Annotated in this window: 48 protein-coding genes and 1 pseudogene (1 of these 49 running past the window's edge); 31 read left to right on the top strand and 18 right to left on the bottom strand. The window is 41.0% G+C overall.

Annotation, left to right across the window (positions count from 1 at the left end; genetic code table 11):
* Together BUA53_RS15830 and BUA53_RS15825 are read left to right on the top strand one after the other, a co-directional pair.
* Nucleotides 1-450, top strand: the final stretch of a protein-coding gene (locus BUA53_RS15830; RefSeq protein WP_072836373.1) for a bifunctional YncE family protein/alkaline phosphatase family protein. The gene continues 1,977 nt to the left of window position 1, outside the view; only the last 450 of its 2,427 coding nucleotides appear in the window; the start codon falls outside the window, past its left edge; it ends in the stop codon at nucleotides 448-450.
* A gap of 196 nt (nucleotides 451-646) precedes the next feature.
* Nucleotides 647-1,000: a PleD family two-component system response regulator gene (locus BUA53_RS15825; protein WP_072836372.1), complete on the top strand. Its 354-nt coding sequence runs from the start codon at nucleotides 647-649 to the stop codon at nucleotides 998-1,000.
* 74 nt (nucleotides 1,001-1,074) lie between these two features.
* Here BUA53_RS15825 and BUA53_RS15820 read toward each other — a convergent pair whose 3' ends face one another.
* The 3 genes from BUA53_RS15820 to BUA53_RS15810 form a co-directional block, all read right to left on the bottom strand.
* Nucleotides 1,075-1,431: an ArsR/SmtB family transcription factor gene (locus tag BUA53_RS15820; RefSeq protein ID WP_072836371.1), complete on the bottom strand. Its 357-nt coding sequence runs from the start codon at nucleotides 1,429-1,431 to the stop codon at nucleotides 1,075-1,077.
* Between the two features lie 192 nt (nucleotides 1,432-1,623).
* Nucleotides 1,624-2,154, bottom strand: coding sequence for a DUF2911 domain-containing protein (locus BUA53_RS15815; protein ID WP_175546095.1), 531 nt, complete (start codon nucleotides 2,152-2,154; stop codon nucleotides 1,624-1,626).
* 154 nt (nucleotides 2,155-2,308) lie between these two features.
* The gene (locus tag BUA53_RS15810; protein ID WP_072836370.1) at nucleotides 2,309-2,959 is read right to left on the bottom strand and encodes a TMEM175 family protein; all 651 of its coding nucleotides are present in this window, start codon (nucleotides 2,957-2,959) and stop codon (nucleotides 2,309-2,311) included.
* 168 nt (nucleotides 2,960-3,127) lie between these two features.
* On the opposite strand from BUA53_RS15810, the gene BUA53_RS15805 reads away from it, so the two are divergent.
* Nucleotides 3,128-3,784 (top strand): porin family protein, encoded by a 657-nt coding sequence (locus BUA53_RS15805; protein ID WP_072836369.1) that lies wholly within the window; start codon nucleotides 3,128-3,130, stop codon nucleotides 3,782-3,784.
* 71 nt (nucleotides 3,785-3,855) lie between these two features.
* Here the strand turns inward: BUA53_RS15805 and BUA53_RS15800 are convergent, their stop codons facing one another.
* Nucleotides 3,856-4,905: a sensor histidine kinase gene (locus BUA53_RS15800; RefSeq protein ID WP_072836368.1), complete on the bottom strand. Its 1,050-nt coding sequence runs from the start codon at nucleotides 4,903-4,905 to the stop codon at nucleotides 3,856-3,858.
* A 27-nt stretch (nucleotides 4,906-4,932) separates the two neighbouring features.
* Nucleotides 4,933-5,613, bottom strand: a complete 681-nt coding sequence (locus tag BUA53_RS15795) for a response regulator (protein WP_072836367.1) — start codon at nucleotides 5,611-5,613, stop codon at nucleotides 4,933-4,935.
* A gap of 253 nt (nucleotides 5,614-5,866) precedes the next feature.
* On the opposite strand from BUA53_RS15795, the gene BUA53_RS15790 reads away from it, so the two are divergent.
* From BUA53_RS15790 to BUA53_RS15730, 13 genes are all read left to right on the top strand, one after another.
* Nucleotides 5,867-8,023: a hypothetical protein gene (locus BUA53_RS15790; RefSeq protein ID WP_084080169.1), complete on the top strand. Its 2,157-nt coding sequence runs from the start codon at nucleotides 5,867-5,869 to the stop codon at nucleotides 8,021-8,023.
* 134 nt (nucleotides 8,024-8,157) lie between these two features.
* Complete coding sequence (locus tag BUA53_RS15785) at nucleotides 8,158-9,927, top strand: ABC transporter ATP-binding protein (RefSeq protein WP_072836365.1); 1,770 nt, start codon at nucleotides 8,158-8,160, stop codon at nucleotides 9,925-9,927.
* A 170-nt stretch (nucleotides 9,928-10,097) separates the two neighbouring features.
* Nucleotides 10,098-11,090, top strand: coding sequence for a hypothetical protein (locus tag BUA53_RS15780; RefSeq protein ID WP_072836364.1), 993 nt, complete (start codon nucleotides 10,098-10,100; stop codon nucleotides 11,088-11,090).
* A gap of 109 nt (nucleotides 11,091-11,199) precedes the next feature.
* Entirely contained in the window at nucleotides 11,200-12,330 is a 1,131-nt protein-coding gene (gene atpB, locus BUA53_RS15775) for a F0F1 ATP synthase subunit A (protein WP_084080167.1), read from the top strand.
* A gap of 30 nt (nucleotides 12,331-12,360) precedes the next feature.
* Entirely contained in the window at nucleotides 12,361-12,639 is a 279-nt protein-coding gene (atpE, locus tag BUA53_RS15770) for an ATP synthase F0 subunit C (protein WP_072836363.1), read from the top strand.
* A gap of 130 nt (nucleotides 12,640-12,769) precedes the next feature.
* A complete protein-coding gene (gene atpF, locus BUA53_RS15765; protein WP_072836362.1) occupies nucleotides 12,770-13,264 on the top strand; it encodes a F0F1 ATP synthase subunit B in 495 nt (164 codons plus the stop codon).
* A gap of 91 nt (nucleotides 13,265-13,355) precedes the next feature.
* Nucleotides 13,356-13,919, top strand: coding sequence for an ATP synthase F1 subunit delta (gene atpH / locus BUA53_RS15760; protein WP_072836361.1), 564 nt, complete (start codon nucleotides 13,356-13,358; stop codon nucleotides 13,917-13,919).
* Nucleotides 13,920-13,991: 72 nt separating this feature from the next.
* The gene (gene atpA, locus BUA53_RS15755) at nucleotides 13,992-15,569 is read left to right on the top strand and encodes a F0F1 ATP synthase subunit alpha (protein WP_072836360.1); all 1,578 of its coding nucleotides are present in this window, start codon (nucleotides 13,992-13,994) and stop codon (nucleotides 15,567-15,569) included.
* A 148-nt stretch (nucleotides 15,570-15,717) separates the two neighbouring features.
* Nucleotides 15,718-17,967, top strand: a complete 2,250-nt coding sequence (locus BUA53_RS15750; RefSeq protein WP_072836359.1) for a TonB-dependent receptor — start codon at nucleotides 15,718-15,720, stop codon at nucleotides 17,965-17,967.
* Nucleotides 17,968-18,023: 56 nt separating this feature from the next.
* Nucleotides 18,024-18,680 (top strand): tetratricopeptide repeat protein, encoded by a 657-nt coding sequence (locus tag BUA53_RS15745; protein ID WP_072836358.1) that lies wholly within the window; start codon nucleotides 18,024-18,026, stop codon nucleotides 18,678-18,680.
* Between the two features lie 43 nt (nucleotides 18,681-18,723).
* Nucleotides 18,724-19,299 carry a hypothetical protein gene (locus BUA53_RS15740; RefSeq protein WP_072836357.1) on the top strand — a complete coding sequence of 192 codons (576 nt, stop codon included), beginning with the start codon at nucleotides 18,724-18,726 and terminating at the stop codon, nucleotides 19,297-19,299.
* Between the two features lie 5 nt (nucleotides 19,300-19,304).
* The gene (locus BUA53_RS15735; protein WP_072836356.1) at nucleotides 19,305-19,928 is read left to right on the top strand and encodes a hypothetical protein; all 624 of its coding nucleotides are present in this window, start codon (nucleotides 19,305-19,307) and stop codon (nucleotides 19,926-19,928) included.
* Complete coding sequence (locus tag BUA53_RS15730; protein WP_072836355.1) at nucleotides 19,921-20,205, top strand: winged helix-turn-helix domain-containing protein; 285 nt, start codon at nucleotides 19,921-19,923, stop codon at nucleotides 20,203-20,205. Before BUA53_RS15735 ends, BUA53_RS15730 begins: the two co-directional genes overlap by 8 nt.
* Nucleotides 20,206-20,261: 56 nt before the next feature.
* On the opposite strand, the gene BUA53_RS15725 is transcribed toward BUA53_RS15730, so the two are convergent.
* The 3 genes from BUA53_RS15725 to pdxA all read right to left on the bottom strand — a co-directional run bounded on the left by BUA53_RS15725 (nucleotide 20,262) and on the right by pdxA (nucleotide 24,735).
* A complete protein-coding gene (locus BUA53_RS15725; protein WP_175546094.1) occupies nucleotides 20,262-21,911 on the bottom strand; it encodes a T9SS type A sorting domain-containing protein in 1,650 nt (549 codons plus the stop codon).
* 127 nt (nucleotides 21,912-22,038) lie between these two features.
* Nucleotides 22,039-23,136: a T9SS type A sorting domain-containing protein gene (locus tag BUA53_RS15720; protein WP_072836353.1), complete on the bottom strand. Its 1,098-nt coding sequence runs from the start codon at nucleotides 23,134-23,136 to the stop codon at nucleotides 22,039-22,041.
* A 510-nt stretch (nucleotides 23,137-23,646) separates the two neighbouring features.
* Entirely contained in the window at nucleotides 23,647-24,735 is a 1,089-nt protein-coding gene (gene pdxA / locus BUA53_RS15715) for a 4-hydroxythreonine-4-phosphate dehydrogenase PdxA (RefSeq protein WP_072836352.1), read from the bottom strand.
* 179 nt (nucleotides 24,736-24,914) lie between these two features.
* On the opposite strand from pdxA, the gene BUA53_RS21690 reads away from it, so the two are divergent.
* The gene (locus tag BUA53_RS21690) at nucleotides 24,915-25,043 is read left to right on the top strand and encodes a hypothetical protein (protein WP_262494410.1); all 129 of its coding nucleotides are present in this window, start codon (nucleotides 24,915-24,917) and stop codon (nucleotides 25,041-25,043) included.
* Nucleotides 25,044-25,407: 364 nt separating this feature from the next.
* A complete protein-coding gene (locus BUA53_RS15710; RefSeq protein ID WP_072836351.1) occupies nucleotides 25,408-26,010 on the top strand; it encodes a hypothetical protein in 603 nt (200 codons plus the stop codon).
* A gap of 631 nt (nucleotides 26,011-26,641) precedes the next feature.
* On the opposite strand, the gene BUA53_RS15705 is transcribed toward BUA53_RS15710, so the two are convergent.
* Nucleotides 26,642-30,562 (bottom strand): T9SS type A sorting domain-containing protein, encoded by a 3,921-nt coding sequence (locus BUA53_RS15705; protein WP_084080165.1) that lies wholly within the window; start codon nucleotides 30,560-30,562, stop codon nucleotides 26,642-26,644.
* Between the two features lie 232 nt (nucleotides 30,563-30,794).
* Between BUA53_RS15705 and BUA53_RS15695 the strand changes: the two genes are divergently transcribed.
* The 7 genes from BUA53_RS15695 to BUA53_RS15665 all read left to right on the top strand — a co-directional run bounded on the left by BUA53_RS15695 (nucleotide 30,795) and on the right by BUA53_RS15665 (nucleotide 40,436).
* Nucleotides 30,795-35,093 carry a PQQ-dependent sugar dehydrogenase gene (locus tag BUA53_RS15695; protein ID WP_072836348.1) on the top strand — a complete coding sequence of 1,433 codons (4,299 nt, stop codon included), beginning with the start codon at nucleotides 30,795-30,797 and terminating at the stop codon, nucleotides 35,091-35,093.
* A gap of 65 nt (nucleotides 35,094-35,158) precedes the next feature.
* Complete coding sequence (gene rsmA, locus BUA53_RS15690) at nucleotides 35,159-35,911, top strand: 16S rRNA (adenine(1518)-N(6)/adenine(1519)-N(6))-dimethyltransferase RsmA (protein ID WP_072836347.1); 753 nt, start codon at nucleotides 35,159-35,161, stop codon at nucleotides 35,909-35,911.
* Nucleotides 35,911-36,852 carry an NAD(P)-dependent oxidoreductase gene (locus tag BUA53_RS15685; protein ID WP_072836346.1) on the top strand — a complete coding sequence of 314 codons (942 nt, stop codon included), beginning with the start codon at nucleotides 35,911-35,913 and terminating at the stop codon, nucleotides 36,850-36,852. Before rsmA ends, BUA53_RS15685 begins: the two co-directional genes overlap by 1 nt.
* Nucleotides 36,853-36,976: 124 nt before the next feature.
* Complete coding sequence (locus tag BUA53_RS15680; protein WP_072836345.1) at nucleotides 36,977-37,369, top strand: hypothetical protein; 393 nt, start codon at nucleotides 36,977-36,979, stop codon at nucleotides 37,367-37,369.
* A gap of 53 nt (nucleotides 37,370-37,422) precedes the next feature.
* On the top strand, nucleotides 37,423-39,381 hold the full coding sequence (locus BUA53_RS15675) for a T9SS type A sorting domain-containing protein (RefSeq protein ID WP_072836344.1): 1,959 nt from the start codon (nucleotides 37,423-37,425) through the stop codon (nucleotides 39,379-39,381).
* Nucleotides 39,382-39,493: 112 nt separating this feature from the next.
* The gene (gene greA, locus BUA53_RS15670; protein ID WP_072836343.1) at nucleotides 39,494-39,967 is read left to right on the top strand and encodes a transcription elongation factor GreA; all 474 of its coding nucleotides are present in this window, start codon (nucleotides 39,494-39,496) and stop codon (nucleotides 39,965-39,967) included.
* A 76-nt stretch (nucleotides 39,968-40,043) separates the two neighbouring features.
* Nucleotides 40,044-40,436: an HIT family protein gene (locus BUA53_RS15665; RefSeq protein WP_072836342.1), complete on the top strand. Its 393-nt coding sequence runs from the start codon at nucleotides 40,044-40,046 to the stop codon at nucleotides 40,434-40,436.
* A 7-nt stretch (nucleotides 40,437-40,443) separates the two neighbouring features.
* Here the strand turns inward: BUA53_RS15665 and ruvC are convergent, their stop codons facing one another.
* Nucleotides 40,444-41,016, bottom strand: a complete 573-nt coding sequence (ruvC, locus tag BUA53_RS15660) for a crossover junction endodeoxyribonuclease RuvC (RefSeq protein WP_072836341.1) — start codon at nucleotides 41,014-41,016, stop codon at nucleotides 40,444-40,446.
* Nucleotides 41,017-41,038: 22 nt separating this feature from the next.
* Between ruvC and BUA53_RS15655 the strand changes: the two genes are divergently transcribed.
* Nucleotides 41,039-42,034 (top strand): lysylphosphatidylglycerol synthase domain-containing protein, encoded by a 996-nt coding sequence (locus BUA53_RS15655; RefSeq protein WP_175546093.1) that lies wholly within the window; start codon nucleotides 41,039-41,041, stop codon nucleotides 42,032-42,034.
* Between the two features lie 42 nt (nucleotides 42,035-42,076).
* Here BUA53_RS15655 and BUA53_RS15650 read toward each other — a convergent pair whose 3' ends face one another.
* The 5 genes from BUA53_RS15650 to BUA53_RS15630 form a co-directional block, all read right to left on the bottom strand.
* On the bottom strand, nucleotides 42,077-42,961 hold the full coding sequence (locus BUA53_RS15650; RefSeq protein ID WP_072836340.1) for an MBL fold metallo-hydrolase: 885 nt from the start codon (nucleotides 42,959-42,961) through the stop codon (nucleotides 42,077-42,079).
* Complete coding sequence (locus tag BUA53_RS15645) at nucleotides 42,958-44,253, bottom strand: MFS transporter (protein ID WP_072836339.1); 1,296 nt, start codon at nucleotides 44,251-44,253, stop codon at nucleotides 42,958-42,960. The genes BUA53_RS15650 and BUA53_RS15645 overlap by 4 nt, the downstream gene beginning before the upstream one ends.
* 98 nt (nucleotides 44,254-44,351) lie before the next feature.
* Nucleotides 44,352-45,188: an undecaprenyl-diphosphate phosphatase gene (locus BUA53_RS15640; RefSeq protein WP_072836338.1), complete on the bottom strand. Its 837-nt coding sequence runs from the start codon at nucleotides 45,186-45,188 to the stop codon at nucleotides 44,352-44,354.
* A 14-nt stretch (nucleotides 45,189-45,202) separates the two neighbouring features.
* A complete protein-coding gene (locus BUA53_RS15635) occupies nucleotides 45,203-45,481 on the bottom strand; it encodes a DUF3098 domain-containing protein (protein ID WP_072836337.1) in 279 nt (92 codons plus the stop codon).
* Between the two features lie 150 nt (nucleotides 45,482-45,631).
* Nucleotides 45,632-46,510 carry a cell division protein FtsX gene (locus tag BUA53_RS15630; RefSeq protein ID WP_072836336.1) on the bottom strand — a complete coding sequence of 293 codons (879 nt, stop codon included), beginning with the start codon at nucleotides 46,508-46,510 and terminating at the stop codon, nucleotides 45,632-45,634.
* Between the two features lie 246 nt (nucleotides 46,511-46,756).
* Here BUA53_RS15630 and leuS point away from each other — a divergent pair, with 246 nt between their 5' ends.
* From leuS to BUA53_RS15615, 3 genes are all read left to right on the top strand, one after another.
* Nucleotides 46,757-49,531 carry a leucine--tRNA ligase gene (leuS, locus tag BUA53_RS15625; protein ID WP_072836335.1) on the top strand — a complete coding sequence of 925 codons (2,775 nt, stop codon included), beginning with the start codon at nucleotides 46,757-46,759 and terminating at the stop codon, nucleotides 49,529-49,531.
* Between the two features lie 108 nt (nucleotides 49,532-49,639).
* Complete coding sequence (locus BUA53_RS15620) at nucleotides 49,640-50,485, top strand: endonuclease/exonuclease/phosphatase family protein (protein WP_072836334.1); 846 nt, start codon at nucleotides 49,640-49,642, stop codon at nucleotides 50,483-50,485.
* A 94-nt stretch (nucleotides 50,486-50,579) separates the two neighbouring features.
* Complete coding sequence (locus BUA53_RS15615; protein ID WP_072836333.1) at nucleotides 50,580-51,053, top strand: hypothetical protein; 474 nt, start codon at nucleotides 50,580-50,582, stop codon at nucleotides 51,051-51,053.
* A 30-nt stretch (nucleotides 51,054-51,083) separates the two neighbouring features.
* Here the strand turns inward: BUA53_RS15615 and BUA53_RS15610 are convergent, their stop codons facing one another.
* Nucleotides 51,084-52,094 carry a hypothetical protein gene (locus BUA53_RS15610; protein ID WP_139256466.1) on the bottom strand — a complete coding sequence of 337 codons (1,011 nt, stop codon included), beginning with the start codon at nucleotides 52,092-52,094 and terminating at the stop codon, nucleotides 51,084-51,086.
* Nucleotides 52,095-52,287: 193 nt separating this feature from the next.
* Nucleotides 52,288-55,536 carry a S41 family peptidase gene (locus tag BUA53_RS15605; RefSeq protein ID WP_072836331.1) on the bottom strand — a complete coding sequence of 1,083 codons (3,249 nt, stop codon included), beginning with the start codon at nucleotides 55,534-55,536 and terminating at the stop codon, nucleotides 52,288-52,290.
* A gap of 51 nt (nucleotides 55,537-55,587) precedes the next feature.
* Between BUA53_RS15605 and BUA53_RS15600 the strand changes: the two genes are divergently transcribed.
* A complete protein-coding gene (locus tag BUA53_RS15600) occupies nucleotides 55,588-56,322 on the top strand; it encodes a peptidoglycan DD-metalloendopeptidase family protein (RefSeq protein WP_072836330.1) in 735 nt (244 codons plus the stop codon).
* Between the two features lie 75 nt (nucleotides 56,323-56,397).
* Here BUA53_RS15600 and BUA53_RS15595 read toward each other — a convergent pair whose 3' ends face one another.
* A complete protein-coding gene (locus BUA53_RS15595; RefSeq protein WP_072836329.1) occupies nucleotides 56,398-57,060 on the bottom strand; it encodes an NADPH-dependent F420 reductase in 663 nt (220 codons plus the stop codon).
* Nucleotides 57,061-57,388: 328 nt separating this feature from the next.
* On the opposite strand from BUA53_RS15595, the pseudogene BUA53_RS15590 reads away from it, so the two are divergent.
* Nucleotides 57,389-57,671, top strand: a pseudogene (locus BUA53_RS15590) (hypothetical protein); the annotation flags it as partial.

The raw sequence follows: 57,671 nt of genomic DNA, 5'->3' as shown, positions 1-57,671 counted from the left end.
TTAGAAGATGACGCACAAAATGGCGCCGATCATGTGGATGCCCACAGAAGCACCGCGTATATAGCAGGAGGGTTTGTAAAAAGGAATTTTATTGACCACACCCCTTATACCACCACATCTGTATTAAGGACCATAGAACTGATACTAGGCATGCCCCCGATGACACAATATGATGCCGCGGCCACTCCCATGTGGCGTTCATTTAATACAACAGCTGATACATCAGGATTTACTATGATACCTGCCACTATTGATCTGTTGCAGAAAAATCTTGTTAGAAATAAATGGCAGCAACGCTCTGAAACTTTCAATGTAACAAAGGAGGATGCTATTCCCGACCTTGAATTCAATGAAGTGTTATGGCATGCTGTAAAAGGTGATGCAGTCCCTTTTCCGGGACCACGACATGCTGCATTTGTGCAGCCATTGCAGAGTGAGGAAGATGATTAAAATATTTATTAAGAAGTGTATATGTATGTAGCAGTATCATGCTTACAGGTATTTTATTGCCTATTACCATTGTTTTTATAGCTGACTCCGCCACGTAAATTATACAGGTATAATTCCCATTGTCTGGCTTTAACAAGCAAGGTATCTTGCAGGTCCTTCCTTTATCCTTTTACAAAGCTTTACTCAATCCTTAACTATGTTTAAAAGAACACGTGTCCTTATTGTGGACAGTGACCTGCACAATCTTTCCCGTATTTATTTATCTCTTATTCATAAAGGGTATAAGGTGGAAGCGTCTGAAGATGGACAGGAGATCATTCCACGTATAGAAAGGTTTAAGCCTTCAATAATGATCATCCATGCGCAAACCAGGAATCTTACCGCGGGGATTTATTCCTACCTGGAGCAGTGCAGGAAAAACATCATATTAGTGAAAAATGCTGAAGAACCGGTACCATTCAGTTCCTATCGTTTGCAGGTAGTGACTATGCCTGCTGACATCAACTTTTTTGATAAGAAGATCAGGGAAATATTGGGTATTGTGGAATAAATAGTAAACAAGGCCCTTTAGGGTAAGCTTTATACCCTTTGAGATCATTTCATTTCCGCCAACTTGCAAAGAGCTCAGCTTTCAGTTGAAAGTTCAGTATCACTAGCCTTTTCTTTGGCTACATGAATGATGTCTTCAGCTACCTGGTGAATCTGTTTCAGGCGTTGGTAGTTTACTGAGTAGAAAATGAACTTTCCTTGTCTCTCTGTTAATACAAAGCCCGCCTTCCGAAGAATGGCAAGGTGCTGGGAAGCAACAGATTGTTCAAGCCTTAGCTTAATAAATACTTCTGTAACAGTCATTCTACCATTCTGGTGTAATAACTGGAGAATTTGCCGCCTGAGGGGGTGATTGACAGCCCGGAATATTAAAGCAGCTTTTTTGATTTGAATGACCTCAATAATGAGTTCATTTTGGTTGGTTGTTTGCATTTTGATGCGTTAAGCAATAGTAAGATAAAGAAATTGTTTGATATATAGCATGATTTTCGACATCTTGGCAAATTATTGCGTTAGGTATCTGTTTTTAAGAATTTATAAATGAAATGCGTCTATTGCTAAAGGAAAGATATAAATAAAAAAAAAGCCTTCTGCAATTGCAGAAGGCTTTGAATAGATATTGAGTTATTTCACATTAAAACTAATGACCCTGTCACCCCAAAGCAAAGAAACCTTACCTGAAGGATCGATGGTATATGTCAGTTTTTCCTGCACAGTGGAAGAAGTTGTTGGTTTTACTTTTACCTGCAGTGCATCTTTGTCCTTATTTTTTTCATGGTCAAAAGCACCCCATGTTTTCCATACCTTATTAAAGATCACTGTATAGTCATCTCCATTGTCCATCATAAATAAAGCATACTTACCGGCAGGTAATGGCTGGCCTTCCACTTTTACATCTTTATTTGTTTCGAAAACCGTGGCTTCATTAGCACCGGCACGCCATAATTCACCTTGTTTAGGTTCTACATCTTTTCCAATAGTTCTTCCCTTAAGTGATGGTTGGCTATAATCAATACTGATAGTAGCACCAGATTTTAATTTCTGGCTGACCTTGGCAGGTGGACTGGGGCGTTTGGATTTATCTTCCTGTGCTTTTACAGTAGCCGAAATAAATAATGCAGTACTCAACAAGGCAAGTGAGAAAATACTTTTCATAGCAAAGTTTTTATATAGGAAAGTTAAGTACAGTAAAGCAGATATGGATATTAATTTCCAGCCAAATCCATGTAAGGTCAAAATCATTGTTGACAGGTATGTTGACCTGGCTTGATAATGTAAAGCTGCATGTTCATATCGAACCCGGTGCCTGTTATTGATTATTTTCTATAATCTTTTCTGCAAGTCTTTCATCATCAATGCCATCTGGAATAAAAAATACAATGGCGCTAATAATAAAACAGGCATAAGCAAGGTAAATGCTTATATAAGCGAGAGGAATGGAAACCAGGTACACTAATGCTACTATATAGGATTTCGTTTTTGCTTTAATGGATACAATCCTGATCTTTTTGTTCATGGCCCGGTCTTCTGCCTGGTGCACCAAATCTTTTTTAATAGTATACGAACGCATATATGCAAAGGATACTGTTGTCATCAACATTACAAAGCCGTAAACAGCTAAGGATTCTGAAAGCCTGGGATTGGCACCTACTACAGCAGTGGTAATTGGAATTAGACTCATCCAGAAAAGAAAAATGAGGTTTAGCCATAGCAGCTTTTCATCAGTTCTTTTCAAGAGATGAAACATATGGTGGTGATGGATCCAAAAGATCCCAATCATCATAAAACTAAAGGCATACGAAACAAAATAGGGAAGGATCTGTAACAGGTAATGTCGCATGCCCCATTTGCTGTCACCATGGTTATAGTCAGGAAGTTTCAAAGCCAGCACCATAATAGTAAGAATAATGGCTATGACGCCATCGCTGAAGGTTTCTACCCTTGTTGTTGCAATCTTCATGATAACGGTGCTTTAAACGCCTGCCCGGATAGTATTGTTAATAATCATGCCATTGCTGAGATGGCAGGTACTTAACATGCAATTCAATCCCTGTTTTTAACACTTCATCTCTTTGCTTCTTTTCAAATTTCATCCGATGTATTTTCTTGCTGCTAAAATTAAAACGTTATGAGAAAGATATTATTTACACTATTCATGGTTGCAGCTTCAGCCAGTTATATAGCTGCGCAATCTTTACCTTCTTCCGCTGAAATGAAAAAGCAAATGGATGAATACAAGCCAAAGCTGGGTTTGAAAGTTGGGTATAACTGGTCATACATTACAGGCAATGCTGAAGGTTTAAAAAAAGACAATAATACCGGGTTTATGATCGGTGCATTCTATGCGCCTGCATCAAAGGGAATGGGTTACAGGTCTGAGATAATTTTCTCCAGGCAAGGTTACACTTTTGATAATGGAGGAAAGAATACAGATGTTCAAAATGACTACATCTACCTGCCCCAGTTGACAACTTTTACTATTGCCAAAGTTTTTCAATTACAGGCTGGAGCCCAGATTGGTTATTTATTGAAATCAAGAACTACCACAAATTCAAAAGACAGTACTGTTACAGACCTGATGAATCGCTTTGATTACGGGTTTGTGGGTGGGGTGGAAATATTTCCATTCAAAGGCTTACTGGTCGGTGGCAGGTATAACCTGGGATTAGGAAAACTTTATAAGAAAATGTATAGCTCACCTTCACCTTTTCCGCTTCCATTTGACCCTGAGAAAACAGATTTCAAGAACGGGATGGTTCAATTATATGTGGGTTATCGATTCTGATATTACAGGAAATCAGAAAGGGCAAAAGCATCAATTTAATCATTCTGAAGGTTTGTTGCTGGTTTTGCCCTTTATTCCTTCCTGGCATTGATAGTAAAACCTATGGTCGTTCCTACTCCTTCTTTGCTCCTGACATGCAGGGTATGACCATGGGCTTCGATGATATGCTTGCAGATGGCCAATCCAAGGCCTGTGCCGGTAGCATCTTTATTGCGGCCCTCTGTGGTTCGATAAAATCGTTCAAAAATCCGGTCCAGGTACTTTTCAGGAATGCCTATGCCATCATCACTGATCTCTACCAATACATTTTTCCCATCAGTATCGTACATGCTTGCTATGACAGAGCCATCAGCTTTGCCATATTTTATGCCATTGTCCACAAGGTTCAGAATAACATGACGCAGCTTTTCCCTGTCTGCAAACACAACCAGTGGTTTTTCACAACCTTTCTTAAAAGAAAAAGATATATTCTTCTGTTCTGCTTTCCAGGAAAGATTTTCAAACACCTCTTTCACCAAGTCCTGGATAACAAAAGATTGTTTTAATAATTTGATCTCCCCGGTTTCCAGCTTTGATATCTCATCAAGGTCCCTGATAAGCACCACCAATCTTTCCACATTCTTCGCGGCTTTTTCAAGAAAGCGTTTATTGATCTCAGGATTTTCACTGGCACCTTGTAACAGTGTATCTACATAACCTTGTATGGCAAATACAGGTGTTTTAAATTCATGCGAAAGGTTTTGCAGAAACTCCTTTCGAAAGACCTCGTTGTTCTTTAAAATTTCGATTTCCCTGCTTCTTTGTTCTGCCCAGTTCTCAACATCTTCCCGAACTTCATCTATACTCTTTTTCGGAAGGATATACTTATAATACATCTCTTCCTTCTTTGTGGCCTTTGTTTGATTGATGAATTTATAAATCAGCTTGATCTTGCGGAATATGAAATTCTGTATGATGGAGAACACCAGAAAATAGCTTCCTGTAAAGATGATAACAAAAGCTACCAGCCCATCCTTCCAATCCTGCTGCAGCACATATATTCCAATACTGATGGGTATGGAAAGTATCAAGGCTGTTAAAGCAGATAGCTGCTGGGGAGAAAGGTTCTTTTTATCAAACATGATCAAAAATAAAAACTGGCAAGGCTATCACAATAATTCAAACTTATAGCCAACGCCTTTTACAGTGGTGATACAATCGACTCCAAGCTTTTGCCTGATCTTGCGTATATGGACGTCAATGGTCCTGTCGCCCACGATGACATCATTGCCCCACACCTGGCTTAGTATCTCGTTGCGCAGAAATACCCGGCCGGGTTTTGTAGCCAGCAGGTATAACAGTTCAAATTCCTTTTTAGCCAGAACTATATCCTTTCCTTCATATTCTACCATGAACTTTTCCGGATCTATGATCAGGTTATCAATGGTTATGATACTATGTTCAGGTTTTTTGATGCGTCTGAATAGCGCATTGACCTTGCTTACAAATACATTTGGACTGACGGGCTTGGTTACATAATCATCAGCACCCGTGCTGAATCCTTTTAACTGGGTGGCCTCATCGCTCAAGGCTGTAAGGAACATGATAAGTGTGTCTTTATAAATGGCTTGGGCCCTTAAAATATCACAGACCTCCATACCACTCTTCTTGGGCATCATCATATCCAGTACTATGAGTTCAGGCTGGGTCAATTTTGCTTTGACCAGCGCCTCATCACCGTCTTTAGCAGTTATTACTACATAGCCTTCCTTTTCCAGGTTGTATTTTAAGATCTCAATAATATCCGGTTCGTCATCAGCTATTAATACTTTTCTACCCTTACCATCCATGGGTTTATATGTTTAGGCAAACCTACAGGAATTGGCAACATTTGCCTTTATATAAAGGTTTTGGTAACAAATACTTAATGATAAAATAATGATCAAGTACCTTTAAAATAGACCCTGATCAACGTAAAAGCTTTATTTTCTGACTTTTAGGGATTGTAAATCCTTAACCAGGCTTTAAATGTTCGGGTACTAAATTTGTATTATGAGGCGCATGGTTCAAACCTTACGAATACTATTGACAAGCTTTCCGGTTATGGCAAGCTTGATTTCCTTTTCACAATCCGATAAAATCTGTAAGCCACCCATTGGCCGGGCCTTATGGCATGACCGAATAGATAGGGAACAAAGAAATGCACTAAAGGCTGACGGTAAAGCTGACCAGGTGTTCTATACAGGGCCTAATGAGGATATCAATTATTATGTTACCCAGGCATTGGTGCGCAGGATAGATGGCATACAATGCAAAATAGAAAGCGACAGTTTGCTGGGTGACCAAAAAAAGAAAGGGTACCTGCTGGGGGTGGAAAGAATTTTAAAGAGCTTTACAGCAGGTTATAGAAACCGGCAATTTACCCCTTCCCGCCTGCCAACTTTGTTGGATGCCTTTGAACAAGCCATGGAGAAAGACAAAAAAGGCGAGTCCATTGAACCTTTGATCCAGGAAAACGCCTACGAAGTGAGCAAGGTATTAGTGGCCTGCCAGGCTTTTGACCGCAACCCAGGGATTAAAAATGCACAGAACATCCTGCTTCTGAAATATTGTATCCTTCACCCCGACAAGGTGTTTCTTACACTGAAAGATAATCCCGATGTCCCGTTCCGTGATAGCCTTATCAAACTGGCTGGATATCGAAATCCCAGGTATCTCTATGATTTTGCAGCGGCTAATAACCGTTTGGGCTATGCCATAAGAAAAATAGATGATCCATTCATTCAGACGGTATCAAAAATGGCTACAAGCGGCGGAAGTGGTCAATTATATTTTCCGTTTCTTGACAACCTGATAAAGGGGAAGATGAAGCTGAGCGATATAGACGCTGTAAAGGCAGATGATGCCAAATATTACAAGCTTTTGGTGAAAACAAGAATGGATTATGTACAGCGCACTTTGGAAGGCGAGAAGATTCTTGAAATGGAATCGCTGTCAAGAATGATGGAGAAGAAAGGGAATGAAGTATACACTAAGGAGATCAATGGCCTGCATGAGTCGCCCGATGCAGTACGCTTTAAAATACTTTACACTTTAACACCCCAGGAATTGTATTACCTGGTCATTGCCGGGGAAACAGAATTATATACTTCCAGCTATGTTAAAGGTATTTACCCTATCATGATGCAAAAGATCGGCAATAAGGGCGATTCTCTGCTGATGAGCGTTGGGTTTGACAGGTTCAAGAAATTTATTAAAATGGCAGCAGGCTACAATACGCTGTCTGATTTTTTAAACACATTCCCCGATAAAAAGCAGGCACAGGTACTGATGACTGCCTTTGTAAATAACCTTGAGAAATCTGAAGGACTGGAAGATGGAGTTGATGTGGCGGATTCCTATGCCAGCATCCAGGAGAGCATTAAGCCGGTAGCTGAGCAAATGTTGAATAACGTAAAACTTAATTATGATCGGAATGTTGCGGCAGGTAATAAAAGAGGAATGGTCATCTATAACCTGCTTGACAAATTATTCCGGTCATCTTCAGATAGTACGGTAAACCTTTCGCAGGAGTTTGGTATTCCGCCGGTGTATTCGGTAAGTTATGAATCATTGGTCACTGACTCAGCGCATGAAGTGGTAACACAGGTTTTCTTTTATGGGGATGAAGATGGCCGGATGAACTATTCACGTTTCACGCCACAATTTTCCAATGGTAACTGGAAAAAGATCCAGGATAATAAATATTGGATCGCCTTTGCCTCCACCAAAGGAAAGCCCATTGTGATCTACGCCAATAAGCCACTGGATGAACTATCAGGAGAACTGGATAAGGCACAGGAAAGTCTAAATAATTACCTGGCATCAAAAAGCATTGAGCCTACCATTGTGGTACACAGGGGACATAGTTATTATGCACCTTATACTATTCAGCAAATTCAGCCCGCGGCTAAGATCGTTTTTCTTGGATCATGCGGAGGCTATCACCTGATACATGATGTGCTGTCTCATGCGCCGGAAGCTCATATTATTGCATCCAAGCAAATAGGAAAACAAGTGATCAACCAGCCTTTTATGGATTTGCTTAATGAGAAGCTGCGTGTAGGGTCAAATGTTGACTGGATGCCTTTCTGGAATGAGTTTAGAGCCAAGGCAGGGAAAGTGGACGGGTTTGATGATTATATACCCCCCTACAAAAACCTGGGCGCTATATTCATTAAAGCTTATAAGATCGCCATGGGAGATGAGAGTGATGATTGATCAGCAATGGCTATAGAATAAGAAGTATACATAACTGGTAAAATTAGTTAAGTGAGAAATAGAGTTTTTGACAGGAGAAGCTGATTTACTGTTGGTTTTTTCTTTCCTTCTAACTTTACCGTAAAGATTGACACTTGAGCACAGCTAAAAAGACGTTTGATATTGCGCTGCTGAAAAGGGTATTGCAATTTACCAGGCCATACAGGAAAGTTTTTATTGGTTCTATAGCAATGGCTATTCTCTTAGCTGCTTTTACACCTGTTCGGCCTTTCCTGATTCAATATACAGTTGACAAATTCATTGGAGGTAAAAACCTTGACTGGGTCATATACATAACCATTATCCAGATCGTTTTTCTTTTAGTAGAAACGGCCTTCAGGTTTTATTTTTCCTATACCACTACCTGGCTGGGCCAGGCAGTAGTAAAAGATATGAGAACCAAGGTGTTTAAAAAAGTTGTCAATCTCAACCTGCGACAGTTTGACCGGACACCTATCGGCACATTGACCACACGTACCGTAGATGATATTGAACGTATCAATGATATATTCGCTGATGGCCTGATCCCCATGATAGCGGATCTCCTCTCTATATTATGCGTGCTTGGTATTATGTTCTGGACCGATTGGAAACTTACACTGGTATGCCTTATACCTTTTCCCATTATCATATTAGCTACTTACTATTTCAAGGAAAGCGTGAACAGGTCTTTTCACCGGGTAAGAAATGCTGTCTCTCACCTCAATGCTTTTGTACAGGAACATATTACGGGGATGTACATCGTACAATCCTTTGCCGCTGAAAAAAGGGAAGCGGATAAGTTCAGAAACATTAATAAGGAGCACAGGGATGCCAACATCAAAGCCATTTTTGCCTATTCTGTATTTTTTCCAATAGTGGAGATAGTATTGGCACTTTCCATGGGGCTTATTGTCTGGTTCACAGCCCGGGAAGCTCTTTCTCTTCAGGTGAGCCAATACGGTAAGGTCATGGCCTTTATTCTGTACCTGAACCTGATCTTCCGGCCTCTCCGTGTGATTGCCGATAAGTTCAATGTGCTGCAAATGGGAATGATTGCCAGTGAAAGAGTATTTAAAGTGCTTGATAATGAAGATTTCCTGCCCCCTTCGCCGGTGAATGCCATAGCTAATGTACCCAATAAAGGAAAAGTTGAATTTGATCATGTATGGTTTGGTTACGATGAAACCCACCCGGTATTAAAGGATGTTACATTTACTGCGCTTCCGGGTCAGACTATTGCCATTGTGGGACATACAGGAAGCGGGAAAACCACCATTATCAGCCTGCTAAACAGGTTGTATGAAGTGAATAGAGGAGAAATCCGCATAGATGATGTTCGTGTGGATGGTTACCAACTTGACGTGCTACGTAAAAGTATCGGGGTGGTGCTGCAGGATGTATTTCTTTTTTCAGGTTCTGTAATGGATAATATCACCTTAATGAATCCTGGAATTACCAGGGACAAGGTCATAGAAGCTGCCAAATTGATTGGCATGCATGATTTTATTATGCAACTACCCGGAGGTTACGATTATAATGTGATGGAACGGGGAGCTACTCTATCAGTTGGTCAACGGCAATTATTATCATTCATACGGGCCTTATTATACAATCCCACTGTCTTGATTCTTGATGAAGCCACATCTTCTGTAGATACAGAGAGTGAGCAGATGATAGAACACGCAATAGATACGCTTATTGCCGACAGGACCTCTATTGTGATTGCACACAGGTTATCGACTATTCAAAGGGCAGATAAGATCATTGTTTTGGATAAAGGGGAAATAAAGGAAATAGGGAACCACAATGAATTGCTGGAAAAGGGTGGGTTTTATTCCAAACTTTACCAGATGCAATTTGAAACCAATGCCATTTCCGCGTAACTGACAGGTCTCAATATCTGTTACTGTCAATATTGACTAATTGGCCGGGTAAAGCTTCCCTACAGGTACACAATATTATTATGTTATTGCTGTTTATAACATGTTGAGGTCCATGCTTTGAGGGGCTATATTAAAATTAATTGTAGTTTAGATAAAATTGCTAACTGAATATGCAGCGTATTGTCATCACCCTTGTATCCCTACTGTTTTTATTTTCCTGTCAGAAAGAAATTAGCCTTGAAGCCGGAAAGCCCTCATCCGGTGCTTTGCAGGACAATGGAGGCGATTGTTTGCCCAAGCTTATCGGGGGTACATTTGAAGCCAATAAAACGCTGACTGATAGTAATTATATTGATGTAACTGTGGCTGTGTCATTGGCGGGTACGTACCGCATTTATAGCGATACAGTAAATGGATATTACTTTTCCGGTGCCGGCAGTTTTTCAGTTCCGGGAACTAATACTATTCGTTTAAGAGGAACAGGAAAACCTCTATCAGAGGGGAATGATCTCTTCACCATCTATTATGATAGTAGTTTTTGTTCCATCCAGGTACCAGTGGTTCCTGCAGGGACACTACCTTCAACTGGGGACCATTTTATCCTTACAGATAATAGCTGGTGGAGCTATGCCTCGCCAGTTCAGGGAGATACGTTGAAAAGGACAATTGTTGGCACGGTAAACGATAATGGGTTTACTTATAAAATATTAAAAGAAAAGAATACCACTAACGTATACGATGATTCCCTTTATGTTCGTAAAAGCGGGAATAATTATTATGAATTGAATTATTCAGACTATTACAGCAGTTTTTATTTTGATACACCAGTTCTTGACAGCCTTTTGTTTTTAAAGGAAGGCCTGGTCACTGGTGATGCCTGGACCTCCAGGGAGTATACCGGAACAGTGGGCGGGGTTGATACAAAGCTAAAATATCTCTTTAACGTAATTAATGCTAATGCCACGGTTACGTATAATGGCCGTACCTACACCAATGTGTACCAGGTAAGTATGAAATCCCAAAAAAGTGAAAATGGTGCCGCCTATGCAGATGATGTAACCTGGATCAATTACTACGCTCCGGGGGTTGGATGGATCTACCAGAAATATGATGATGGCACACAGGCATTTGAGTTGCCTATCCGCTATTTCCAGGTTTTTTAGGGCAGACATTTCCGCGCTTTTTTAACAGCTATAAGGTCCTTATTTATCTTAAATAAGACTTCATTTTTGGCGCTGCTCCCTTATCTTTGCGCAAAATTTCGGGTATACTATGTTCATTGGACGTGTCAAATGCTTATTGGTGGCGGCTTTCAGCGTTTTAGCCCTCAGTTTTTCCACCTCTGTATTAGCCCAGGAAGGTCATGCTACTCATGGCCAAACAGAACATGTGGAAAAGTTAGATGCTGCTAAGGTGATCATGGAGCACATAATGGATAACCATGAATATCATTTTGCTGATTTAAATGGCCATGCTATTAGCATTCCTTTGCCTGTAATCCTCTATTCACCTCAGCGAGGCATGGATGCATTTATGTCTTCAAAGCTGGAACATGGTCACACGATATATAATGGTTACAAACTGGAAGAAGGGAAAATTGTTCCGGTAAATGCTAATGGAACTATTGACCAGGGTGTAAAAGTGTATGATTTTTCTTTGACCCGTTTTGTAGTTCAACTATTCCTGTCAGCCCTCATCTTGATTATCATCATGACTAATGTGGCAAAAACTTATCAGAAAAGAGGGAATAAAGCACCAACAGGCTTCCAGAATGGCATTGAGCCTGTGATCACTTTCATCCGGGATGAAGTGGGCAAACCTAACCTGGGACATAAGTACCAGAAATACATGCCTTACCTGCTCACGGTTTTCTTTTTTATCCTTATTAATAATTTATTGGGTCTTATCCCTGGATCAGCTAATGTAACAGGTAATATATCCTTTACCATGGTACTGGCCTTTATTTCTATGGTTGTCATCTTATTAAGCACCAACAGCCATTTCTGGGGTCATATTTTCTGGCCTCCGGGAGTACCTTTCCTGGTAAAGCTCATTCTCATACCTGTGGAATTTGCCGGGGTCTTCATTAAGCCTATGGCACTTATGATACGTCTTTTCGCCAATATGGTGGCAGGTCATATCGTAATCATCTGTTTCATATCCCTGATCTTCATATTTGGTGCAATGAATACAGTGGCTGGTGTAGGTTTTTCTCCCGTTTCCCTTGCTTTTACCGTTTTCATTTATTTGATTGAGATACTGGTAGCATTTATCCAGGCCTTCATTTTTGCAAACCTGACTGCTGTATTCATCGGCCAGGCTTTTGAAACAGGCCATGATAAAGCCCACCCTCATGACCCTCATCCTACGCATAACAGGGATGAGAAAGAATTTGCCTTATAATTTTTTTTATAATAAACAAAAACAAACAGTATGTCTTTAATGAATCTTTTGTTGCAGGTTGGTACTGACGCAGCTCAAACAGTGGTAGATGTTTCTAAATCACATTTGGGTGGTGCTATCGGTGCTGGTTTGGCAGCTATCGGTGCTGGTATCGGTATCGGTCAGATCGGTCGCGGTGCAGTTGAATCAATTGCCCGTCAGCCAGAAGCAGCTAATGACATTCGTGCCAACATGATCCTGACTGCTGCCTTCGTTGAGGGTGTTGCCCTTTTCGCAGTTATCGCAGGTATCCTGGCTGTATTGAAATAATACAGGCACAAAATGATTACTGCATCTTAAGCACAGGGCGGCGGATGCAGTAATTCAATTTCAGGCAGCTAGAATTGATAACTTGCTGCTGGTAAAAAATGACTTAAATATCAAATTTTCAAATTAGTATATGCAACTGTTATTACCAGGTATCGGATTGATCTTTTGGACCTTGATTGCCTTTGTGGTAGTGTTTCTTATCCTGAAAAAATTTGCCTGGAAACCCATTCTTTCTTCTCTTAATGACAGGGAGAAAACTATAGCAGATTCACTGGAAACTGCAGAGAGAGTAAAAAGAGAAATGGCCCAGTTGAAGAACGAGAATGAGGAAATGATGGCCAAAGCCCGTGAAGAAAGAGGAATGATGTTGAAAGAAGCAAGAGAAACTAAAGACAAGTTGATCAGCGAAGCAAAAGAGCAGGCTAAAATTGAAGCTAACAAGATCATTGCCGAAGCCCAGGTTCAGATCAATGCACAGAAAATGGCAGCACTGACTGAAGTTAAAAACCAGGTTGGTAAAATGGTAGTAGAAGTGGCGGAAAAAGTGTTGCGTAAGGAATTAAGTTCACCTGCAGCGCAAGAAGCGCATATCAAAGACCTGGTGAACGAAGTGAACTTGAGTTAGTTATGATTCCATAATCTGTTAATATACCAATAACGGCAAAACAGATTAGGAATAGTAGATCAGAACATTAGCAAATTGATAAACAGAATAAATGCCTAATCCACGCTTAGCAACAAGATACGCAAAGTCAATTCTGGACCTGGCCATTGAAAAAGGCCAGCTGGAAGAGGTTTATGCTGATATGCAATACCTGCAGTTGTTGAACAACAGCAGCCGTGAGTTCTTGAACCTGCTTCGCAGCCCGATTGTTGCTTCAGATAAAAAGCAAAATGCAGTGGATGCTGTTACTGCAGGAAAGATCAGTGTGATAACCAATTCCTTTACCCGCTTATTAATCACAAAGGGGAGAGAGGCAGAATTGCCAGAAATCATTACTGCTTTTATTACTCAATATAAAGAGTACAAGGGTATTCATACAGTGAAGTTGACCACTGCAACGCCAGTAAGTGAGGAAATTAAAAATTCCATAGTTGCGCAGGTAAGAAAAACAAGTAACATGGAGAATATCGAGTTGGAAACAAAGGTTGATCCAAACCTTATCGGGGGGTTTATCCTTCAGGCCGGTGACAAGTTGGTTGATGCAAGTATTTCATCAGACCTTAAAGAGATCTCGCGTGACTTTGAGAACAATGATTTTATATATAAAGTAAGATAATAGATCATGACCTCTATGGGTCAGTGAGCTATAAAAACATAAGAAACTTAAAGAAAAATTTAAACTGATAATATGCCAGAAATAAAACCAGATGAAATAAGTGCCATATTACGCCAGCAGCTAAGCGGCTTCACAGCCGGAGCTAACCTGGAGGAAGTAGGCACCGTATTACAGATCGGAGATGGTATTGCCCGTGTTTATGGTTTAGGTAATGTTCGCGCAGGTGAACTGGTGAAATTTGAGAACGGAGTTGAAGGAATTGCTCTGAACCTTGAAGAAGATAATGTGGGTGTGGTATTGATGGGTGACACAGGTTCACTGAATGAAGGATCCCAGGTAAAACGTACTGGCCAGATCGCCTCTATTAAAGTAGGTGAAGGTATGGCAGGACGTGTAGTGAACACGCTTGGAGAACCTATAGATGGTAAGGGTCCTATTGAAGGCCAGCGTTATGAAATGCCACTGGAGCGTAAAGCACCTGGAGTTATTTATCGCGAACCAGTAAAAGAACCACTTCAGACAGGAATCAAAGCTATTGACGCTATGATCCCGATTGGCCGTGGTCAGCGTGAGTTGGTTATTGGTGATCGTCAAACTGGTAAAACAGCCATTTGTATCGATACTATCATCAACCAGAAAGAGTTTTTTGATGCAGGGCAACCTGTTTATTGTATATATGTAGCCATTGGGCAAAAAGCATCAACTATTGCAGGTGTGATGAAGACTTTGCAGGACGCTGGTGCCATGGCTTATACAACAATCGTAGCGGCTTCCGCTTCTGATCCGGCTCCTTTACAGTTCTATGCTCCTTTTGCTGGTGCAGCTATTGGTGAATTCTTCCGTGATACCGGTCGCCCGGCATTGATCATTTATGATGATCTGTCTAAGCAGGCCGTAGCTTACCGCGAAGTATCTCTTTTATTACGTCGTCCTCCAGGCCGTGAAGCTTATCCTGGAGATGTATTCTATTTGCATAGCCGTTTGCTGGAAAGAGCTGCCAAGATCATCGCGAATGATTCAGTAGCAAGACAAATGAATGATCTTCCTGAGTCAATCCGTCCATTGGTGAAAGGTGGTGGATCTCTTACAGCCTTACCAATTATTGAAACACAGGCAGGTGACGTATCAGCATATATCCCAACCAATGTGATCTCCATTACTGATGGCCAGATATTCCTGGAGTCCAACCTATTCAACGCAGGTATACGCCCGGCGATCAACGTAGGTATCTCGGTTAGCCGTGTGGGTGGTAACGCTCAGACCAAATCAATGAAGAAAGTAGCTGGTACCTTAAAGCTTGACCAGGCTTTATACCGTGAAATGGAAGCTTTCTCTAAGTTTGGTGGTGACCTTGATGCTGCTACTAAGGTGGTATTGGACAAAGGTGCCCGTAACGTGGAGATCCTGAAGCAACCCCAATACTCTCCAATGCCAGTTGAAAAACAGGTAGCCATTATCTACCTGGGTACACAAGGATTGTTGCGTAATGTGGCAGTAAGGAAAGTTACCGAGTTCCAGGACCATTTTTTAATGGAAATGGAAAACAAGCTTCCTGAAGTATTGGCAGCATTTAAGAAAGGAACTTTACCCGAAGATGGAGTTCAAAAAATGGTAGAGTTAGCTAATGGACTGATTCCTCAATACAAATAAGTATTTCATTATCAATATAAAAGCGGCTTTTAAGCCGCTTTTTTTATGCCTGTACCTAATGAGGATGGAATTATTTTAGGCGTGAACCCTTGGAAATAATTTGGTTTATATTATAAACTACTTTACGTTTGTAGTGTAATCGACTATTATGAGAAAGTTCTTAGCCTTAGGTATTTTACTTGTCACAATAAATACCCTTACTGCGCAAACCCTTTTAAAGGGAACCGTAAAAGATATTAAAGATCATCCCTTACCGGGAGCTACTATAGCCATAAAGGACAGCTATGATGGAGGCACTTCGGATTCTGCCGGTAATTTTTCATTTAAAACGTATGAGAAAGGTGAACAAACACTGGTGGTTACAGCCATTGGTTATAAAGGCTGGGAGCAAAAGATAGCTGTCAAAGATTCCACCCTGGGGTTCTCTATTAACCTGAAAGAAGAGATCAATGAAATGAAAGCAGTAGTGATAACCGCGGGTTCATTTGAGGCAAGTGATAAGAAAAGGACTACAGTATTGAATTCAATTGATATTGTGACTACGGCAAGCGCCAATGCGGATATTACAGGAGCCATTAAAACCTTACCTGGTGCACAACAGGTAGGCGAAAGCGAAGGCCTTTTTGTAAGAGGGGGAACCGCTTCTGAAACCAAAACCTATATAGATGGCACCCTGGTCAACAATTTCTTTTATACCAGTGTACCTAATATTGCCCAGAGAGGGCGCTTCTCACCGTTCATTTTCAAAGGCACTGTATTTAGCGCAGGTGGGTATTCTGCATTATACGGCCAGGCACTTTCTTCAGCATTAATACTTGAGTCTATTGATCTGCCGGAAAGGAGCAGCGCTAACATAAGCATTTCCCCAATTGGTGGTGCTGTAGGTATTCAAAAGCTGGCTAAAGATAAAAGGTCCTCCTGGGGTGTTAATTATGGGTACACGAATATTGTATTAGCCTACAAGGTTTTAAATCCAAGAGTGGACTATTATCATATGCCGGAATTTCACACAGGTGATGCTAATTTCCGTATCAAAACTTCAACCACAGGTATTTTGAAATACTATGGTTATTTCAGTCAGAACCAATTAGCAGTCAGAAATCCTAGCCTGGATACACTGGGATACAAAGATGCCTTCCGGTTAAAGAACTTTAATATGTATCACAACCTGGCCTGGAGGGAAAATATTGGATCCTATTGGAAGTTTAACGGGGGTGTATCTTTTACCAACAACAAGGACAACATAAATGGAAGCACACAGGATTCAAAAAATTCACAAGTCATATTAGAAGGTCTGGAATACAAGAACTTTCATTTGGATGCATATGGAAATTATTTTAATGCCAAGGCCGTTTTTGAAAGAAGACTCAGAGGTCTGAGTGCTGTTAGATTCGGATCTGAATATAATTATAGCAATGACAAGGCTGACTATACTTTGTATAACGGGAATAAATACCCGAATAATATAAAAGAAAACCTGGTAGCTGGTTTTGCTGAAGCAGATATATACCTTACCAATGACCTGGCTGCAAAATTGGGTAGTCGGCTCGAGCATTCTTCACTGTTGAATAAATACAATCTTGCTCCCCGCGCTTCACTGGCATATAAAGTGGGAAAAGAAGCTCAGGCATCTCTTGCCTATGGTATATTTTACCAAAACCCGGAAAGAAAATACCTGCCTTCCACCAATGACCTTACCTTCTCAAAGGCCACACACTATATAGCGCAATATCAAAAAGTTTCAACTCTTACTACATTCAGGGTAGAAGCGTTTTATAAGAAATACAATGACCTTATCAAAACATCAGTAACCAATAACCAGGAAACAGCCTCCTCCAACCAGGGCTATGGTTATGCCAAAGGGCTGGAGTTTTTCTGGCGTGATAAAAAGACTGTAAAGAACTTCGATTACTGGATATCCTATTCCTTCCTTGATACCAAAAGGGATTTCTTAAACTTCCCTGGAGAAATGGAACCCAACTTTGCTGCAAAGCATACTGCTAACCTGGTGTTGAAAAAGTTTATTAGTGGCCTGCGCACCCAGTTCAATGCCAATTACCAATATGCCTCAGGCAGGCCTTATTACAATATACGCTACAACAATTCAAATGATAAGTACAGTATCTATGACAAGGGCAGGACAAAAGATTTTAACAGTGTAAGCCTGAGTGTGAATTACCTGCCTAATATATTTAAGAAAGGTGCCAACCAGTTTACAGTATTTGTATTTTCTATTACAAATGTGCTGGGTAGCAACCAGGTATATGGATACAATTATTCCTACAATGGCCTACGCAAGCAAGCTATCATTCCGCCTACAAAAACATTTGTTTACTTAGGAGTGTTCTTAAGCTTTGGCGTGGATAGAACCCAGGAAGTGATCAACAGTAATCTATAAATATTTCATTCCGGCAATTTATTAAAACGATAACCAATAACTTTAAAACAATCAATATGAAAAAAGTCTTCTTCACTTTCTTAGCTTCTTTATTACTATTATCCAGCTTTGCTCAATCAGATAAGTACCACAATGCGATGCTGCCAAAAGTTGCAGCCATGGATACTACTCATAACATAGACATGATCAAAGATCTGGCAGGTGCATTTGAACGTATTGGAGATGCTGAGAAAACACAATGGCTGCCTTATTATTATTCAGCTCTTGCAAATGTCAGTACTGGCTATATGTTATCAATGGGAAAGATGGGCGGCCTGGCAGACCAGCTAGACCCCATTGCCGACAAGGCAGATGCGATGATTTCAAAAGCAGAGGCATTGAGCAAGGACAATTCTGAAATATATATAATTAAGAAAATGATCGCTACGCTGCGTATGATGGGAGATCCTATGAATCGCTATATGACTTACGGGCCACAGGCACAGCAAGCTTTGGAAACAGCCAAAAAATTAAACCCGGAAAATCCAAGGGTATATTTGCTCGAAGGAGAGGATAAATTTTATACACCCGAACAATATGGCGGAAGTAAAGAGGAAGCCAGGAAGTTGTTGGAACTGGCTACTGCTAAATATGATGCTTTCAAGCCTGCTTCTGATATTGATCCTAACTGGGGTAGGGCAATGATACAATATCTAATGAGCCAGATGAAGTAACCATTCCCCAGGAGCCTTTTTTAAGTAGCATTAAATTATTCAAATGGAAAATAATTTTTCTCCCCAGCAAAGCCTGGACCTGATACAGGAGATGATCAGTAAAACGAAGGCAAACCTAGGTGAGAACAGTATTTACTTTTTGCTTTGGGGATGGGTCACCTTCCTTGCCATTATTGGACAATTCTTTTTAAAAGTGGTGCTCGGGAATGAGCACCACTATCTTGTTTGGTTATTGACCATTCCAACAGCCATAATAACAATCATTTACTCTGCCCGCAGGCACAATAAGCATAAGGTGAAAACCTATATAGGCGAAAGCATGAGTTATCTATGGACGGGAATAGGCATCAGTTTTTTTATTCTCAGCATGATCATTTCCAATTCCAGTGGAGGATGGGCAAATGCATGGCCATTCTTTATTTTGATGTATGGACTGGGAACATTTGTATCAGGAATGATCCTGAAGTTCAGGCCACTGGTGATCGGTGGTGTCATTAGCTGGGTGTTAAGCCTGGTAAGTGTATTTGTAGCTTTTGATTACCAGCTATTACTGGCTGCAGCAGCAATATTATCAAGTTATATTATTCCCGGTCATCTATTACGCTCTAATAACAAGTAAATTCTATGGAAGAGAAGCAAATATCAGAACATGAAGGCTTGTTGCTTATTCAGCAAATGATTCAAACCGCAAAGAAGGAACAAAAAGATGACGGTAAAGGCTGGATCATTTGGGGATGGATGTTATTCCTGGCATCGATTCTCACTGTAATGAACATCAACTTTAAATGGTTCCAGACCTTTTTCTTCTGGAATTTTTTTGGGGTGATAACCCTGGTAGCATTGGCTTATCAAACGGTAAGCTATTTATTTATCAGGAAAACTGAAAAGGTACGTACCTATACAAAAGATCTTTTTCAAAGATTGAATACCGGCTTTTTTATCAGCCTGATGTTTATTATTGTAGCCATCAATGTCAATATTTCTCCCACTATAGGGTTTTCATTATTAATAAGCCTGTATGCATTCTGGATACTGATTTACGGAAGTGCTCTTAATTTTCGTCCCTCCATCATTGCTGCTTACTTAACCTGGGGCATTGGTTTTGTTTCTTTATTTATGAAGGGATTCGAGCAAGTGATGTTATTGCATGCTGCAGCTGTACTTGTTGGTTATATCATTCCCGGGCATATTGCCAACAATGAATTCAGGAAACTTCACCAGCGGAATAAAGTAGTAGAAAGTGTTTAAAGACCTGGATCCCATATTACATTCTCAACTACGGCTTGCTGTTATGTCTTTACTTATTGGCGTGAAGGAAGCTGAGTTCACTTATATAAAAGAGAAAACTGGCGCTACGGCAGGCAACCTGAGTGTTCAGGTGCAAAAGCTAAAAGATGTCGGGTACATAGATGTAACCAAGCAATTCAAGGACAATTACCCCCAAACTTTATGCAGGGTTACATCTGCCGGCATTAAGGCATTTGAAGTATACGTACAGGCACTCCAGGAGTACATCAAAAAATAAGGAAGGCTCCTGGAAAGGAGCCCTCGAATCTATAATCCGTACCGAAAAAAGATAAACTATCGCTTTATGAATTTTAAACGGTTGTTGTTCATTTGGTTAGATAGTTCAAGTATATAAGCCCCGGTGTACAATTTACCGTCAAGGGCAAGTGTAATTGTATTATTTCCTTTAGACAGGTTTGTTTTTTGACTCATCACTCTTGACCCAGCCACATTGTATATGTTTACGGTTGTCATACCGCTGATATCTGAATTGTAATGAAAACTGACATAAGCGTCTACTGGGTTTTGTGACAATTGTATGGTTCCTTTTTCTGATCTATTGTTTTCAATAAATACCACATTTGAATAAAAGGATTTGCCGGAACGGTCCACCAGTTTCAGCCTGTAGTAGTAATTTGATATGGCAGCATCATCAGAAAATATATAGCTTTCAGCACCTTTTTTATCCGATACCTTTACTACGCTGATAGCTGCAAAATTGTTGGCATCCATGCTTCTTTCCACCTGGAACTGCTGACCCGATTCATTTTCTTCCACAGTCCATCTCAATTTATTTTTATCCTGTTCTTTAGTTCCTGAAAAAGAGATAAGCTTTACAGGAAGTACATTCACGTTTGGTATAAAGCGATAATTATCTATGCAACCTGCACTTGTTATGGTTTGTATAATAATATTGGCAGTATAGGGAAAGAATACCGCCGAAAAGGGCCCATCTGTTACCGCGTTTTCTGTTTTACTTACCAGGTAAGTGTCAGAAGCATCCAGTTCTCCGGGCACAGAGCCATTGTCAACAAACACGTTCATCGTTACCGGGAAATCTGTCACAGGGCCAGCCACTGCATCAAAGTTCAAGGTAGATCCTCCCAGCGCTGTTCCTCTTACAACGGCTGCGGCAACGCTGATATCTGGTACAATGACTTTAGCATCTCCACCATTGGTTACTCCTGGTGAATGATTGACCTGTGCACTTGACTTGGTCCAGGTCCTGCAGTAACCATCTTTCAACCGTATATATCCATTATCAGATCCTACATCCTGGGTAACATATTCAGGATGTGTATTAGCATAACTTGAAAAGTTAATGGTGAAATCAGGTGCTGTGCTGCTCATGTCTACATAAAGGCTTGGTAATCCAACAATGTAGGAAGGAAGAAATGTAGCTCCCCCTGTTCCACCCAGGAAAACATTTTGCAGTATTCCGTTCTTAAATACGAATACATTATACGTGGCTCCGCTTCCGCCTATTTTATTAAAGAAGTCGTTGAAATTGGCAGGTACCGGCGCCAGGTCATAATTGGCATTACCATCAATTGCTGCACTCACATTGTTGCTTATGATCCATTTCTTCAGGTAAGCATTATTGTTAGCCATAAAGGTCAGGTCATTCCAGCTATACTGGGAATTATTGCTGTTGGACACTCCCTGGTAATTAAAAGGTACACTCGAGGATCCTACAAAGAAACCCAAAGGAGCAAGCGTTAATGCAGGCAGGTCAAGCACATAAAATCCTTTGTTACCCCCAGCTTCAAAATAGGTAACTATGGTATAGTTATCCATTGAAACCGGTGTTGTACCGCTGTTATAAAATTCAAAGAACTCCTGCCTGGCACTACCGGGTATAGCATATACCTCGTTAAGGATGGCCTGTGCCTGCATATGCAAACTGGCAGAGACAGTGATCAAAAGGGTAAAGATTCGTTTCATTTCTTCTGTTTTTGAATTGAATAATCTCAAATTCATATCATCAGAAATATTGGATGGTGGGTGGCCGGTCAAAGGATCCGGATGGTGGTAAAAACAGCCCTTTGCCAGGGCTGTTTGACTGCTGTGCTTATTGATTGCTGTACATGACTTTTTGTGAAAGTCTTGTTGTTTTGGTTGCCAGTTCAACGATATACATCCCGTTGGTATAATTTCCGTTCAATGCTACTGTAGTGGTATTTACACCTGCAGCAACATTCATTGTTTGCTTTTGAATTGTGCGGCCAGTGTGATCATATATCGTTACCTGGGCTGCTTCGTTCACATCATTGTTAAAGCTGATGATCAGTTTCTCTTTTATGGGATTAGTGATAACCTGCAGGCTTTTTTGAGTTGATAAGGAGCTGTTGAATACTAATATCTTAGAATATTCTGCTTTGTAATTATTATCATACATCTTCAAACGATACATAACTCTTTCTGCAGAAATATTTTCTGAAAATGAGTATTGGGCGTCGCCTGTTTTCGTGCTGGCTGTAATATTACCTGCAGTTGCGAAGTCAATACCATTGGTACTTCTTTGAATTTCAAAGTTTCTCGCAGTCTCATTCTCAGCTACCATCCACTGTAATTGTGTCCTGTTCTTGTTTACGGAACCACTGAAGTTTACCAGTTTTACAGGTAAGGGAAGAGGAGCATTACTGGCAGCCAACCTTGCATTGGTAGTCAGTGTTAAGGCCGTGATTGTTTTATCATTTCCTACACTAAGAGATAACCTTATTTTGAAATTAGTATTTGCAGGAAAGGCAGAGGCAGGTACAAAAGTAAAATAGTAATTTCCTCCTCCACTGTTGAATGTAAAAGGTGATACTGCATAGGAAAGTATTTGTTGCGGCGAACCGTATACAATGCTAATGATTGGTGTAGCTGTTGTAGGTTGACTCGCAGCATTTGAGAAAAGATATTGAAAGTAAATGGCTGTTTGAGAACCATTATAATAATATTCAGGCGAAGTTAATTCAGTGGTCTTGTTTTTTGGAAATGCATTTAGTGTTGTGGAGTTTGTACTAGAAAAGCCATTGGGGATATCGTTAACGGTTAACGGTGCGCCCCATCCGGGTGTTGGATTTGGGTCAACAGTACTAATTGTTCCTGTAGGGCCAGTTTGGGCAGAAAGGTTAGTAAGAATTAGGCATAGTGATGCAAATAGAGTAGAGATCCTTCTCATGACGGTACGTTTTAAGTTTGATTATAGATTTTGAATTCTCTAAGGAAATTGGGAAGGTTGTTCTCAGGAGATTTGGCTTAGTCAGGGTAATTACAGAGGATCGGATAGAGGCTTCAAAAAGATAGGTGGACTTAAAAGCGGATTTCGAAGGATAAATTTTTGGTCTTGGGCTTTTGTCAATAATTGTACGTGGGGGAAATAATACTTACAGGTGTGTAGTATTAAAGTGAAAGGACCAGGTACAGATTATTGTTGTTGTTCTTTTCAAAGGATTGGTATTACAAACATAATAGGTGTATTTCATTAATGCAAGTGTTTCTACTAAAAAAAACCTGGGTATTACCGTATTTCCCGCAATAATATTACCCTTATCCATTGAAAACTAATGGTTTTTACTAGGAATGAACTAGGTAAAAAAATTTTAAAAATAGGTGTCATTTTCATTGCATTTAATAAAAAAGCCTTCTCCGCGGAAGGCTTGTTTCTATAGTAAATATTTAAGTTAGTTGGTCATCGCTTATCAATTGTATCATCAATGCGCTCATCTTCCACATTCTTTAATACTTCGGCAGTAATTTTTCGCAGCGGGTTGCGATTGCGCTCTTCATATTCATTACGGCGGTTAATAATATCCAGGCATTCAAAAACAGCGGTTGTGAAAGATCCTGCATCTGCCAAATTCTTTCCTGCAATATCAAAAGCTGTCCCATGATCAGGTGAGGTGCGCACAAATGGCAGGCCGGCGGTGTAATTCACACCTTCTCCTACTGCAATGGTCTTAAAAGGTATCAGCCCCTGGTCGTGGTACATGGCCAGCACCGCATCAAATTGCAAATAGCTTCTCCGGGCGAAGAACGCATCAGCACTATAAGGTCCAAAAACCAGTTTGTCCTGCTTTGCTTCCTTGATGGCCGGTTTGATGATCTGTTCTTCCTCGTTACCAATCAATCCCTCATCTCCCGCATGTGGGTTCAGGCCAAGCACCGCTATTTTGGGCTTGTCAATGCCAAAATCCTTTCGCAGGCTGGCATGCAACAGGTTTATTTTAGATAAAATCGCTGGTTTAGTAATTTGATTGGCAATTTCTTTCACAGGAATATGTTCTGTTACCAAGGCTACCCTTATGTCTGTAGCATATAACAGCATCAATACATCTTTAGCCCCTGCCACTGCCTGAAGAAAAGGGGTATGCCCGGTAAACCTGAATTCTTCTGATTGTACATTCTTTTTATGAATAGGAGCAGTTACCAGGCCCTGGATATGTCCCTGGTGCAGTGCATCGGCAGCTGCCAGCAAAGACTTGACAGCATACTTGCCGCCCATATCAGATAACTGGCCGGGCGTGATAGCCAGTTCTTCCTCCCAGCAGTTATAGACATTGATCTGTTTTGGATTCACCTTGCTGAAGTCCTTGATGCTCTGGTAGTTGAAATGAGCATCAGGTACTGATTTCTTATAAAAGTTGATCAGTTTATTCGATCCAAATATCACAGGTGTACAATGCTCTAATATCCGGTGATCGGAAAATGTCTTTATGATCAGCTCTGTACCAATGCCATTTAAATCACCGCAGGAAATGCCAATTACCGGTTTATTCATATCCAAATTTCAGCAAATAAATGAAAATAGTAAGAAACTTAACTGGAAGAACGGTAAAGTGAAACTTAAAAGTAAATAACTAAAATGGCAGAGATTGAGAAAAGGACCCATTAACAAGTTGAAAGCATAGCAACCCAATTGCTCATTTTGATGTTGTAAAGGAATACACTTCTTTAATAATGCAGCCAGTATTTAAGTCTTCCATAGTAGATACTTGGTTTTACCTGGACCCTGCTGTTGGCCTGGCTAATATCAACTCCCGGCCTACTCCCAATCAACTATATAGCTACGGTATAGATACTGCGTGATCATCATGCAGTATCTATACTGTTAGTAGGGCTTTCCCATGCCTTAGGTAGGAAGAAGAAGGGGAATATCGAACAGATGAACAAGGAATATCGAATGATGAAGGAAAGAACTATGATTAGCAGGATTTAAAGGATTATTGAGGAGTTGAAGTTAGGACTATTCCTTATCAACTTTTCAACCTGTTAACCTGTCAACTCCCACTCAACTTTCTAACCTGTTAACCTTTCAACTTTTCAACTCTCTTTTCCAGCGGCCAAAAGCGGTCATTTCCGGCCATATCGGCCAAAAGCGGCCAAAACGGACATGGTGGTTTTGAACTGACATGGATTTTCAAAATCTTGCAGTTATAAAATCTAATATAATATGGCTAAGCAAACAGGATACATTAAGGCTACAGGTACAGTGGATGGTGACACCAACTTTTATTATGATCAGTTGTGGGGCTACCTGGTAAGAATGCTTCCGGGAGTGGACTCCAGGCGCTTCTGGAAGGACCCTGCGTTTGAAGGAAGCAGGAGAAGCGCTCAGAGGTTTGGAACAGGCAATATTATGTCTTCCATCATCTACCGCTTTGTTCCCACCAAAAGAAGATACAGGCATTTGTTTAAACAGGTAAGGACCATAGCTATTGTTGGTTTAAAGCAGGGAATGGAAAAAGGGGGTGTATTTACTGCTCTATACAATTTCCTTTCAGAGCAAAAGCGTATCTCTTTAACCCAGGAGCAGTTTACCCTACTTCTTTCTTCCTTTGAACAGGAACTGGAGGCAAGGCTGCAAGAGCCAAAGAAAGAAAAGGTAAAGAAGATGAAGAATAAACTCCTGGTCAAAGTAACTGCACCACTTACTGCTGAAGACACAGAGTACTTTCAACTATATATGGAGGATTATGAATGGAAGATAAAGTTCGAAGGAAACTTTCCAGCGGATTACCAAATTCCAATATTTCTCCTTAAACATGCTGTTTAAGGAAGTTTGTAGTTTGTAGTGTGTAGTTTGTAGTTTCTTAGGACTGAAAGGTACTACTGAGTGCAGACATGTTTTATTGGTATTCATCTTTGCGATCCTTTGCGAACATCTTTGCACTCTTTGCGTTACTGAGTATCGCAAAGTTTGCAAAGAGAGAACCCACGCAAAGAATTCGCAAAGGGCTCCTGGTTAACCACAATAATTCATTTCTTGTTTAAGTTGAAGAGGATTTATTGTTTTGATGGCCGCTTATGCTTTTACCACCAGGTATGGTTGCACAGTATAAACCCTGATGCTCTGTCATCCCGCTGTAGCGGGATCTTTGAACTGCATTAGAAAAGGATATCATACCTGTAAGACTATTGAGCCATCTTAAAATAGGACAGTTTACTCTTTTTTAATTAGGTTGAAGAGGCTTCAATAGTACAATGGTCGCCTATGTGGTTACAACAGATTCTTCGTTCCTCAGAATGATCCCGCCATTCGTCGGGACAGGCAAGTCAGAAGGTGGTCAATTGCAGGCAGTACTATTATTAAAGTTTTATCACTTTTATTTTATACTTCAGGAACTTAATACTCATAAAAAAAGCGGCATCAATTGATACCGCTTTTAAATGTCTGTTTATTTATTTTATTTCTTGATCAATTTTCTTGTGATCGTCTGGTCCTTGTTCTGTACCTGCAGGATGTAGATCCCTTGCGACAAAGATTGAAGATCCTGGAAGGAAAAATAATTGACTCCATTGTAAGCTGTAAGATCTTTTTGTCTTACTGGTGCTCCAGATGCATTCAATAAGAACACCTTGATCCTGGCATCTTCATTTAATGTTACATCAAATTGAAGGTCCTTTTGGAAAGGATTGGTCATGACACCTACTTTGAAATCCTCCTGGGAAGATGTGTTCAACTGAATGATCCTTGAATATTTCATCTTCCCGGCAGGGTTACTCAATACGATCCTGTAATAAGTTTTGCCTGCAAGTATGGAGGAATCTGTAAATGAATAATGGTTATTTTCTGCACTGGTATTGTTACGGCCATTTATTGATCCTATTCTTGTAAAGTTGGTACCGTCAAGACTCTTCTCTACGTGGTAGCGCAGTGGTTCATGTTCACGTGTAGTGGTCCAGAAAAGATTAGAACGGTTATTTGCAAGCTTTCCATTGAAAGATAGCAGGTCTGTATTTAATACCACGCCACAATCCATTACATTCAATGCTATCTGGCTCACTCCATCTGTTACCTGGCAACTTGCATTGGAAAGGTTGCCTGCAGTAGTGGAAACCACCACCCTGTATTTATCACCTGCATTGGAAAGTGTTGTTGCCGATACAGGAACCGTGTAGCTGGTAATATATTCCCATGCAGATCCATTCCATGAAGGAGTGGAAGTACCTGTGGCACCGCTGATATCAGACCAGGAATTACCTGCATCTGTACTTCTTTGCCATTTATAATTCTGGTAGGTATTAAAGTAGGAACGGATAGTATCATTAATAGCAATGGCATTATTCTGGCAGACAGATGGATTCAATGATGGTGAATAGCGCATATTGGGTAGACATGTATTCACAGCAATATCATCCAAAGCCCAGTCATTACCACCACCACCAGGGGCATTGTTTCTTAGTGTTAAAAGGAAAGATGTTTCTGTAGGCCCTGTTAAATACACAAAACCGCGTTTTACCCACTGGTTGGTAGAGTCAGAGCCAGTTGGTGTTACGCCTGAATATCGAATATCACCCGTAGTATAATAATCACTACCGTTAACGTCAAAGGCAATGTTAGGCCTTACGCCTGATGAATCGCCAGGGGCAGTAGGAATATAGAGCGCTGTTGTTGAAGATCGGCCAAGTGAGTCTGCACCACATTTGTAACAAATATTCTTGAACCAGGCAGATAATTCGTAGTAGGTATTAGGACATAGGTTGTTTACGGTATAAGTAAACGCGGTATCCGCTCTGTAAGCCGAGTTAATTATCAGCATGTAGCCGCAAGGATTGGTGGGGCTAACAGGTTTTGTAGTGTCGCACGCAGGGTTACCTCTTGTTGGATTGCTGGCACCTGTATGGTCACCTGTAATATCCCACAAATTAAAGACCCTATACGTGGCATCTGGCTTACCCCAAGTATTAATTGTTGTAAATGCAGAACTTGTATTATTGGCTATACCATAGAAGTAGTCATTTGGTCCACCGGTGGTAGTAAATGGTTTATAGGTATAACCTGTACCAATATATGGAGTTGTTCCCCTGTTCCTGGCTAAAGGTGTTCCACCACTGGGGATTCCAAAGGTACCATTCGATTCGGCACCAAGGGCATTAGTTGCGGATACTGCATTGGGACAAAGACCAGGGCTATTGTAAACTATTAAGTTATTTACAGGGAACCTGGCATTGGTTAGTATGCCTGTTGCCTGGTCTTTATAGGTTAAGGCACCTGTTTTAAAGTTGATCTTTGTATTGTAACCGGCATATACCACAACCCTGTAGGTAGCCATGATTAGGCATGGGCTTCCAAATACACGGGGATAGGAAGTGCTCGTCAATTGCCCCCTGGTGGTGCCATTTGATCCAGCGCCAATATTGATCCTGATGATGGTATCCAGTCCGTTGGTGTAAACAGTTCCCTGGTCAGCATCCAGCGCATCCGTAAAGGCAGATGCCCCATTTCCGTAGATCTTACCTTCATTGGTACGCCAGGCAAGGCTGCCCGGAACAAGTCGTAAGCCTTTAGTGTTATATAAGGTATCAATAAAAGATAAACTGTCTAAAGTTTTAGAACTTATAGAAAGGATGGCCCGCATTTCCAGCGTATCACCGGGGTTTACAGTTCCTCCTGTAGCACCCTTTGTTACATTAATATAAGTCCGGCTGATGTCATAGGTGGCTTGAACAGGAGCTGTAACGCAAATGGAAAAGTTGCCTCCGCTAGATGGACTACTGCCAATATTGGAAACACGAACATAATAGGTAGCACCTATAATGATATTTGGAACGGCAAGACTTGTAGTGCCACAGGCAAGAGAGGTTAAAGAGCCACATGTTCCACTAAAGATTTGTAATTCTGGGTTTGTGATACCCGCTCCCAAACCAGTTACTGAAACATTTTGAACAGTTCCGGTTGCCACAAATTTGTACCATACATCATAAAGGCTTCCTGCAGATGCACAACCAATTGGAATACCGGAACTTGCTGTAGCACTAATCAAAGTGCCTGAAGTGTTTGAACAGGTTGTATTAGAATTTAATGTTATTGCGCCGCTACAATCATCATTGCCGGGAGGAGGAACTGGATTAGTTACGCAAATACTGAATCCAGTAGTTGCAGCCAGCGAGCCAACGCTGGATACCCTTACATAATATGTATTACCAGATGTTAATGAATTATTGGTTATGGAGGTAGTCCCACATTGAAGTGATGTTAATGCTCCGCAGGTGCCACTATACAATTGAATTTCGGGGGTTGCAATGTTTGATAAACCAGATAAGCTGATGGTATGAGAATTATTATTAGCTACAAAACTATACCAGACATCATAATGTGTGCCTGCTGATTCGCAGCCAACAGGTAAGCCAGATGAAGCAGTTGCCCGGTCCAGGTTTGTAACAGTATTGGAACATGTAGTATTTGATATCAGTGATACTGCACCCGTGCAATTATCATTGGAAGGCGGAGGGAGCGGGTGTGTTACGCAAATATTGAAAGTAGCAGTAGCAGAAGGTGCTGAGGCGCCAACATTAGAAACTCTTATGTAATAGGATGTCCCTATGGTTAATGAAGATGAAGTTAGCGTTGTTGTGCCACATTGCAAAGAAGTTAAAGACCCTGGGCTCCCACTGAAAAGTTGAATTTCAGGAGAAGTGAAATTTGTCCCTTGACTACTAATGGTAACTGTACTTGTTGTATTAGCAGCAGTAAATTTGTACCATACATCCCAGTGATTGCCTGCTGACTGGCACCCTGCTGGCAATGAAGTGCTCATAGTAGAAAGTAATAGTGACCCCCCTGTGTTTGTACAAGAAATATTTGGTGTTAAACTTATGGCTGAAATAGATTCATCGTTAGGAGAACTTTGTAAACATATGTTGAATCCTCTTTTATTAGCGGGAGTACCTGATGTAGATCCGGTAACATAAAGACGGACATAATAAATGGAACCTGGAGAAAGTGTTGTCCTTATTAAGGGGCTTGTAATATCCTGACAAATTATTGATGTTAAGCTGGTGCATGTCCCACTGAATAATTCAATAAATGTAGTATTATTTTTAAGGTTACTTCCTATACCGCTTACTGTTATAGTTGCATTTGATGAAGTAGCAGTGAAAACATACCATACGTCGTTTGTGGGACTTGAAGCAGCACAGGCCCCATTGGGTGATCCCGTGCTTGTTGCATCCTGTAAATCTCCGGTAATAGTAGAGCAAGTAACAGATGAGTATAGCGGAGTTGCATTATCGCATAAATCATTTGTCGGCTGTGAAAAAACTAGTTTAGGCAAAGAAAACAGGAAACAAATTACAAGGGTTCGTAGTGTCGGGTTCGTTCTCATTTAGCAGGATTTAGGCATTCAAAGGATTTGGCTAAATTACAGCAGCCTTGATTTAAAACAAGGCGGCAAGTAAAGCAGCGAAGTTATTAAGTATAAACATTTATAGCAATAGGAAAACTACCATAAGTGATTATACGTAATTCTATCATTAAATAAAGCAATATTGCTATTTGAATGAGCAGTAAGAGCTCCTAATTTTACCGCTTTAAATCCAACCAAATCCTTAAAGACCATGTTCTGTCTAACTGCTGTCCGACAAATCTCCCTGATCTTATTACTATGTACATTTTCAACCTACTTACATGCGGCTCCAGGAAATGATGATTGTAGTGCAACATCACCTGCTTTAATATCAAATGGGGCTTGTAATACTACTAGTACCTTATACCAGGCAACTAATAGTGGTGTTGCCAGTGCCAATGGCACTGCTTATGATGTTTGGTTCCAATTTATCCCTGCCTCCACGGTCCAAACTATTGCCGTTTCTTACTCGAATCCCACGAACCTTTCAACCTCCAACTCTTATATTGAAGTATTTGATGGTTCATGTAATGGTACGTCGTTGGGTTATGCAAATACAGGAACCGATCTTACCTTATATGGTTTAAATACCACTAAGACTTATTATATCAGGGTTTATACAACTACTAATCCTTCAACAGGCAATACAAGCAAGTGGTCATTTTCCATTTGCCTGACACATAATACATCTGTTTTATCCAATGATGATTGCAGCGGGGCTACTACCCTAAGCTCAAATACTTCCTGCACTGTAACTTCTACTACGTTAGCAGGTGCAACACCGAGTAGCAGTGTTCCGGCAGGATGCACAGCAAATACGCATTATGATGTTTGGTACAAGTTTGTAGCTGCCGCAACTACAGAAACAGTAACTATAAGTAACCTGGGTACGGCAATCACAACTTCCGAAGTACAATTATTTAGTGGGGTATGTGGCTCACTAAATTCCCTGCAATGTGGAAGCTCTGCGATCACTGCTTCTGGTTTAACAGTTGGCGCCAACTATTATATTAGAGTGTCGAGTGTATTGGCAACTCCCTATGGCTATGCATCCGGTACAGGTACTTTTGATATATGTGTAACACATATACCCCCGCCTGCCAATGATGATTGTTCCGGTGCTGTATCATTGACCTCAAATATAACTTGTACTACAACTACTAGTACGCTAGACCGTGCAACTGCAACGAGTGGTTTGCCAGCAGGTTGTGAATCAGCGGGAACACATTATGACGTATGGTATAAATTTATTGCCCAGAACACTACTGAAACGGTGTCGTTAAGTGCTTTGGGATCTACCATTACCAATCCTGAGGTTCAAATATATAATGGAACTTGTGGAAGCCTGGTATCGATTGCTTGCGGATCTACAACTGCCATTGCAACGGGATTAACTATAAATAATACATATTATGTTAGGGTTTCCAATGTAAGTACCGATCCATCAGGATCCGGAACGGCGAATTTTAATATTTGCCTAACTCACACTACACCACCTCCCGCAAATGATAATTGCAACCTGGCTACTGCTCTTTCAATAGGTACAGCAACTCCATCTTCGGTATGGGGTGCTACAGACAGTGGTGTACCAACTGTTTGCTCAGGTACTCCGGATGATGATGTATGGTTTACATTCACACCAACAGCTACCAGTGCTACTGTCACCTTAAGTGCAGTAGGTTCCAATCTTACTACTTCAGGTGCCATGATACAGGTTTTCTCTGGTAGCTGTGGATCTTTAACGTCAATAGCATGTGGAAGTTCCGGCATGACAGCATTGGGATTAACACCGGGAAGCACCTATTATATAAGAGTATATTCATCAGCTGCCGGATCAATTGGCGGTACTTCAACAGGTTCAGCATTCACTATCACTGTTACCGGCCCGGCTGCTGTTAGTGCAAGTACTGTTGGTTCTGGACGCATGAATGAAGTCTTTAAACAAAATATTCTGTCGGGGAGTGGTGTGCTTAGTTATCCCTGGGAAATTACTTATGGACAGGATGATAAATTATGGATAACAGAATCACGTGGATACAAAGTATACCGGATGGATCCAAATACTGGTGCTAAATCTACAGTACTTGACCTGTCCACAGGAAGCACTTTTCTGCCTTCCCCTGCAGATAGCCTGAATGCAGTAAACATGTCAAGCTGGAATAGTATCAAATGGCCACAGGGTGGACTGGCAGGTCTTGCCCTTCATCCTAAATTCATGGATGGAACGGGATTGAATGACTACGTATATGTTTCTTATGTACATAGATATCTTAGTGGTTCTACAGCCGTAAAGACTGGCATATTTTTCAGAAATAAACTGGTGCGGTTTACCTATAACAGTGCCACTAATAAATTAGAATCACCGGTGGTATTGTGTGATACGCTTCCTGGAAGCAGTGACCATAATTCACAAAGGATCATCATTGCGCCGGTTACCAAAGGTGGCACCTATTATTTATTCTATGCCCAGGGAGATATGGGTGCGGGCCAGTTTGAAAACAGGGACCGCCCTGAGAATGCGCAAAAAATTAATTCTTACGAAGGAAAAATTTTAAGGTTCAACCTGGTTTCGGATGGTGAAGCAGGCGCCAATGGATGGATTCCTAATGATAATCCCTATAATACATTATTGGGGGTCCAAAGTGCTGTATATAGTACTGGTATCCGCAATAACCAGGGGTTTGCTTATGATTCTTCGCTCAATATTCTATATGGCGCTTCCCATGGTCCATATAGTGATGATGAAATAAATGTCATCCAGGGCTTTAAAAACTATGGACATCCATTGATACAGGGTTTCGTGGATGGAAACTATAATGGAACGACAACAGCAAGTACCAATACCAGTTTATCTGCTGGTGCACCTTTTACAGATAATTCCGGAAATTCAGCCTGTCCTCCAATTGGTGATGAAGCTGCGAATAAGGCTGCTATTGATGCCAGTGGAAATGGACTTTACAAGGATCCTATTTTCTCCGCTTATGCAGCACCTAAGGCTACCGTATTAAACATTTGGCAAACTAATTCAGGAAATGCCAACTGGCCTACAGAAGCCTGGTCGGGGTTAGATCTATATACTAATACAGTGATTCCGGGATGGAAGAAGTCATTGATCGCAGCCTCATTAAAATGGGGAAGACTTATAAGGCTTAAAATGGATGGCACAGGAAATGGTACTTTACCTACCAATTCTGCCAGTGATACCATTAGTTATTTTGGAAGTCAGAACCGGTTCAGGGATCTTGCATTTGCACCTAATGGAAAGGATATCTATGTGATCATGGACAATAATTCCACCACTTCAGGCCCCGGAGCTGCGAATCCGGTTGTCCCTACTTGTGCTGGTTGTGTTCAGAAATACACCTTCCTTGGTTACAATCCTGATGCAACAGGGAGAAGTTTGTTGCCTACATCAGTTGATGTAACAACCGGTACAGACAATGCCTGTGTTTCAGGAACAACCATAACAATTGATAATTTCAATAACAATCTGTGGGTGCCAATTACAGGACCTGACGGGAATATCCTGGCCGAGATCAAGGCCAATGGTAATAACCTGGGTACAGTGACTTCTTCTTTTTATACCAATAGTGGCCCTGTTAGGGAAAATGCAAAGAAGCGTCTTTACCTGGATCGTAATATGACTATTACACCACAGGTGCAGCCTAACCCTGCCACTCCGGTTAGCATTCGTTTATATATTAAAACCAGCGAATTGAATGCCATTAAGGCTGCATCTAATTCGCAGGGAGCGTCAAGCCTTGTGAATTCAATCTCTAACCTGAGTATCTTCAAGAACAGTGATGCATGCGGACCAACATGGGTGAATGTAACTTCGCCAACCGTCATTACACCACAGTATGCTGAGGCTTTTGGTGGTGGATATGTGTTGCAGGCAGATATCAGTTCTTTTTCATCCTTCTATTTTGCAAATACCAATGCTATTACACTTCCATTAAACCTTTTAACGTTCAAAGGGCAATGGCAGGACAACAATACATTGTTGCAGTGGGAGACGTCTAACGAGGTCAATACTTCTCATTTCGTTATTGAAAGAAGTACGGATGCAAGGAATTTCACAGCAATTGGAAAAACAGAAGCTGCAGGAAATACCAACGGGCAGAAATACAGCTATACTGATAAGGATGCAGGTATGCTCAATGCAGCAATCTTGTACTACCGCTTAAAAATGTATGACCTGAATGGTACATTTAGCTACAGCAATATTGTAACGATTAATGTAGATCCAGCGGCATTGGTAGTTAACATCTATCCAAACCCTGTACATTCCGTGATCATGGCTAAGGTATCCCTGAAAAAAGCTGACAACCTGAATATCCAGGTAACAGATATGAAAGGCCAGGCAGTTTATATGGCTACAAAATACCTGGGTGCCGGAGTTTCGGAATTGCAAATAGATACAAGGAAATGGACCTCGCAGGTTTATTCTATCAAGATCACAGACAGTAACAATAAAGTATTGGTTACAAAAAATATCGTCAAATTATAAGGGTTCACCCGTTCATTTTACAACTACAACCCCCTCTTTCATGGAGGGGGTTTATTTTTGCAGGGATGTACACATTGAAGAAATCACTGGGGCAGCACTTTTTGAAAGATGAGGACATATGCAGGAAGATCGTGGCCGAACTGCAGCAATGTGCTTTTTCACGGCTCCTGGAGGTAGGTCCCGGTGGCGGTGCATTGACCAAATACCTGGTTCAGATACCCGGTATTGATTTTAAAGCTGTGGAAGTGGATGATGAAAAAGTGGTTTACCTGGAGAAGACCTATCCGGCATTAAAGGGCAAGATCATTCATCAAAGCTTTTTGGATATTGATAAACCTTTCGAAGAGTCCTTTTCGATAGTTGGCAACTTCCCTTATAATATTTCCACTGAGATACTATTTAAAGTGCTGGATTGGATCGGATCGGTGGATTGTGTGGTTGGAATGTTTCAAAAAGAAGTGGCGCTCAGGATAGCTGCCAAAGAAGGCAGTAAGGTGTATGGGGTAACCAGTGTATTGATACAGGCATATTTTGATGTGAGCTATTTATTTGATGTGGACGAGCATAGTTTTACTCCACCTCCAAAGGTAAAAAGTGGTGTTATAAGGTTGACTCCGGTAAAGCAGCCTTTGCATATGAAAAGCAGGGAGGCATTTACCAAATTGGTCAAGACAGCCTTTGGACAGAGAAGGAAGACGCTAAGAAATGCGTGTAAATCATTATTTACACCGGAAGTATTACAAGATGATATTTTTAATAAACGTGCAGAACAACTGAGTGTACAGGACTTTGCACAATTAAGTTTTTTGATGCAATAATGGAAAGCAAGCAAGTTATTATTACCGCACCTGTTCACCCATGTTTGATTGATGAATTAAGATCCGCTGGTTATGCTGTTACATATGAACCTGCTATCAGCTATGAGCAATTAAAAGAATTGATAAGTAATGCAACAGGCCTTGTAGTTACTACAAGGATAAGGATCGACAAATCTATTTTAGATATGGCTGCTGGTCTTAAATGGATTGGCAGGCTTGGTAGTGGTATGGAGTTGATAGATGAAGCCTATGCCAATAAAAAGGGCATTACCTGTATCAGTACGCCTGAAGGCAACCGCAATGCAGTGGCAGAACACGCCCTGGGCATGCTGTTGAACCTGATGAATAACATAAGCAGGTCATTTGAAGAAGTTAAGCAAGGGAAGTGGCTTAGAAATGAGAATCGTGGCATTGAGCTTTCCGGGAAGACTATAGGCATTATTGGGTATGGAAATACAGGACAGGCATTTACCCGCCTGTTGCAACCATTTGGGGTGCATGTGCTGGCCTGTGATAAATACAAACAGGGATTTGCTTCTGGTTATGTGAAAGAGTCTTCGATTGAGGAGATCAGTGCAAAGGCAGATGTGATCAGCCTGCACTTACCTCTTACTGAAGAAACCCGCCATTTGGCTGATGATGAATTCTTTGACCAATTGGAGAGAAAACCATTTTTTATGACCACCTGCAGGGGAGGGGTTACCAAAACTAGTTCATTAATAAATGCATTGCGGGCCAATAAAATAGCAGGAGCAGCGTTAGATGTGCTGGAAAATGAGAAGCTTTCTACGCTGACAACAGAACAAAAGGAGGAGTTGCGGTTTTTATGCGATCAACCCAATGTGCTTGTTACACCTCACATTGCAGGCTACAGCAATGAAGCCTACAGGAAAATGTCCGATGTTTTGATAGAAAAACTACGTATGCAACACTTACTGTAATAGGTAAATACCTATACACTTACAGGTAGTTTCCATCAATTATTGTACTGACAGAAATCAGGCTATTTTACTCTTTTATTTCTTCAAAGAGTAGTCTACTTTTAGGGTATTAAATCAAACCCTTATGAAAACGCTAATCTCCTATGTAGCAGTTGCCATCTTTGTTATTGCATCTTCGTTTACGATAGATGTTCAACAAAACCTTAATCACCAATCTACTTACAATTGCTTTAATTATCTCCGTGGCCACCGCCAGGGCAAATCAGGTGTAAGTTTGACATGGTCTGTTAATGATCCCACTATTGATCATTTTCAAATTGAAGTATTGTATGAAGGTATGGAAGACACTCCTGTTGAGGTAGGTGAGCCTGTAAAGTTCAATGGAACTGCTCCCTATAAAGTACTTCTTACTGATGTTTTTCCAGGTAACATGACCTATCGAGTTACAGCTGTAAGAGCTGATGGAACCTTTGAATGTTCGCCGCTTGAACAGGTGAAGATTATGCAACGTAAATAAAAAGGTGCGGAATTTATTTCCGCCCCTTTTTTCGTTCAATTAAATCTGGTTCTATGAAAACACTTTTACCCTTTTTCCTTCTTCTAACCTTAACTGCTTCTTCCCAGATCACTACCCCGATTATAAAAGCAGGTTTTGGTGTTGATGGTGAATTAAGAGCTAACTTTTATAATGGTGCACTTCAAAATGGTAATGATGACTGGTTTTTAAATAATACCGGAATAGGCAGGAATGTCATCGACACTACAGGTGCTGCTGCTATTGTTGCTGGTTATTTATCCGATGTTTCTCCCTATAAAAAAAGAATGAGCAGCTTTTATCGCCCGATGAGCGTACCACAATTTTCTATTGTCAACAACAAACTCTGGCTGGATGCTTTGTTTGTAAGAGATTATCACGGCACGGATACAACTGTTTTTGTAAGTGGTTCTAACAAAAATGGTGATTCACCTGCCAGTTGGATGGGTGGTATCCAGGGGATTCCTGATAAGAATGATATTCTCGACATGTTCATGCATGTGAGAAGAGCAGGCCCTAACCGTACTGACTCACTCTGGATGTTTGGAGGTTTGTCACTTGACAATACTACAGGTCAACGTTATTTCGACTTTGAGATGTACCAGACTGATATTTACTATGACCGTCCTACAGGTAAATGGTTTGGTTATGGACCAGATGCAGGCCATACAAGCTGGCAATTTGATGCTGCAGGTAATGTGACCAGGCCAGGCGATATTATTTTCTCTGCTGAATACCAGAGTTCTACCTTAACAAAGATCGAAGCCAGGATATGGATAGACAGGGCACTACTATCAATAACGCCAGCAGGATTTAGTTGGTCAGGGCAATTTGATGGTGCCAGTTCAGGAGCTCAGTATGGATATGCGAGCATATTGCCTAAAACTGCCGGGGCATTTTATACTGGGTTGGGAAGTGGTAACAATACATGGGCAGGCCCTTTTCAACTGGTTTTGGTTGATAACAGCCTTGCAACAAATTATACCCGTGACCAGTTCATGGAGTTTTCAGTGAATTTAACCAAACTGGGTCTTGACCCTGTGACCACATTTGGTTCCGATATATGTGGAACACCTTTTAACCGTATTGTAGTTAAGACGAGGTCATCTGCTTCATTTACCGCAGAATTAAAAGATTTTGTGGCTCCTACAGATCTTTTCCTGGCTCCAAGAGCCCAGGCCATTGCTGACGTTCCGTTTTACTGCGGTGCAGTAGGCGTTAGTAATCTTTCGGTAATCAATCCATCAGCAAGTTCTGTGTACACATGGTCAACCACAGACGGGCATTTTTATAATACTACTACCGGCCCTAATGTTACTGTGGATTCACCTGGTACCTATATTGTTAAGCAGCAACTGGCAGCAGGTTGTAACCCCTATGCATACGACACACTAACCATTTTGTATGACGCAAGCTGTATTCCTATGGCCAACAGGATCACTGGCCTGCGTGGTACTATAAAATATAATACTGCACACCTCAATTGGACTACTAAAGCCAATAAGGAAACTATATACTTTGAAGTAGAGCGAAGCATAAATGGCCGGGACTTTGAAAAGGTAGGCCGTGTTATGGCAGACTCACCCAACGGAGACGCGGATTATAGTTTTGATGATAATTTGGCAACGATCGGATCAGCTTCAGTGTATTACAGGTTAAGAGCAGTGATGCATGTGGGCCAGGCCAATTATTCCGGCATCATTATGCTGGGCATGAGGCACGATCAAAAAGATATCAATCTATTCCCTAATCCCGTAAATGATGTGCTACAACTTTCTGTTCCTTCCTCTATAAGACAGGAGGCTAAAGTATCCGTTTTCGATATTTCAGGTTCTTTATTGAAAACTGAGCATTTTACACTGAATAATGGTGTCAACATCCTGCAAATGGATGCGGCATCCTGGAAAGCAGGTACTTATATGGTAAACATTAAAATGGGTGATGCTATCGTATGGAAAAAATTTGTTGTGAATAGTACCCTGTTCAATAAATAAAGACTGTCGTTTTTATAGTTATTTATTTCTATTTATCTTTACATTATGTATGCAACGCTTCGGTAAAACGAGGCGTTGCTATTTTTTTCATTTTGATGTAAACCTAATTACCATGAGCGGAATTCAATACGTGACAAAAGAGACCCTTGAACAGATGAAAGCTGAGCTTCAGCATATGAAGGGAGTGGAGCGCCCCGCAGCTTCCCGTGCCATTGCCGAGGCAAGAGAAAAAGGTGACCTTAAAGAAAATGCTGAATATGATGCAGCCAAAGAGGCCCAGGGTATGCTGGAGGCTAAAATTGCTGCCCTTGAAGGCCAGGTAGCTACTGCCAGGATAGTTGATGAATCTTCTATTGATACAAGTAAAGTATCTGTATTGACTAAGGTTAAAGTAACTAATCTCAATACAAAAAAGCAGGTAACCTACCAGATTGTTAGTGAGAAAGAGGCAGATCTTAAAGCCGGGAAAATCTCCTATACCTCCCCGATTGGTAAAGGATTGTTGGGAAAGCAAATTGGTGATGTGGCTGAAGTGACGGCTCCTGCAGGGGTGATAAAGTTTAAAGTAGAAGATATCAGTATCTGATAAAGCAAATTTTGTGGACCAGGGAATGTGAAGGAGCAATTGCTTTTTACATTCCCTGTTTTAATTTACACTCGTTATGACAGTTTTTTCCAAGATCATTGCCGGAGAGATCCCATCTTATAAAATAGCAGAGAACGATCGCTTTTATGCTTTCCTGGATGTGTTTCCCCTAAGGGAAGGACATACTCTTGTAATTCCAAAAACGGAAGTAGATAACCTGTTTGATCTTCCTTCAGCATACCTGGCAGAAATGTTGGTATTTGCTCAACCAATTGCAAAAGCTATTGAGCAGTCATTTAAATGCAACCGCTGTGGTATTAGTGTAATAGGCCTGGAAATACCACATGCCCATATGCATTTGATCCCCATTAATTCTTCCAATGATCTCAACTTTACCCAGCATAAGGGCAGAGCATCAGATGCAGATCTGCAAAAAGTACAAAATAAGATACTGCAGGTATTGAAGTAGTAAACACTTACTGGATTCTTTTTGGATTTTCCCTGGCAAAGGCCTCCCAGCTGGCCTTTTTTGTCTTCTTCACTGTAGTAGTGGATTTCGGCACAGGTACCTTGCTGCCAAAATGATGACAGATAGCAACTGCAAGGGCGTCTGTTGCATCAAAGTATTTTGGTTTATCAGGTAATAAGGTGATACGCTGCAGCATATTCCAAACCTGTTCCTTATCTGCGTTACCATTGCCTGTAATGGATTGTTTGATCTTACGGGGAGAGTACTCTGTTACTGGTATATTCCGATCCATTGCTGCTGCAATGGCAACACCCTGGGCTCGGCCAAGTTTCAGCATACTCTGTACATTCTTACCAAAGAACGGCGCTTCTATAGCACATTCATTGGGATTGAATTTTTCTACCAGCTCCGTAATACGACGGTGAATCTTTTGAAGTCGTTTGTAGTGGTCTAATGTAGATGCCAGCTTTAAAACATCTATCTCCATTACAGTGAAAGTATTGTTGCGGGCTTCAATGACACTGTATCCCATGACAAGGGTTCCCGGATCTATTCCTAATATTATTACTGGCTTTTGCAAGGAGGTGGTTATTTTTACTGCGATGCAGTTGAACAAAAGTATTAAAATCTTTATCAATTACTTTTTTGGTCCTATACTGTTCGCCTGGTTGGCTTTTTCCATCTACAATAATATCAAACACCAGCCTCAATTAGCAGTTTCATGGCAGCAGATACAGGATTCTTTTCACTCTGCTAAGTTTTTTCTGCTACTTGCCACACTGTTACTTGTGTTTGTGAATTGGGCAATAGAAGCATTGAAATGGAGAGCCTCAGTAGCCATGATACAACCCATTGGCTTTTGGCAGGCTTTCAAGGCTGTTCTCTCTGGAGTTACCTTTTCTGTGACCATGCCGAATAGGGTAGGAGAATACCTTGGCAGGGTGCTCTATCTTCCGGAAGGTTCAAGGTTGAAGACAATTTCAGTAACACTGGTAGGTAGCTTTGCTCAATTACTTACAACTCTTTTTGCAGGTGTCATCGGGCTGGTGGTATTAAAAAAGACTTTGCTATATACCTATCCCAACCTGGTGATATGGTACCAGATTGCTTTATATAGTTTAACAGCAATAGTTCTTGTACTTATTCTGATCTATTTCAATGTATCCGCTACGGTGGGCATTTTCAACAAATGGATCAGGAATCAAAAATACCTTTTCCTTGTGGAAGCTTTAAACAGCTTTCACTCAAGGCTATTAATGAAGATCCTGCTGCTTTCTATACTTCGGTATTTTGTCTTTATAGTGCAGTACATCCTCGTATTTTATCTTTTCGAGGTCAATGTTTCGGCGTTTATTATAGGATGGGTCATGAGTGTGGTATTTCTCGCTATGGCCATTGTGCCGTCAATTGCTTTGGTAGAAATTGGAGTGAGGGGCGAAATAAGCCTGAAGTTAATGGGTATGTACTCGGCAAATAGCCTGGGAATAGGCCTGACTTCCATAAGTGTATGGTTGGTTAACCTGGTTATTCCGGCGATTATTGGAAGCCTGTTATTGATGAACATTAAGGTATTTACCAGGAAAGGCAATACCATTTAATTTCTTTTTCAAATAAAGTTGTACTGTCAAGGGCGCCTTTGCTTACAGTTCTTCCAGTTTGAAAGTTCTGCCTGGCCTGATCCCTTTTTCTGTTTGCGTTAGTTCACAACATTCAATAAGAGGATCATGTTCAAAGAACAGTATGTAATTGTTACTGGCAGCTTCGGTTAAAAAGGACTTTTTCTCTTTCAGTGTGGTTAGTGGAAACATATCGTAAGCCATTATGTAGGGCATAGGAATATGACCGGCTGAAGGCAAAAGATCAGCCATGTAAACAATGGTCCTTCCCTTATATTGAAATTGAGGAAGCATCATTGCTTCTGTATGACCATCAACAAATCGAATAGAAATATTTTCAGTAAATAATTCTGAAGGCAGCCTGCCGATTTCCTGGTCAGGTGAAGCAGACTTATTTATAGATGGATAATTAATAAATTGCAATTGCCCGCTTTCTTGTATGGGCAGGATGTTTTCTTTTAAGAACGATGCCTTTTCTCTATCGTTTGGGTAAACTGCCCATTCCCAGTGTTTTTGATTACTCCAATAGGTTGCGTTTTTGAATGCCGGAACCAGTTTGTCACCTACCCGTGAAATGGAACCACCACAATGATCAAAATGTAGATGGGTCAGAAAAACATCTGTAATATCATCCCTGTGAAAACCATGCAATCCAAGGGAAGAATCAAGGGTAGCATCTCCATGTAAATAGTAATGACTGAAGAACTTCTGGTCCTGCTTGTCACCAATACCATTGTCAACCAAAATCAGCCTGTTTCCATCTTCTATCAAAAGACAGCGCATAGCCCAATCGCAGAGATTATTTTCATCTGCCGGATTGATCTTATTCCAGATGGATTTGGGCACTACTCCAAACATTGCCCCGCCATCTAGTTTAAAGTTCCCTGTATTAATAGTATAAAGATTCATATAGCAATACCTGGTTTTCTTACCCTTGTTTGTAAACGGTTCACAAATAACAATAAAATTCCCCCTATTATAAAAAATACCATCAGTGCCATTACTGAGTTTCGCATGCCCCCCAGGAATTCACCTACATACCCAAAGGTAAGCGTCCCAAGGACAAGGCCTATCTTATCACATACATCATAAAAGCTGAAATAGGAAGCTGTATCTTTCGTGGGAGGCAATAATTTGGAATAGGTTGACCTGGACATGGATTGTATGCCACCCATTACCATTCCTACACAAAAGGCCAGCGCATAAAATTGCATGGCTGTTTGAATAAAATAAGCAGAGAGGCATATGCCGATCCAAATGATGATGATGACACCCAGGGTAAACAGATTACTTGTGATCTTAGACAGCCGCGAGAAGATCACAGCGCCTAATATCGCTACCAGCTGGATAATGACTATAGTGATGATCAATTGGGAGGACTCCATTTTCAATTCGTCCGATGCGAAATATGGTGCGAGGTACATAACGGTTTGTACCCCCATATTATAAAAGAAGAAGCTGACAAGAAAGCGTTTGATAATGGGATGGTGGCGAAACTGGTACCACACTTTTTTCAATTCATAAAAGCCATTGATGAATATGCTATGCTGTGGGTTTTGTTGTGAAGCTTTTGATGGGGGTAGTCGGTTAAAAGTGATCTGCGCAAAGCCTGCCCACCAGAGTCCGACGGCAAGAAAGGAAAGTCTAACCGGCCATGCTCCCCAACCCAGGTGCATATTGTCATTCAGTATGATGGCGGTAAGACAGAACACCATTAATAATACACTTCCAATGTAACCCAGCACAAACCCTTTGGCGCTGATTCGGTCCTGGTCTTCTTCAGCAGCTATATCGGGTAAATAAGAATTGTAAAATACAATGCTTCCCGCAAATCCTATGGCACCCAAAATAGCGCTTACAATACCAAAAGTGATCGTTTCTTTGGTCATGAAAGTCAGGCTGACACAGGCTGCTGCACCCAGGTAGCAGAAGAACTTCATGAATGATTTCTTATTGCCTTTATAATCCGCGATGGAGGAAAGAATAGGTGATATAATGGCTATAACAAAAAAGGAAAAGGAGATCATATAAGATGCCAGTGCGGACCTGTCGAATGACCGGCCTAATAAATGAACCCTCTCAGGTGCTATAGCTATGAAATAAGAGGGATAGAGGGCAGATACAACTACAAGTGAATAAGCGCTGTTGGCCCAGTCATACATGGCCCAGGCGTTGATCACTTTCTTGGGAGCAGTTTGCATAATGGCTTCAATTATTCCTTTTCTATAATAAAAGAGGTATTGGTAAAAATAAGAAAGACATCACGAATGATGTCTTTCAAATATTTTGTTGGAAACCTTTAACCAAGGTAACCAGTAAAAATCAGGATAAGAAGCAGTATGCCTACAATGATCCGGTATATACCAAATAGTCTGAAACCATAGGCTTTCAAATAATTGATAAAAAAACGTATAGCCAGCAGGGCCACAACGAATGCCACAATATTTCCAATGGCAAATGCTACCATGTTTTGTTGGCTTTCCATGATCAATTCATAGCCACGTTTTGGGATAGCGCTGCCATGCCATTTCTTTAAAAATAATGAATAAGCAGTGGCGGCAAACATCGTTGGAACGGCAAGGAAAAAAGAGAATTCTGCAGCCAGGTTGCGGGTAAGCTTTTGTTGCATTCCTCCAATAATGGAAGCTGCACTGCGGCTGACGCCTGGTACCATGGCCAGCACCTGCCAACAGCCTATGATAAAAGCATTAGGATAACTGATGTTTTCTTCTTTTTCTATGGTGTGGGCCTTAAAAAAGTTATCAATGAACAACAAAACAATACCCCCTAATAACATGGATATGGCTACTGTAGTAGGGCTTTCCAGCAGTTTGTCTATCTGGTCATTAAACAGAAATCCCAGGACAAGAGCTGGTAAAACACCTACAATTAGTTTAGCGTAGAATTTCCATCCTTCTGCACCTTTAGACAGGGGAGATATGAATCTCTTCCAGTACAATACTACAACGGCCATGATGGCTCCTAACTGGATGGCCACTTCAAATAATTTGGTAAAATCACTTTCACCAATGCCTAATAAGGAACTGGCAATGATCATATGCCCTGTGGAGGAGATAGGCAAAAATTCGGTAAGCCCTTCTACTACGGCTATGATAATAGCTTCAAAAATATTCATCAGGGTATATTGAACTAGCTGTTTTTGGGCTGCCTGAAGATGGCAACGATCTCTATGACAAGTCCTGCTAAAATAATTATAGGTGCAATGGTTATACGGCGTGTACCATATACTTCATTCACATTGAAGACATTGGGATCATCGCTACGACCACCTGCCATCAGTAAGAAACCAATTATCATCACCCCGGCACCTATCAGCATCCAGGTAAAATTGGTCTTTTCAAAAAGCGAACCAATGCCCGACCTTTCCTTCTTAACGGTCGTTGTGGTGGTAGTTCTTTTTTCTTTCATCGGACAAACATAATTAGTTTATTGTTTATAGTTTCTTGTTTTTTGTTAGTCCTAAGGTCTTAAAACCTTTGCATTTTTGGAATTGCCAGCTATTCTCAGAGAGGTAAGCTTTCGAGGCAACCAAAAACAAAAAACAATAAACCAGAAACATTAATATAATTCATCCAGCTTCATGCGCAGGTATTTGAGTACGCTGCGGTAAGTGCTGAATAAAGTAATGGTGATACCTATAATGATTAATAAAAAGAATAATAAAAGCATAGTTGAAGTGGAATGTACCACCTTGATCTCTGGCACCAGGTTGCCCGCTATGGTGATCAGGATATAGATCAGGGTTACGGCAATAACAGCGCTGATAGCCCCATTGATAATAGCCCTGACGTTTAGTGGTCGTGCAATGAACCCACGGGTTGCACCCACCATTTGCATGGTCTTGATCAGGAATCGATTGCTGAACATGGCAAGCCTGATGGTATTATCTATAAGTACAATGACCACAATAGCCAGGATAATGGCAATCACCAATAAAATCAGGCTGATGTTGCGCAGGTTCTTATTCAGGTTGGTTACCAGTTCCTTTGGGTATTGAACATCAGTTACGTAAGCACTTTGGGTCTGCTCGATATTCTTGCGAATAGCCTCAAGTGTATCTACCTGCACATATTCCTTCTTTACATTGAAATAAATGCTGTTAGGTAGAGGATTATAGTCAAGAATCTTATTCCAGTCCTCATTTCCATCTGAAAGGTATTTCTGCCTGGCCATTTCCTTATTGACAAAGCTGTAATTCTTAATATAGGGCTGAGCGGCAAAATATTGCATTAAAGCAATGCTGTCCTTAGCAGGTACATCGCCACGTAAATGAACTTTTACTTCAACATTTTCCCTGAAATAATCTCCCAGTTTGGCGGCATTGATAACCAGCCAGCCCACGAGGCCCAGTAAAAAAAGAACCAGGGTAACCCCGATAATGGACATTACATAGGATGGTTTTCCACGTCTTGCTGCTGCTTTGCTTGATTGAGCCATGCTATCTCTTTGTTTAAGAAGTGAACAAAAATAAAGGTTTGGTGCTTAGCAATGAGGTCAACCCTTTGGTTTTGCAAAGTTTTAAACCCCTGAAAGGGTTATTTTTGCACTCCCTAACGGTTGCCTGCTATTTAATATTGTTACGTCTTTAAGCGTAAATAACAAAGTTTTGATAAATGAACCTGTGGACCTATAAGGTTCTTTTTTTAAATCCCTGAGCAACTATAGACAAAAAGTAAATGATCAATGGAGTATAAATTCAGAGATATTGAGCAGAAATGGCAGAAGACATGGACGGAACAGGAAGTATATAAAGTTCCGAATGACACCACGAAGCCAAAATATTATGTATTGGATATGTTTCCCTATCCAAGTGGCGCAGGCTTGCACGTTGGACATCCATTAGGATATATTGCCTCTGATATTTTTGCCCGCTATAAGAGATTGAAAGGATTCAATGTGCTGCATCCCATGGGCTATGACGCTTTTGGTTTGCCTGCAGAACAATATGCCATTGAACATGGGGTGCACCCTGCCGTAAGTACTGCAAAGAATATTAAAACCTTTAGGAGCCAACTCGATAAGATAGGCTTTTGCTTTGACTGGAGCCGGGAAGTCAACACTTCTCAACCAGGATATTATAAATGGACCCAGTGGATCTTTCTGCAGTTATTTAAAAGCTGGTATAACCGCCTTAATGATAAAGCTGAACCCATAGACCAACTGGTAGCCATTTTTGAGGACAATGGTAACAGGGACCATCCCATTCCTGATAATAACTTCCAGATACCGGATTATCCACACGTAACTTTTACTGCTGAAGCCTGGAATAGTTTTCCGGAAAAGACAAAGCAAGCCATACTTATGGAATACAGGTTGGCATATTGTGGTGTTGGAGAGGTGAACTGGTGTGAAGCCCTGGGTACTGTATTGGCTAATGATGAAGTGGTGAATGGTGTAAGTGAGCGGGGAGGATATCCAGTTGTTAAAAAGAAGCTCCGCCAATGGTACCTGCGCATTACAGAATATGCCGATCGTTTACTGAAAGGACTGGAAACTGTTGATTTCAGTGATGCCATGAAAGAAATGCAAAGCAACTGGATCGGCAAGAGTAGTGGCGCGGAAATGGACTTTGCTATTGCAGGACACCAGGATGATGTTTTGCGCGTTTATACAACAAGGCCTGATACCATTTTTGGAGTAGACTTTATGGTAATTGCTCCGGAACATGAATTGGTCGAACGCATTACAACTACAGAACAAAAGAAGCAGGTAGAAGAATATATTGCTTATGTCAAAAGCCGAAGCGAGAGAGAACGCATGGCAGAGAAAAAGATAAGTGGTGTATTTACCGGGGCATATGCAGTCAATCCATTTGATGGCAAGCAGATACCAGTATGGATATCTGAATATGTTTTAGCCGGTTATGGCACCGGGGCCATCATGGCAGTTCCCAGCGGAGATGAACGGGATCATAAGTTTGCCCGGTATTTCAACCTTCCCATCACCAACATCATTGGCGATGCTTACAATGGTGAAGAAGCCAATCCTACCAAGGATGTAAAGTTAAGCAACAGCGGTTTCCTTGATGGAATGGTTATGCGTGATGCTATTGACGTGGTGATCAATAAGCTGGAGGAAATGGGAATAGGTAAACGTCATGTAAACTATAAAATGAGGGATGCTGCGTTTAGCCGCCAGCGTTATTGGGGCGAACCATTTCCAATAAAATGGATCGATGGTATTGCCTATCCACTTGAAGAAAATGAATTGCCCCTGGAGCTTCCTTTTGTTGAATCTTACAAGCCAGGGCCTGAGGGCGAGGGTCCATTGGCCAACATACCCGAATGGACGAACAGGCACCTGGAAACCAATACCATGCCTGGCTATGCAGGTTCCTCCTGGTATTTCCTCAGGTATATGGACCCGCACAATGAGCAAACGTTTTGTGATAAAAAATGGAGCGATTACTGGCGCCAGGTGGACCTGTATGTAGGAGGAACAGAGCATGCTGTGGGACACCTGCTGTATAGCCGCATGTGGACCAAGGCACTTTATGACCTGGGTTATCTCAGCTTTGATGAACCTTTCAAGAAGTTATTAAACCAGGGCATGATACAGGGTTCATCCCGTTTTGTTTACCGTGTGCATGGTACCAACCAGTTTGTATCAGCCGGTCTTAAAGATCAATATGAAACTGATGATCTTCATGTGGATGTTACCATTGTAGATGGTGTGGAACTGGATATGGAAGCTTTTAAATCATTAAAGCCGGAGTATGCCGAAGCCACATTTATCCTGGAGAATGGAAAATATATCTGCGGTTCAGAAGTGGAGAAGATGAGTAAGAGCAAGGTGAATACCGTCAACCCGGATCATATTGTTGAACGTTATGGTGCAGATACATTCCGTATGTATGAAATGTTCCTGGGCCCTGTGGAAATGAGTAAGCCCTGGGATATGAAAGGAATAGAAGGGGTGCACCGTTTTCTTAAAAAACTGTGGCGCCTGTTTTTTGATGAGCAAAAGGGCAACCTTGTAACAACAGGTAAAGCTACAGCTGAAGAATTAAAGGTCCTTCATCGTACCATTCGAAAAATAGAAGAAGATACAGAGCGCTTTTCTTATAATACCGCAGTCAGTGCGTTCATGGTTTGTGTAAATGAGTTAACAGATTTGAAATGTCATAAGCAGGAAATTCTTGAACCACTGCTGGTCTTATTGACGCCTTATGCGCCTCATATCAGTGAAGAGTTGTGGCACCAGGTTGGGCATAGCACCACCATATTGGATGCTGCGTTTCCGAAATTTGAACCTAAATATGTAATGGAAACCACGAAAGAGTATCCTGTTTCTATCAATGGTAAAATGCGTACCCAGATAGTACTTGATCTCAATGCTACGCAGGAAGAAGTGCAGCAAATAGTACTGGATAACCCTGTTATTCAAAAATGGATGGAGGGCAAGGTGCTGAAGAAATTCATTTTTGTAAAAGGGAAAATGGTGAATGTGGTCATATAACTGTGAGTGGAAGTGTATATGCTTATCGAATGAAAGCCGCTGAATGTACTAGTTGTTAAGTTTTATTTTTAATCTCTGCCATATTGTTATAATCTGAATTTAATTGCTATGAAAAGATCAATCGCTTTTGTAATTTCTATTTGTTGTATCCTATCCACGCAGGCACAATCACTAAATCTAATGACCTTCAATATCAGGCTGAATGTTGCCTCAGATAGTTTGAATGCCTGGCCCTACAGAAAAGATAAGGTTGCTTCCCAGATACTGTTCCATGATGCCAATATTGTTGGTGTGCAGGAAGCCCTGTATGACCAGATGATGGATCTGCAGGCAAGGCTTTACAGATATAAATATGTAGGTGTTGGCAGGGAAGATGGCAAAGAAAAAGGAGAGTTCTCTGCAATTTTTTACGACACTGCCCGCCTTCAATTATTACAATCACAGACCTTCTGGCTTTCTGAGCAACCTACTGTTCCGGGTAGCAAAGGGTGGGATGCTGCCATCACAAGGATAGTTACCTGGGCAAAATTTAAAGACCGGAAGACGAAAAAACAGTTCTATGCATTCAATACCCACTTTGATCACATGGGTAAAATTGCACGCCGGGAAAGCGCAAAGCTCTTATTAAAAAAAGTGAAGGAAATAGCTGGCTTTTATCCAGTGGTGGTCACAGGTGATTTTAATTCAAAACCTTCCGATGAACCGATACAGGTAATTACTGATCCGAATAATGCTGACCACCTGGTAAACTCAAAGTTCATTAGCGCTACTGAACATTATGGACCCACAGGGACTTTCAATGGCTTTAAATCAAGGGAAACAGACGATGAACCCATTGACTATATATTTCTTAAAAATGGTGGAAGGGTATTAAAGCATGCAACACTTTCTCAAAGCTGGGAAGGCCGTTTTTCTTCCGACCACTTTCCTGTATTTGCAAGAATAAGTTTTTGATGAGCTTATGGCTTTCATCATAAAGATCCACACTCCTGGTGTGGATCTTTTGTTATAGGAATGATAGTTGTGCATTATAATTAAATTATGATCTATGGCTCATCCGAACCTTGCGTTGATACAGGCTTTACGCCAGGCCTCTGTTAATCTTAGGAACAATATGCCTTATGCCTGGGGCCATCATGGGGCATGCAATTGCGGACATATATTGCAGGTGGTTACTCATTTAAGTAAGGAAGAGATATTGGAATATGCTCAAACTGGCATTGGGGAGTGGACTGAGATAGCCAGTGGATGGTGTGAAACAACAAGCTTACCTGTAGATATGCTTATTTCCAGGCTTGAAGCCATGGGACTAACGGCAACGGATATTCATAACCTCGAATACCTGCAGGATAGAAAAATATTGGAAAAACTTCCCGGGGGAATGCGTTGGTTACAAAAAAATAAAAGGGCAGATGTGGTCTTATACTTCGAAACCATGGCCAATGTTCTGGAAGAAATGTTGATCTGCAGTATACAAATCCCAAAGCTGGACCATAGTACACTCCAGTTGGAAAATACCTAACCCTTCATCAACAAAAATCAGCTTACTTATTTATTGTTTCACCAACCGTATCATGGCACTGCTATTTTCTGTGCTGGCCAATTTAGCCTCATACCTTTTGTCGCCAACAATAGCAACCATATAAGATGTATTAGGGGGTATGGATCCTAAATTCTCCGCTACCATTGTCAGCTCATTAGTGTCAGACAATTCCTTCACGGGCAGCTTAATAGAATATGCCTTGTCGGTTAACCGGATATGAGTGAAAAGTAATTTAGCATTCAGGAATAAGGAAATAGAATCACCATCCACTTCCGCATTATCATAAAACCTTAATTCCACAGAATCGCCTTCCACAGGAATGTCCGCAGTAAACACCTTGTCCCTGGAAATATATTTTTCTTCTATGGTTAGTGGTTTTATCTCTGGGGCGATGACGGGTGTAGGCTTAGTTGGTACAGAAGTCATACCAGGCATAAGCACAGGCAGCACTTCTTCTTTTTTATTTTCTATCACCACAGGTTCCTCATGAGGTCTGATGTAAGGTGTAAACGCTATCAGGAAAACGCTGTCAATGATGTCCGGGTCATTAGCTCCTATGGTGTAATTATCCACTACATAATCCCATTCATCCGGAAACAGTGGATCGTTTACTTTACTTAAGGCTACAATGCCGTTCTTTAATTCAGGCTTTATTTTGGGAGATGACTTACCATCCAGGAACATTTCTCCACCGCCGGGACAATTAAAATCAGCTTCTGAAATCAGTGGAGTTCTGGAAGAACCACCTAACGGTTTACTTCCTTTGTCATCTATCAATTGGTCGTCCCACCATATAACACTGTTATTATTAGGATCGAAATATCCCTTGATGCTATACCGCCTGTAATTTTTGGAAGACTCGTAATAATACGAGGTGCCGGTGAGGCTATCTCCTTTTTGAATGATCTTTACCTCTACATTTTTCCTGTCAATCTTTCCTTTCCATACACCAGTTACCTGCTGTGCGCTGCCAGAAAAGACAATAAGCATTAGTGTAAAAAGTGAGACTATGCGATTCATAAAGGTGTTTTCAAGGTGTATGGATGTATTAACGGAAAAAGATAATAATAATTGCCTGGTTACAACTGCTTTTCTATGGTCTGTAGTGGTTATTACCTATAGCATAAAAATAGTGGTTTTACTAAGTCATATCATTGGCTGTGAAATAACTGACCTAATAAAAAGCCCCGGTTTTAACCGGGGCTTTTTTCTTTTAAAAATCCTTCTTTTTATTCTTGATCTCTTCGAGCATTTCTTTAACAGCTCTTTCCAATTGAGGGTCTTTGCCGCTTAAAATAGATTTGTAATCATTGACCACTTTAATGTCAGGCTCCAACTGTAGATTTTCGGTAGGTCTTTTTTCCTTTCCAATGGTTGCTACCATTGGTATCCCAAATACTAATGTTGGATCTATTTGTGTTTCCCACCAAACCGCCGTTCCTGTACCAGGCACAGGCATGCCAATGGTTTTTCCAATGCCCAAACTTTTATAGGCATAAGGAAATATAAAGGCATCTGAATAATTGCTCTCACTCATCAACACTGTTGAAGGTGCCGTCCATTTGTTGAATGGTTCTGATGATTTGATCTGCGTTCCCTGTGGTGCCATTCCCAGGTATTTTTTGCCACTCAGGAAAGTTACCAGGTCATCGTGCAGCCAACCACCTCCGTTAAAACGGGTATCTACAATGAGCGCTTCTTTATTACCTTCTTTGCCCAACACATCTTCATAAGTAGATCGGTAACTGGCATCGTTCATTCCCTGTACATGCACATAACCAACTTTACCCCCGGATAACTGTTCCACTTTTTTGCGGTTATTGCTTACCCATCTGTCATAGAGCAGGTTTTGTTCCTCGCCCTGTGATATGGGCTTGGTTGTTTCATCCCAGCGCTGTTTGGTTTCAGGATCATAAAGACTTAGTAGAATATTCTTACCTGTTTTACGGTTGAGCAAACGGGCCCAGTCAAAGCTATTGTTGATGGCTTCATCATCTATCTTTTCAATGATCACGCCTTTTCTAATCTTGGTTTTGGCATTGATAAATGGCCCACCTTCCAATACTTCCATCACCTTGAGTCCATTGCCTTCATACGTGTCGTCATACAGCATTCCCAGGCTGGCAGTGGCATCGCCATTCTGAACTTGTGGAGAATAACGACCTCCAGTATGCGAAGCATTTAGTTCGCCAAGAAACTCGCTTAATAATTCCTGGAAATCATAATTGTTATTTATGTACGGCAGGAATTTGGCATAAGCTGAATGATAATCGTTCCATTTAACACCGCCAAGATTTGGATCATAAAACTTCTTCGTTACCTGTCTCCAGGTATGGTCAAATATATAAGCCCTTTCTTCTGTTGCTTTTAATACCATTTCTCCATTTACTGTTACAGGAGATACCTTGCCACTTTCAGCGTCCACCTTCATGATCTTTCCATCACTTACCACAAATAGATTTTTACCATCTGCAGTCAGGCTCATGCCAGCAGGTCCTCCGTCTAATTTGGCAACCAGCTTTGTTTCTTTTGTCCGGGGATTTGTCATCCATAGATCATAACCTTTTTCCATGCGCGCCATGAAGAAAAGTTTCTCCCCATCATTACTAAGAATATAGTCGGATATGTTGCCAGAGTTAATAGTAAGCCTCAGTTTGCGATGGTCCAGCCCTTCAATGAGGGGCTGCAAGCTTTTACCGGGAGGATTGATCTTAAGATTGCTATCCTTTTTAAGCGCTTCCTTATCCTTATCTTCTTTTTCTTTTAACAGGCTGAATTCATCTTTGTTTAATTTGAATTTATCATAAGCTTCCTGGTCAAAGAACATGGCGTATACATCCACTTCACGCTCACCTTGCATAGCCAGTGGTTTTTTCCCATTGCGGTCTGTCATCCATAATAAAGCCTTGCCTCCGAATGCCCACTTGGCCTGAGCATCTGAAAAGCCGCTTTGAGTAAGGTTTATTCTTTCTCCTGAGCCATCAGCTTTCATTAACGCCACTTCCGATGAAGGCCAGCGACCTTCCGCTGAGTTAAAAGCGATCCATTTGCCATCAGGCGACCAGGTATAATACTGATCACCATCTGCATAGGAAAAATTGACTCCTTTAGGGACAATGGTCCTGCTCTTTTTAGTAGCCAGGTTGTAGATCTTTAAAATATTTCTTTCTTCCAGGTAGGCGATCTCTTTTCCATCAGGCGAAACCTCTGGTTGAAATTCTTCTGCTTCAGTGGCAATGACAGGTTCCTCTTTGATAACAGTGGAGGTATAGAAATAAGGTTCTTCTTTTCTTTCAATAGAAGCTTTATAAATGTCCCAGCTATTGCCTCTTTCTGAAGCGTAATACAGTGAACGTCCGTCAGGGCTGAATTCAACTGTTCTTTCCTGTGCAGGGGTGTTCGTGATTCGCTTGGTAATGCCTCCTTCTACAGAAGTTACAAACACTTCTCCTCTTACAACAAAGGCTACTTCCTTGCCATTTGGCGATAAGACTGTTTGGGTGACATTTGAATTGACGGGTAATATCTTATCATCATTGCCCCTTGTATCATTGTTGATAGTAATGGATACTTTTTGTGGTTCTGAGCCTTCTTTCAAAGTATATATTTCACCATTGTAAGTAAAGCAAAGAAGGCCATCAGCCGACCTGCTTAAAAATCGTACAGGGTGTTCTTTAAAATGCGAAAGCTGTGTCATGGTGCTTCCACCAGCTACGCTGGCTTTATAAATATTTTGTGTGCTGCCTTCTTTTTCACTTAGAAAATAAAAGCTGTTATCATCATTACCCCAAACAGGATTGCGGTCTTCTCCTTCAAAACTGGATACCTGTATATATTCATCCTTCTTTGTATCATATACCCAAACATCCCTCGTCACTGAAGAAGTATGGTGTTTGCGATAGGCATCTTCATAGCCCTTGCGGTCCTGGAAAATCAGTTTATCACCACTGTTGTTGAAGCGGGCAAATTCTGCACCTGCAGAATTGAATAATACTGAACGGCCACCTGTTACGGGCACTTCATAAAGTTTCAGGAAAAGGTTCCGCTGCGGAAAGCGTGCAGACGTATAGATATCATTCCTGTTGGTGCCAAACAATACCGATTTATTATCTACCGTAAAATCATATGGATAATCATTTGCTGAATTGTACGTGAGGCGTTTTGCTTCTCCCCCGGTTGCCGGCATTATATACACATCAAAGTTTCCATAGCGGTCAGAAGCAAACGCAATCCATTTGCCATCATGACTCCATACAGGCATATAATCATATGCTTCATGAATGGTCAGGGGGTAGGCTTCTCCACCTGTGGCAGGGACCTTATAAAGATCACCTTTATAACTAAATACAATCGTTTTCCCATCAGGCGAAAGGGAAGGATACCTCATCCACAGGGGCGTGTTTTGGGCATAACCGGCCAGGCTGAAGACCATGGCAGCCAACGCAATCCATCTTTTCATCATACAGTTGTTTAATTTTATTGTAAGAATACTAAATTATCAACTTAACAGTATATGAATTCCATGATTTGGGAAGAACGGTTAAAAGCATACAGGACACAGTTTTCCCCCATTGTGCCTTATGAGAAGAGTGATAAGTTATTATTGATGGATTTTACCGCGGAGAATAAGGAATTGAATGAGGAAATGGTCAAAGACACAGAACGATTTACAAAGTATATTAATAATCTTTTGAGTGCGGCAGGTGCCCGCTATGGTATTGGTGGCTATAATGAGTGCAGGACCATTTATTCCAGAAGTGATTTATTTGATAAAAGCCGACCTGTCGTAAATGAATTGCAGCACCAGGTTGTGGATACAAAAGAAGAACCGAGGTGCATACACCTCGGGGTAGATATTTGGGGGAAGCCCTATACCAAGGTAATAGCACCATTGGATGGTATCGTGCATAGTTTTGCTTTTAATAATGGTTTTGGTGATTATGGCGCCACTATCATCCTCACCCATAATATGGAAGGAAATACCTTTCATACATTGTATGGACACCTTAGCCTGAACTCCATCAAAAACATCCAGGAGGGAGACAGGGTAAAAGCAGGCGACGTATTCGCTGAGTTTGGGATTCCCTTTGAAAATGGACAATGGCCCCCACATTTACATTTCCAGGTGATCATAGATATGGAAGGCAGAAAGGGCGACTATCCTGGGGTATGTGCCCCATCGGAAAAAGAAAAGTATTTGAATAATTGTCCTGACCCCGAATTGTTGCTAAACTTAAATAAACAGTAGTCTTTAAATATTATCTACCCATAATTGGTTAATGTAGCATGTGATAGTAAGCAGGTATTATAGCAGAAAGCCTGTTTATTTTACTATTTTGAAGTTGAACAGCGGCGTTCCCAACGACCTGTATACCAAAACCCAAAAGGGAACGATAGCCTCAACAGCCCTGGCTGATTCTATTCCTCCAAGGTCAATGATCTTGTCAGCTTTCCAGTAAAAATTGTCTGCAAGAAACTTCCTGACCTTATTCTTTGCTTCCATATCATTCCCACACATGAAAAGATTATGGTCTGCCTTATTTACTTCCCTGGCATCGACCATTAATTTATAGTTTACTGTATTTAATGTTTTCACTACAAATGAACCAGGCATGGCTTTTTGAATTTCCTCGCCCAATGAGTTGGAATTTCCCAGCCCTTCAACGATCTGTGGGGGTAACCCTTTTGTAAAGTCTAAAGGATTGGTGATATCAACTATGATCTTACCATCAACATTTTCTTTATTTACGGTACTTATTGCCTGTAATGCATTTGTACCATTGAGGCAAAGGAAAAGCAATTCCCCAAATGCAGCAGCGTCATTAAAATTACCCTGGGAGGCATGTTCATTTGAATTTTCTACCCATTCTGCAGCCTTTTTATTGTTTTGTGTACGGCTGCCCATCATCACGTCATAACCTCTTTCTACTAAAGCTGATGCTATTGCTTCTCCAACAGCTCCTGTTCCTAAGACACCTATTTTCATGGTTTGGTGGTTGATTTATTTTAATAAAGAAATCAGTTAATTGTAATCATTAATGAGGTACTCATTCCAATCAAAAGATACGGCAAAAACTTTCAAATTATGGTTAGGGTTCCAACTTCGTTTTTACCAGCTTGTTGTAAATAGTCATTTAAAATGTCCAGAAAAGTGTAAGTATTATCATTCACTGACTATTATGCCTGGTGGGGAATTCGGGAGGGATGCATTGTAAAATCAAAGATTTCGACTTATTTCCCAAATACAACCTACTAAGCCCTGGATTTCTTATTGTCTCGTTCCAGAAAAAGTTTACAGACAAACTGTCAATTTTATGGAAAGGTTCATTAAAAAACACGGCAAGCGGTGGGTATGGAGTCCAACTTTTAAGATGCATGTAGCAAGGACTGTTCTGGATAAGGGTTTATCTTACCTGGAGGCAGCAGAGCTATTTAATATTAAGCGGGTAAAAACTGTTGGTGAATGGGTTAAGCAGTTTCGTAAGGAACTTGCAGGTTCAAATGCTATCGACATGGTTACTCAGTCCTCCCCAACTGGTGCTGTGGATCTTTCATTATCTGATCACATCACTGAGCTACAAAGGTCATTGGATAACG

Origin of the sequence: Flavisolibacter ginsengisoli DSM 18119 (assembly GCF_900129295.1) — a bacterium.
In the GTDB taxonomy this organism is placed as follows: Bacteria; Bacteroidota; Bacteroidia; order Chitinophagales; family Chitinophagaceae; genus Flavisolibacter; species Flavisolibacter ginsengisoli.
This window is presented reverse-complemented; position numbering and strand designations above follow the sequence as displayed.

Bases quoted from the DNA above. Each gene is read 5' to 3' on its own strand.
- BUA53_RS15825 (WP_072836372.1), top strand. From the start codon at position 647: ATGTTTAAAAGAACACGTGTCCTTATTGTGGACAGTGACCTGCACAAT.
- BUA53_RS15820 (WP_072836371.1), bottom strand. From the start codon at position 1,431: ATGCAAACAACCAACCAAAATGAACTCATTATTGAGGTCATTCAAATC.
- BUA53_RS15815 (WP_175546095.1), bottom strand. From the start codon at position 2,154: ATGAAAAGTATTTTCTCACTTGCCTTGTTGAGTACTGCATTATTTATT.
- BUA53_RS15810 (WP_072836370.1), bottom strand. From the start codon at position 2,959: ATGAAGATTGCAACAACAAGGGTAGAAACCTTCAGCGATGGCGTCATA.
- BUA53_RS15805 (WP_072836369.1), top strand. From the start codon at position 3,128: ATGAGAAAGATATTATTTACACTATTCATGGTTGCAGCTTCAGCCAGT.
- BUA53_RS15800 (WP_072836368.1), bottom strand. From the start codon at position 4,905: ATGTTTGATAAAAAGAACCTTTCTCCCCAGCAGCTATCTGCTTTAACA.
- BUA53_RS15795 (WP_072836367.1), bottom strand. From the start codon at position 5,613: ATGGATGGTAAGGGTAGAAAAGTATTAATAGCTGATGACGAACCGGAT.
- BUA53_RS15790 (WP_084080169.1), top strand. From the start codon at position 5,867: ATGGCAAGCTTGATTTCCTTTTCACAATCCGATAAAATCTGTAAGCCA.
- BUA53_RS15780 (WP_072836364.1), top strand. From the start codon at position 10,098: ATGCAGCGTATTGTCATCACCCTTGTATCCCTACTGTTTTTATTTTCC.
- atpB (WP_084080167.1), top strand. From the start codon at position 11,200: ATGTTCATTGGACGTGTCAAATGCTTATTGGTGGCGGCTTTCAGCGTT.
- atpE (WP_072836363.1), top strand. From the start codon at position 12,361: ATGTCTTTAATGAATCTTTTGTTGCAGGTTGGTACTGACGCAGCTCAA.
- atpF (WP_072836362.1), top strand. From the start codon at position 12,770: ATGCAACTGTTATTACCAGGTATCGGATTGATCTTTTGGACCTTGATT.
- atpH (WP_072836361.1), top strand. From the start codon at position 13,356: ATGCCTAATCCACGCTTAGCAACAAGATACGCAAAGTCAATTCTGGAC.
- atpA (WP_072836360.1), top strand. From the start codon at position 13,992: ATGCCAGAAATAAAACCAGATGAAATAAGTGCCATATTACGCCAGCAG.
- BUA53_RS15750 (WP_072836359.1), top strand. From the start codon at position 15,718: ATGAGAAAGTTCTTAGCCTTAGGTATTTTACTTGTCACAATAAATACC.
- BUA53_RS15745 (WP_072836358.1), top strand. From the start codon at position 18,024: ATGAAAAAAGTCTTCTTCACTTTCTTAGCTTCTTTATTACTATTATCC.
- BUA53_RS15740 (WP_072836357.1), top strand. From the start codon at position 18,724: ATGGAAAATAATTTTTCTCCCCAGCAAAGCCTGGACCTGATACAGGAG.
- BUA53_RS15735 (WP_072836356.1), top strand. From the start codon at position 19,305: ATGGAAGAGAAGCAAATATCAGAACATGAAGGCTTGTTGCTTATTCAG.
- BUA53_RS15725 (WP_175546094.1), bottom strand. From the start codon at position 21,911: ATGAAACGAATCTTTACCCTTTTGATCACTGTCTCTGCCAGTTTGCAT.
- BUA53_RS15720 (WP_072836353.1), bottom strand. From the start codon at position 23,136: ATGAGAAGGATCTCTACTCTATTTGCATCACTATGCCTAATTCTTACT.
- pdxA (WP_072836352.1), bottom strand. From the start codon at position 24,735: ATGAATAAACCGGTAATTGGCATTTCCTGCGGTGATTTAAATGGCATT.
- BUA53_RS21690 (WP_262494410.1), top strand. From the start codon at position 24,915: ATGCAGCCAGTATTTAAGTCTTCCATAGTAGATACTTGGTTTTACCTG.
- BUA53_RS15710 (WP_072836351.1), top strand. From the start codon at position 25,408: ATGGCTAAGCAAACAGGATACATTAAGGCTACAGGTACAGTGGATGGT.
- BUA53_RS15705 (WP_084080165.1), bottom strand. From the start codon at position 30,562: ATGAGAACGAACCCGACACTACGAACCCTTGTAATTTGTTTCCTGTTT.
- BUA53_RS15695 (WP_072836348.1), top strand. From the start codon at position 30,795: ATGTTCTGTCTAACTGCTGTCCGACAAATCTCCCTGATCTTATTACTA.
- rsmA (WP_072836347.1), top strand. From the start codon at position 35,159: ATGTACACATTGAAGAAATCACTGGGGCAGCACTTTTTGAAAGATGAG.
- BUA53_RS15685 (WP_072836346.1), top strand. From the start codon at position 35,911: ATGGAAAGCAAGCAAGTTATTATTACCGCACCTGTTCACCCATGTTTG.
- BUA53_RS15680 (WP_072836345.1), top strand. From the start codon at position 36,977: ATGAAAACGCTAATCTCCTATGTAGCAGTTGCCATCTTTGTTATTGCA.
- BUA53_RS15675 (WP_072836344.1), top strand. From the start codon at position 37,423: ATGAAAACACTTTTACCCTTTTTCCTTCTTCTAACCTTAACTGCTTCT.
- greA (WP_072836343.1), top strand. From the start codon at position 39,494: ATGAGCGGAATTCAATACGTGACAAAAGAGACCCTTGAACAGATGAAA.
- BUA53_RS15665 (WP_072836342.1), top strand. From the start codon at position 40,044: ATGACAGTTTTTTCCAAGATCATTGCCGGAGAGATCCCATCTTATAAA.
- BUA53_RS15655 (WP_175546093.1), top strand. From the start codon at position 41,039: ATGCAGTTGAACAAAAGTATTAAAATCTTTATCAATTACTTTTTTGGT.
- BUA53_RS15650 (WP_072836340.1), bottom strand. From the start codon at position 42,961: ATGAATCTTTATACTATTAATACAGGGAACTTTAAACTAGATGGCGGG.
- BUA53_RS15645 (WP_072836339.1), bottom strand. From the start codon at position 44,253: ATGCAAACTGCTCCCAAGAAAGTGATCAACGCCTGGGCCATGTATGAC.
- BUA53_RS15640 (WP_072836338.1), bottom strand. From the start codon at position 45,188: ATGAATATTTTTGAAGCTATTATCATAGCCGTAGTAGAAGGGCTTACC.
- BUA53_RS15635 (WP_072836337.1), bottom strand. From the start codon at position 45,481: ATGAAAGAAAAAAGAACTACCACCACAACGACCGTTAAGAAGGAAAGG.
- BUA53_RS15630 (WP_072836336.1), bottom strand. From the start codon at position 46,510: ATGGCTCAATCAAGCAAAGCAGCAGCAAGACGTGGAAAACCATCCTAT.
- leuS (WP_072836335.1), top strand. From the start codon at position 46,757: ATGGAGTATAAATTCAGAGATATTGAGCAGAAATGGCAGAAGACATGG.
- BUA53_RS15620 (WP_072836334.1), top strand. From the start codon at position 49,640: ATGAAAAGATCAATCGCTTTTGTAATTTCTATTTGTTGTATCCTATCC.
- BUA53_RS15615 (WP_072836333.1), top strand. From the start codon at position 50,580: ATGGCTCATCCGAACCTTGCGTTGATACAGGCTTTACGCCAGGCCTCT.
- BUA53_RS15610 (WP_139256466.1), bottom strand. From the start codon at position 52,094: ATGAATCGCATAGTCTCACTTTTTACACTAATGCTTATTGTCTTTTCT.
- BUA53_RS15605 (WP_072836331.1), bottom strand. From the start codon at position 55,536: ATGATGAAAAGATGGATTGCGTTGGCTGCCATGGTCTTCAGCCTGGCC.
- BUA53_RS15600 (WP_072836330.1), top strand. From the start codon at position 55,588: ATGAATTCCATGATTTGGGAAGAACGGTTAAAAGCATACAGGACACAG.
- BUA53_RS15595 (WP_072836329.1), bottom strand. From the start codon at position 57,060: ATGAAAATAGGTGTCTTAGGAACAGGAGCTGTTGGAGAAGCAATAGCA.